This window comes from Nocardia sp. NPDC047648 (assembly GCF_040642815.1).
Lineage (GTDB): Bacteria > Actinomycetota > Actinomycetes > Mycobacteriales > Mycobacteriaceae > Nocardia > Nocardia gamkensis.
Genome location: NZ_JBEYSX010000004.1, coordinates 57,672 through 108,113, shown reverse-complemented (window position 1 = coordinate 108,113; position 50,442 = coordinate 57,672). Strand labels below are relative to the sequence as shown.

51 protein-coding genes (1 of these 51 cut by a window edge) are annotated in these 50,442 nt (G+C 69.8%); 31 read left to right on the top strand and 20 right to left on the bottom strand.

Annotation, left to right across the window (positions count from 1 at the left end):
* Nucleotides 1-243: 243 nt before the first annotated feature.
* Entirely contained in the window at nucleotides 244-1,632 is a 1,389-nt protein-coding gene (locus ABZ803_RS11530; protein ID WP_357035636.1) for a helix-turn-helix transcriptional regulator, read from the bottom strand.
* 54 nt (nucleotides 1,633-1,686) lie between these two features.
* Here ABZ803_RS11530 and ABZ803_RS11525 point away from each other — a divergent pair, with 54 nt between their 5' ends.
* Together ABZ803_RS11525 and ABZ803_RS11520 are read left to right on the top strand one after the other, a co-directional pair.
* On the top strand, nucleotides 1,687-2,001 hold the full coding sequence (locus tag ABZ803_RS11525; protein ID WP_357035633.1) for a hypothetical protein: 315 nt from the start codon (nucleotides 1,687-1,689) through the stop codon (nucleotides 1,999-2,001).
* A 5-nt stretch (nucleotides 2,002-2,006) separates the two neighbouring features.
* Complete coding sequence (locus tag ABZ803_RS11520; RefSeq protein WP_357035630.1) at nucleotides 2,007-2,174, top strand: hypothetical protein; 168 nt, start codon at nucleotides 2,007-2,009, stop codon at nucleotides 2,172-2,174.
* A 99-nt stretch (nucleotides 2,175-2,273) separates the two neighbouring features.
* Here the strand turns inward: ABZ803_RS11520 and ABZ803_RS11515 are convergent, their stop codons facing one another.
* On the bottom strand, nucleotides 2,274-3,827 hold the full coding sequence (locus ABZ803_RS11515; protein WP_357036321.1) for an MFS transporter: 1,554 nt from the start codon (nucleotides 3,825-3,827) through the stop codon (nucleotides 2,274-2,276).
* A gap of 416 nt (nucleotides 3,828-4,243) precedes the next feature.
* On the opposite strand from ABZ803_RS11515, the gene ABZ803_RS11510 reads away from it, so the two are divergent.
* A complete protein-coding gene (locus tag ABZ803_RS11510) occupies nucleotides 4,244-4,816 on the top strand; it encodes a TetR/AcrR family transcriptional regulator (RefSeq protein WP_357035627.1) in 573 nt (190 codons plus the stop codon).
* Between the two features lie 73 nt (nucleotides 4,817-4,889).
* On the opposite strand, the gene ABZ803_RS11505 is transcribed toward ABZ803_RS11510, so the two are convergent.
* Together ABZ803_RS11505 and pcrA are read right to left on the bottom strand one after the other, a co-directional pair.
* A complete protein-coding gene (locus ABZ803_RS11505) occupies nucleotides 4,890-5,315 on the bottom strand; it encodes a hypothetical protein (protein WP_357035625.1) in 426 nt (141 codons plus the stop codon).
* A 63-nt stretch (nucleotides 5,316-5,378) separates the two neighbouring features.
* Nucleotides 5,379-7,961: a DNA helicase PcrA gene (gene pcrA, locus ABZ803_RS11500; RefSeq protein WP_357035622.1), complete on the bottom strand. Its 2,583-nt coding sequence runs from the start codon at nucleotides 7,959-7,961 to the stop codon at nucleotides 5,379-5,381.
* Between the two features lie 385 nt (nucleotides 7,962-8,346).
* Here pcrA and ABZ803_RS11495 point away from each other — a divergent pair, with 385 nt between their 5' ends.
* Nucleotides 8,347-8,640 carry a chorismate mutase gene (locus tag ABZ803_RS11495; protein WP_062977356.1) on the top strand — a complete coding sequence of 98 codons (294 nt, stop codon included), beginning with the start codon at nucleotides 8,347-8,349 and terminating at the stop codon, nucleotides 8,638-8,640.
* A gap of 116 nt (nucleotides 8,641-8,756) precedes the next feature.
* Here the strand turns inward: ABZ803_RS11495 and ABZ803_RS11490 are convergent, their stop codons facing one another.
* Both ABZ803_RS11490 and ABZ803_RS11485 read right to left on the bottom strand, forming a co-directional pair.
* Nucleotides 8,757-9,974 (bottom strand): hypothetical protein, encoded by a 1,218-nt coding sequence (locus tag ABZ803_RS11490; protein WP_357035619.1) that lies wholly within the window; start codon nucleotides 9,972-9,974, stop codon nucleotides 8,757-8,759.
* Between the two features lie 136 nt (nucleotides 9,975-10,110).
* Nucleotides 10,111-11,568, bottom strand: coding sequence for an NAD-dependent succinate-semialdehyde dehydrogenase (locus tag ABZ803_RS11485; protein WP_357035616.1), 1,458 nt, complete (start codon nucleotides 11,566-11,568; stop codon nucleotides 10,111-10,113).
* 115 nt (nucleotides 11,569-11,683) lie between these two features.
* On the opposite strand from ABZ803_RS11485, the gene pgi reads away from it, so the two are divergent.
* A complete protein-coding gene (gene pgi / locus ABZ803_RS11480; protein WP_357035613.1) occupies nucleotides 11,684-13,321 on the top strand; it encodes a glucose-6-phosphate isomerase in 1,638 nt (545 codons plus the stop codon).
* A 13-nt stretch (nucleotides 13,322-13,334) separates the two neighbouring features.
* Here pgi and ABZ803_RS11475 read toward each other — a convergent pair whose 3' ends face one another.
* The 3 genes from ABZ803_RS11475 to ABZ803_RS11465 form a co-directional block, all read right to left on the bottom strand.
* Entirely contained in the window at nucleotides 13,335-13,457 is a 123-nt protein-coding gene (locus ABZ803_RS11475; RefSeq protein ID WP_357035610.1) for a hypothetical protein, read from the bottom strand.
* Complete coding sequence (locus ABZ803_RS11470) at nucleotides 13,454-14,158, bottom strand: nucleoside/nucleotide kinase family protein (RefSeq protein ID WP_357035607.1); 705 nt, start codon at nucleotides 14,156-14,158, stop codon at nucleotides 13,454-13,456. The genes ABZ803_RS11475 and ABZ803_RS11470 overlap by 4 nt, the downstream gene beginning before the upstream one ends.
* Before the next feature lie 257 nt (nucleotides 14,159-14,415).
* On the bottom strand, nucleotides 14,416-15,342 hold the full coding sequence (locus tag ABZ803_RS11465) for a LysR family transcriptional regulator (RefSeq protein ID WP_357035604.1): 927 nt from the start codon (nucleotides 15,340-15,342) through the stop codon (nucleotides 14,416-14,418).
* Between the two features lie 71 nt (nucleotides 15,343-15,413).
* On the opposite strand from ABZ803_RS11465, the gene ABZ803_RS11460 reads away from it, so the two are divergent.
* Entirely contained in the window at nucleotides 15,414-15,815 is a 402-nt protein-coding gene (locus ABZ803_RS11460) for a nuclear transport factor 2 family protein (RefSeq protein WP_357035601.1), read from the top strand.
* 90 nt (nucleotides 15,816-15,905) lie between these two features.
* Here the strand turns inward: ABZ803_RS11460 and ABZ803_RS11455 are convergent, their stop codons facing one another.
* Nucleotides 15,906-17,525 (bottom strand): acyl-CoA dehydrogenase family protein, encoded by a 1,620-nt coding sequence (locus ABZ803_RS11455; protein WP_357035598.1) that lies wholly within the window; start codon nucleotides 17,523-17,525, stop codon nucleotides 15,906-15,908.
* Nucleotides 17,512-18,162 (bottom strand): TetR/AcrR family transcriptional regulator, encoded by a 651-nt coding sequence (locus ABZ803_RS11450; protein WP_357035595.1) that lies wholly within the window; start codon nucleotides 18,160-18,162, stop codon nucleotides 17,512-17,514. Before ABZ803_RS11450 ends, ABZ803_RS11455 begins: the two co-directional genes overlap by 14 nt.
* A 65-nt stretch (nucleotides 18,163-18,227) precedes the next feature.
* On the opposite strand from ABZ803_RS11450, the gene ABZ803_RS11445 reads away from it, so the two are divergent.
* The 3 genes from ABZ803_RS11445 to ABZ803_RS11435 all read left to right on the top strand — a co-directional run bounded on the left by ABZ803_RS11445 (nucleotide 18,228) and on the right by ABZ803_RS11435 (nucleotide 21,394).
* Entirely contained in the window at nucleotides 18,228-18,989 is a 762-nt protein-coding gene (locus tag ABZ803_RS11445) for a crotonase/enoyl-CoA hydratase family protein (protein ID WP_174315449.1), read from the top strand.
* A 5-nt stretch (nucleotides 18,990-18,994) separates the two neighbouring features.
* The gene (locus ABZ803_RS11440) at nucleotides 18,995-20,236 is read left to right on the top strand and encodes a hypothetical protein (RefSeq protein WP_357036318.1); all 1,242 of its coding nucleotides are present in this window, start codon (nucleotides 18,995-18,997) and stop codon (nucleotides 20,234-20,236) included.
* A 387-nt stretch (nucleotides 20,237-20,623) separates the two neighbouring features.
* Complete coding sequence (locus ABZ803_RS11435; protein WP_357035591.1) at nucleotides 20,624-21,394, top strand: MspA family porin; 771 nt, start codon at nucleotides 20,624-20,626, stop codon at nucleotides 21,392-21,394.
* 238 nt (nucleotides 21,395-21,632) lie between these two features.
* Here ABZ803_RS11435 and ABZ803_RS11430 read toward each other — a convergent pair whose 3' ends face one another.
* Nucleotides 21,633-22,307: a pyridoxamine 5'-phosphate oxidase family protein gene (locus ABZ803_RS11430; protein WP_357035588.1), complete on the bottom strand. Its 675-nt coding sequence runs from the start codon at nucleotides 22,305-22,307 to the stop codon at nucleotides 21,633-21,635.
* An 82-nt stretch (nucleotides 22,308-22,389) separates the two neighbouring features.
* Between ABZ803_RS11430 and ABZ803_RS11425 the strand changes: the two genes are divergently transcribed.
* Genes ABZ803_RS11425 through ABZ803_RS11410 form a run of 4 tightly spaced genes read left to right on the top strand, consistent with a single transcriptional unit; the run spans nucleotide 22,390 to nucleotide 26,983 of the window.
* Entirely contained in the window at nucleotides 22,390-23,760 is a 1,371-nt protein-coding gene (locus tag ABZ803_RS11425; RefSeq protein ID WP_357035585.1) for a PLP-dependent aminotransferase family protein, read from the top strand.
* Between the two features lie 10 nt (nucleotides 23,761-23,770).
* On the top strand, nucleotides 23,771-24,016 hold the full coding sequence (locus ABZ803_RS11420) for a DUF2630 family protein (protein WP_063052940.1): 246 nt from the start codon (nucleotides 23,771-23,773) through the stop codon (nucleotides 24,014-24,016).
* Between the two features lie 8 nt (nucleotides 24,017-24,024).
* The gene (locus tag ABZ803_RS11415) at nucleotides 24,025-25,461 is read left to right on the top strand and encodes an NAD(P)/FAD-dependent oxidoreductase (protein ID WP_357035581.1); all 1,437 of its coding nucleotides are present in this window, start codon (nucleotides 24,025-24,027) and stop codon (nucleotides 25,459-25,461) included.
* 13 nt (nucleotides 25,462-25,474) lie between these two features.
* Nucleotides 25,475-26,983: a carboxylesterase/lipase family protein gene (locus ABZ803_RS11410; RefSeq protein ID WP_357035578.1), complete on the top strand. Its 1,509-nt coding sequence runs from the start codon at nucleotides 25,475-25,477 to the stop codon at nucleotides 26,981-26,983.
* Nucleotides 26,984-26,992: 9 nt separating this feature from the next.
* Here the strand turns inward: ABZ803_RS11410 and ABZ803_RS11405 are convergent, their stop codons facing one another.
* Nucleotides 26,993-27,862, bottom strand: a complete 870-nt coding sequence (locus tag ABZ803_RS11405; protein ID WP_357035575.1) for a DNA-formamidopyrimidine glycosylase family protein — start codon at nucleotides 27,860-27,862, stop codon at nucleotides 26,993-26,995.
* A gap of 54 nt (nucleotides 27,863-27,916) precedes the next feature.
* Entirely contained in the window at nucleotides 27,917-28,660 is a 744-nt protein-coding gene (cobF, locus tag ABZ803_RS11400; protein ID WP_357035572.1) for a precorrin-6A synthase (deacetylating), read from the bottom strand.
* 108 nt (nucleotides 28,661-28,768) lie between these two features.
* Between cobF and ABZ803_RS11395 the strand changes: the two genes are divergently transcribed.
* The 7 genes from ABZ803_RS11395 to ABZ803_RS11365 all read left to right on the top strand — a co-directional run bounded on the left by ABZ803_RS11395 (nucleotide 28,769) and on the right by ABZ803_RS11365 (nucleotide 34,785).
* The gene (locus ABZ803_RS11395) at nucleotides 28,769-29,596 is read left to right on the top strand and encodes a thymidylate synthase (protein ID WP_357035569.1); all 828 of its coding nucleotides are present in this window, start codon (nucleotides 28,769-28,771) and stop codon (nucleotides 29,594-29,596) included.
* The gene (locus ABZ803_RS11390) at nucleotides 29,593-30,099 is read left to right on the top strand and encodes a dihydrofolate reductase (RefSeq protein WP_357035566.1); all 507 of its coding nucleotides are present in this window, start codon (nucleotides 29,593-29,595) and stop codon (nucleotides 30,097-30,099) included. The genes ABZ803_RS11395 and ABZ803_RS11390 overlap by 4 nt, the downstream gene beginning before the upstream one ends.
* A gap of 198 nt (nucleotides 30,100-30,297) precedes the next feature.
* A complete protein-coding gene (locus tag ABZ803_RS11385; RefSeq protein WP_040869925.1) occupies nucleotides 30,298-30,624 on the top strand; it encodes a cupin domain-containing protein in 327 nt (108 codons plus the stop codon).
* A gap of 55 nt (nucleotides 30,625-30,679) precedes the next feature.
* Complete coding sequence (locus ABZ803_RS11380) at nucleotides 30,680-31,732, top strand: Dyp-type peroxidase (RefSeq protein WP_357035563.1); 1,053 nt, start codon at nucleotides 30,680-30,682, stop codon at nucleotides 31,730-31,732.
* Complete coding sequence (locus tag ABZ803_RS11375) at nucleotides 31,729-32,529, top strand: family 1 encapsulin nanocompartment shell protein (RefSeq protein WP_357035560.1); 801 nt, start codon at nucleotides 31,729-31,731, stop codon at nucleotides 32,527-32,529. The genes ABZ803_RS11380 and ABZ803_RS11375 overlap by 4 nt, the downstream gene beginning before the upstream one ends.
* A 101-nt stretch (nucleotides 32,530-32,630) precedes the next feature.
* Entirely contained in the window at nucleotides 32,631-33,161 is a 531-nt protein-coding gene (locus ABZ803_RS11370; protein WP_040869942.1) for a hypothetical protein, read from the top strand.
* Between the two features lie 163 nt (nucleotides 33,162-33,324).
* Nucleotides 33,325-34,785 carry a TerD family protein gene (locus tag ABZ803_RS11365; protein ID WP_357036315.1) on the top strand — a complete coding sequence of 487 codons (1,461 nt, stop codon included), beginning with the start codon at nucleotides 33,325-33,327 and terminating at the stop codon, nucleotides 34,783-34,785.
* Between the two features lie 3 nt (nucleotides 34,786-34,788).
* Here ABZ803_RS11365 and ABZ803_RS11360 read toward each other — a convergent pair whose 3' ends face one another.
* Nucleotides 34,789-35,463: a helix-turn-helix domain-containing protein gene (locus ABZ803_RS11360; protein ID WP_357035556.1), complete on the bottom strand. Its 675-nt coding sequence runs from the start codon at nucleotides 35,461-35,463 to the stop codon at nucleotides 34,789-34,791.
* A gap of 221 nt (nucleotides 35,464-35,684) precedes the next feature.
* On the opposite strand from ABZ803_RS11360, the gene ABZ803_RS11355 reads away from it, so the two are divergent.
* From ABZ803_RS11355 to ABZ803_RS11325, 7 genes are all read left to right on the top strand, one after another.
* A complete protein-coding gene (locus ABZ803_RS11355; RefSeq protein ID WP_357035553.1) occupies nucleotides 35,685-37,220 on the top strand; it encodes an amino acid permease in 1,536 nt (511 codons plus the stop codon).
* 84 nt (nucleotides 37,221-37,304) lie between these two features.
* Nucleotides 37,305-38,057: a DUF1989 domain-containing protein gene (locus ABZ803_RS11350; RefSeq protein WP_357035550.1), complete on the top strand. Its 753-nt coding sequence runs from the start codon at nucleotides 37,305-37,307 to the stop codon at nucleotides 38,055-38,057.
* Nucleotides 38,054-38,668, top strand: a complete 615-nt coding sequence (locus ABZ803_RS11345; protein WP_040869958.1) for an urea amidolyase associated protein UAAP2 — start codon at nucleotides 38,054-38,056, stop codon at nucleotides 38,666-38,668. The genes ABZ803_RS11350 and ABZ803_RS11345 overlap by 4 nt, the downstream gene beginning before the upstream one ends.
* A complete protein-coding gene (locus ABZ803_RS11340; RefSeq protein ID WP_357035546.1) occupies nucleotides 38,665-40,737 on the top strand; it encodes a 5-oxoprolinase/urea amidolyase family protein in 2,073 nt (690 codons plus the stop codon). The genes ABZ803_RS11345 and ABZ803_RS11340 overlap by 4 nt, the downstream gene beginning before the upstream one ends.
* Before the next feature lie 20 nt (nucleotides 40,738-40,757).
* Complete coding sequence (locus ABZ803_RS11335; RefSeq protein WP_357035543.1) at nucleotides 40,758-41,708, top strand: YafY family protein; 951 nt, start codon at nucleotides 40,758-40,760, stop codon at nucleotides 41,706-41,708.
* Nucleotides 41,709-41,786: 78 nt separating this feature from the next.
* On the top strand, nucleotides 41,787-41,879 hold the full coding sequence (locus ABZ803_RS11330) for a CGNR zinc finger domain-containing protein (RefSeq protein WP_357035541.1): 93 nt from the start codon (nucleotides 41,787-41,789) through the stop codon (nucleotides 41,877-41,879).
* Between the two features lie 95 nt (nucleotides 41,880-41,974).
* Complete coding sequence (locus ABZ803_RS11325) at nucleotides 41,975-42,751, top strand: SDR family oxidoreductase (protein ID WP_357035538.1); 777 nt, start codon at nucleotides 41,975-41,977, stop codon at nucleotides 42,749-42,751.
* Between the two features lie 143 nt (nucleotides 42,752-42,894).
* Here the strand turns inward: ABZ803_RS11325 and ABZ803_RS11320 are convergent, their stop codons facing one another.
* Nucleotides 42,895-43,368, bottom strand: a complete 474-nt coding sequence (locus ABZ803_RS11320; protein WP_357035535.1) for a MarR family transcriptional regulator — start codon at nucleotides 43,366-43,368, stop codon at nucleotides 42,895-42,897.
* 107 nt (nucleotides 43,369-43,475) lie between these two features.
* Here ABZ803_RS11320 and ABZ803_RS11315 point away from each other — a divergent pair, with 107 nt between their 5' ends.
* Nucleotides 43,476-44,612, top strand: coding sequence for a GDSL-type esterase/lipase family protein (locus ABZ803_RS11315; RefSeq protein ID WP_357035532.1), 1,137 nt, complete (start codon nucleotides 43,476-43,478; stop codon nucleotides 44,610-44,612).
* A 17-nt stretch (nucleotides 44,613-44,629) separates the two neighbouring features.
* On the opposite strand, the gene ABZ803_RS11310 is transcribed toward ABZ803_RS11315, so the two are convergent.
* Nucleotides 44,630-45,241 carry a TetR/AcrR family transcriptional regulator C-terminal domain-containing protein gene (locus ABZ803_RS11310; RefSeq protein WP_357035529.1) on the bottom strand — a complete coding sequence of 204 codons (612 nt, stop codon included), beginning with the start codon at nucleotides 45,239-45,241 and terminating at the stop codon, nucleotides 44,630-44,632.
* A gap of 70 nt (nucleotides 45,242-45,311) precedes the next feature.
* Here ABZ803_RS11310 and ABZ803_RS11305 point away from each other — a divergent pair, with 70 nt between their 5' ends.
* Nucleotides 45,312-45,869, top strand: a complete 558-nt coding sequence (locus tag ABZ803_RS11305) for a peroxiredoxin-like family protein (protein WP_357035526.1) — start codon at nucleotides 45,312-45,314, stop codon at nucleotides 45,867-45,869.
* Complete coding sequence (locus tag ABZ803_RS11300; RefSeq protein ID WP_357035523.1) at nucleotides 45,866-46,336, top strand: DUF1772 domain-containing protein; 471 nt, start codon at nucleotides 45,866-45,868, stop codon at nucleotides 46,334-46,336. The genes ABZ803_RS11305 and ABZ803_RS11300 overlap by 4 nt, the downstream gene beginning before the upstream one ends.
* An 88-nt stretch (nucleotides 46,337-46,424) precedes the next feature.
* Here the strand turns inward: ABZ803_RS11300 and ABZ803_RS11295 are convergent, their stop codons facing one another.
* Nucleotides 46,425-47,024: a Uma2 family endonuclease gene (locus ABZ803_RS11295; protein WP_357035520.1), complete on the bottom strand. Its 600-nt coding sequence runs from the start codon at nucleotides 47,022-47,024 to the stop codon at nucleotides 46,425-46,427.
* A 110-nt stretch (nucleotides 47,025-47,134) separates the two neighbouring features.
* On the opposite strand from ABZ803_RS11295, the gene ABZ803_RS11290 reads away from it, so the two are divergent.
* Nucleotides 47,135-47,941 (top strand): helix-turn-helix transcriptional regulator, encoded by an 807-nt coding sequence (locus tag ABZ803_RS11290; protein WP_357035517.1) that lies wholly within the window; start codon nucleotides 47,135-47,137, stop codon nucleotides 47,939-47,941.
* Between the two features lie 4 nt (nucleotides 47,942-47,945).
* Here the strand turns inward: ABZ803_RS11290 and ABZ803_RS11285 are convergent, their stop codons facing one another.
* Nucleotides 47,946-49,556 carry an MFS transporter gene (locus tag ABZ803_RS11285; protein ID WP_357035514.1) on the bottom strand — a complete coding sequence of 537 codons (1,611 nt, stop codon included), beginning with the start codon at nucleotides 49,554-49,556 and terminating at the stop codon, nucleotides 47,946-47,948.
* A gap of 309 nt (nucleotides 49,557-49,865) precedes the next feature.
* Nucleotides 49,866-50,442, bottom strand: partial view of a non-ribosomal peptide synthase/polyketide synthase gene (locus tag ABZ803_RS11280; RefSeq protein WP_357035511.1) — the final stretch only. It continues 43,184 nt past the right edge of the window; only the last 577 of its 43,761 coding nucleotides appear in the window; the start codon falls outside the window, past its right edge; its stop codon occupies nucleotides 49,866-49,868.

The window sequence follows — 50,442 nt, the reverse complement described above, 5'->3', positions numbered from 1 at the left end:
CGGACGCGTTCGACGCGCCGCTTGGTCGACCGACGTCGGACGGCGGTTCAGGTCTGCATCGCCCGCACCGGGCGCTGCGGGCGTGTGAATCCCGCTGTGGCGGAGGAACTTTGATCTAGCGGGCCTGGTCGACGCGTTCCCACTCGGTCGCAGCGGACGGCTACGGCGCGGAACTCCGATTGGGCAGTCTGCGTGGCATCCTCGATCATTGAACCGGGACCTGCGTCGTGCAGCGAGGCGCTGTCATGTTGCCGTGCTGGCGAACAGTTCCGGCGCGGCCTTTCGCACCTTATGCAGAACTTTCGACGCCCGATCCGAGGACACCGCGGACAGAACAGGTAGCGCGGAGCGCCAGAGCTTCGCTGCGTCCTCGTGTCGTCCGAGCCGCCAACGAATCAGCCCTGTTTCGGCGGCGGAAAGAGCGTGAATCCTGGTGTGCGTCTCGGGGCTCCACATCGAATGCGACAAGTACAGGTACCGCTCGGCTTCAACGTGATCACCCAGGGCGGCGAACGCTTTCGACGTCTGCCTGGCCACACTCGCTTTGTTCGGGCACCAGAGCGCCGCCCACCGGGGTAACTCGGTGGTGATTTCCGTAGTGGTTATCCATGGTTCGGCCTCCCGCAAGGTATTGCGCGCTGCTAGATGGTGCCCCGTTTCGGCGTAGCAGCGCGCGAGACCGACCAGGAACAAGGACATGGTGTCCGGACTTACTTTGTCCCGCGCCGCCGCCGTTCCACGCTCGGCAAGCTCGGCGGCATGCTGCGGCTGTCGTACATCGGTGGCGTGTAACCCGAGAATGCGGAAACAGAAGCCGTCCTGTCCCGGGACACCGGACTCCTGCGCGAGCCGTAGCGCCGAGAGGTAATACCGCTGCGCGATGCCGTCCTCCCCCGCGTCGTGCGCTTTGAAACCCGCCAGGTATGCCAGCTCGGCGGCGGAGCTGAACGCGGCGGAGCGGACCGTCGAATCGGCGAACCGGGAACGCAGCAGTGACGCGACATCGGTGCTCAGGAATTCGGCGACAGCGGTCCGGCCGATACCGCCGCCCTTGACTTCGTCCAGGCGCAAGAAAGCGTCCGTGATCCCTTGGACGGCGCGCACTTCCGGCATGCCGACGTGCGCCGAGTCGCCGACTCGCACCAAGCGGGCCACGTCCGACTGCGACACCAGCGCGGTCGCCGAAAGCGCCGCGCTGTAGGCGGACGTGCGCAGGAACGACCGCCGGTCCACATCCGCTCGGCCCAACATACTGACCAGTGTGACAGGGTCGCATGTCACTTCGCCGCACGCGCGTGTGTATGCCGCGACCACATCGGCCGAGGCGACGCGCGTCCCCGTCTCGACATGCCCCAAGTAGCTGCGCGAGAACGGTATTCGCGCAGCCAGTTCGGCCAGCGAGAGCCCCGCCGCCTGCCTGGCGGCTCGCAAACGTTCCCCGATGTCAGGAGGCAACCCCCCGTCCGTCCCCATGGGTGAATGGTAGGCGGATCGGTAGACGTGCTGTAGCCGTTTTACCAGTCCACAGCGATGTTTTCCGCGCGACGCTTGCAGCCGCACCCACCCGGCGGGCGCGTCTGCTCCCGTCTGGAACAGACGCACCGCGAGCCGTGAGCGGCCCCCGGTGATCACACCCCGCCGGGTGGCGTGCGCCCAGAGGACGAGCGAGAGCAGGGGTGAAACGCGATGGGGTTCAACTGGTGGCGAGACGCCGAACCGGACGACATGTCGGCGCAAGCGATCATCGACCGGGTAGCCGCCGAGTGGCGTGCCGAGCGCGAACGCGAACGGATTCGCGCCGAGCGGCCCGACCCGGGGCTGTGGCCTACCGGCTGGCCGCATGAAGCTCCCGAGCACCCGCTGAGCGTTTCCGAAGCACACCAGACGATGCAGCGGCACAGGGAATGCCGGGCGGACCAGTGCCCGCGTAAGGCGGCGGCCCGGCAGACGCTCATCGACGCCGGACGGATGAAGCCGGACACCGCACGGGAGGAGCGCTGAACGCGTTGCCACTGCCGTCCGGTCCGGCGGCTCAGCACCGCCGTCGCCTCGGACACCCGGACGGCATCTCGCACTACCTCGTCACAGGCGACGACAAGGCGGCCTTCCTGGCCCAGCTCCGTCATGCGGCGGGGATCGGCGCGTCCGACCGGCAGGCACGGGCCGGTCGATGAGGTCGCCCGCACCTCGCGGCGCTGTCGCGGAGGCGGTAGTGGGCCGTTGGGAAGGCCAGGTGCCTGCCGTCGATTCGGGTTCACCTGCCCGCGGCCCCCTCAGGGCTTGCGCTTCCAGACGAGGAGCATGGAGTCGCCGGCGGGTTTCCATGGCAGGAAGATGGCAATGGCACCCGCGACGATCAGCGATGCCGAAACCGTCACGTAGGACGCGAGTTGGAACCCCTCCATAGACGCGGCTTTCATCGCGTAGATCAGGTCGGCCTTCTGCTGGGCGAAGGCGGGATTGATGGGACGCTTGGCCATTTCGAGTACAGCGATGACGCTTTCGCGGGCGAAGCTCTTCTCGTTCGGGGTCATCAAGAAGTCGGGGATGGCATCGATGCGCGGTCCGACCTCGGTGGTGTACACCGACGCCACGATCGATCCCAGCACCGCGACGCCGAGCGTTCCCCCCGCCTCGCGGGTGGTGTCGTTGACCGCCGAGCCCGCTCCCGCTTCGTCGAGGGCCACCGAGGACATGATCGATTCGGTCGCCGGGCCCTGCACGATCGCCAGCCCTAGACCCATCAGCACCATCGAGACGAGCACAGGACCCAGATACGGTGTCTCCACTTTCACCTGCCCGGCGATGAACATCCCGGCACTCATCACCACCAGACCGAGGACGATGACTGCCGTGGTGCCGACCTTCTGGGCGATCAGCGTGGCCAACGGGGCGCCGACGGCGATGGCCACGGCGAACGGTAGCGAGTGCAACCCGAATTGCAGCGGCGACAGCTCCATCACTCCCTGGAAGTATTGGGTGATCATGAACAAGAATCCGAACATGGAGAAGTAGCCGACCGCGATCGCCACCGCGGGCAGGGAGAATCGCCGGATCCGGAACAGGTTCATGTTCAGTACGGGCGAGGCAGTGCGCATCTCCCATCGGACGAACACCGCGAAGCAGACCACGGCGAAGGCGAAACACGTCAGGCTGGTCGGGGAGAGCCAGCCCTGATGCGGCGCGGCGATGATGGTCCACACCAAGGTGGTGACGCTCAGGAGCGAGAGGGCGATGCCGATCACATCGAGCCCGCCGGTGTGTGCCGCCTTCGATTCCGGAAGCAGTATGCGGGCGAGAAGCAGGACGATCGTGGCGACGGGAACGTTGACCCAGAAGACCGAGTGCCAGGAGAAGTGCTCGAGTAGCCAGCCGCCCGCGGTGGGCCCGATCGCGATGGCGAAGCCTGCCATCGCCGTCCACGCCGCGATGGCGACGGTCCGTTCCCTGACGTCGGTGAAGATATTGATGATCAGCGCCAACGTCGCGGGGAATACAGCGGCGGCGAACACTCCCATAGCGGCGCGGGCGGCAATCACCTGCGCCAGGTCGGTCGCCAACGCGCCACCCAGAGACATGACGGCGACGCCGGCCAGTCCGACCATCATCACCAGGCGGCGGCCGTAGCGATCTCCGAGGTGGCCGAACGCGAGCAGCAAGCCCGCGAAGACGAGCGTGTACGCGTCGACAACCCACTGCAATCCGCTGAAACCGGCGTGCAACTGCACACCCAGGGATGGCAACGCGACGTTGACGACGGTGTTGTCGAGCACCACGAGCAATTCCGCGACGCAGATGACGACAAGGGCTTGCCACCGCCCCCGCATGCTCGGAGTTGCGGGGTGCGCAGCCCGTGCGGCCGGCTCGGCGACAGATGAATGGGGCATGAGTGATCGACTCCTCGTCATTGCAATGCGGGCCAACTCGGAAAGCGGCCGCCGACCCCGGGCACGGGCGATAGCTCGGACCGGCAGCCATGGGGTGCGGGGCAGCTCGATTCCGCGAGAGCTAGGGACGCCGATATCAGGCCCCGCGGTGGGGTTGAAACCGGTTCCCTCCGACAAATTGATGTTACTTCGCGTAACGCTAACGGCAGCGTAATAGAACGCTTGGTCTATCGCAAGCGAGGGATCGCGTCATTCTTCGAAGAGATCCGGAGCCGAGACTCCATCCAGAAGACTGGATGGTCTACTGTTCAGTGCGTCGCTAGGCTGGATGGCCGGTACAAAGGGGAAAGAGGCTCATGGCTGCGGATGCGCGACGGCGCTTGATCGAGAGCGCGATCGAGCTGATCAGACGTCGAGGGGTGGCCGGCACCGGGGTGGCCGATCTGCTCGAGCACAGCGGCACCGCACGACAATCGATCTACAAGCATTTCTCCGGCGGGAAGACGGAGTTGATCGAGGAGTCCGTCCGGACCGCGGGCGCCTGGATCGAGCAGATGATCGAGCAGATGGCCGAGACGCTTTCGTCGCAGGAAATGCTGCGGGCCTTCGTCGAGTATTGGAAATGGGTGCTGGTTACCAGCGACTACCAGTCCGGATGCCCGATCGCCGCCGCGGCATACGGCGGAAGCGAAGCACCGGCCGCCCGAGAAATATCCAGCCAGGCATTCCGGCGCTGGGAACACCACCTGGCCGAGAAAGCCATCGCGCAGGGCGTACCGGCCCGGACAGCCCAGAGCCTGGCGACCACGACAATCGCGGCGATCGAGGGCGCAGTCATGATGTCGATCGCAGATCGCAGCATCGCACCCCTCAACCGCACCTACGACCAGCTCCGCGAACTGCTCGGAATCCATCTCGAGGCACCCTGACCACGCCGCCCCTCGCGACAACGGACGCGGACGGTTACGAGCGGTCAGCTATGACAGCAACGTAGGTGGACGCCTAGGGTGCGGCCGCGATCGCGAGACCGAGCAACGTGATGACCTTGGCGACCTCCAGGCCGATGTACCAGTAGTGCGCGTGCGAGCGCGGCAGATCCTCGCCCGCCAGCACGCGATCGGCGCGGCGGGACAGCGGCGGGCGCACGACGAGGATCTGGACGGCCAGCAGCACCACGGCCACGCCCAGCCACAACCAGGTCGGCTTGCCGGGGCCGGTGATCAGTGCGGCGACCACCAGAAGCACGGCGAGCACGGCCTCCGCGGCGTTCAGCGCGCGGAACACCAAGCGGCCGATGCCGAGTCCCAGCGGCAGCGTGACCCCGGGGGCACGGAATTTCAGCGGTGCTTCCAGGAACGAGATGGCCAGCACCATGCCGAGCCACAACATGGGCAGAAACCACAGAATGTGCTGCGCGACCGTGTCCATAGCGCGGACCCTACCGGCGGAACGCGTCCGCGCGGCAGGGTCCGAAGGCCCGACGCCGGTAGCTCAGAGCTTGACCAGCGTCCGGCTGTACTGCGGGATCAACCGGATCTTGCCCGCGGTGCCGAAGTCGATGGTCACCGTGGCCAACGGCCCGAAGCCCTCCGCGGCGATCACCCGGCCGAGACCGTACTTGTCGTCGCTGACCCGATCGCCCACGGCGAGCACCAAGTTCGTGTTGTTGCGGGTCGCGCCGCCGGGAGCGGGCCTGCGCGGGCCGCGATCGCGCAAGCCGGGCCGTGGCTCCGACCACCCGTCGCCGCGCGTCCAATCCCGTTCCAGCCCGTCGTCGTCACCGCCGCGACGCCGCAAGCCCCTCGTTGCGGGCGATCCGGCGGGCTCGAGCCTGCGCCAGTCGATGAGGTGGCCGGGGATCTCCTGCAGGAAACGCGATTCCGGGTTCGACACCGGCTGCCCCCAGCCGGACCGCACCACCGCCCGCGTCAGGTACAGGCGCTGCCGGGCCCTGGTGATGCCCACGTAGGCGAGGCGTCGTTCCTCGGCCAGCTCGGTGGGATCGCCGAGCGCCCGCATGTGCGGGAACTGCCCGTCCTCCCAACCGGTCACGAACACCACCGGGAATTCCAGGCCCTTGGCGGTGTGCAACGTCATCATCGTGACCACGCCGGAGCCCTCGTCCGGGATCTGGTCGGTGTCGGCCACCAGCGAGACCCGCTCGAGGAACGCGGCGAGCGAACCGGGATCCGGCTCCCCTTCGCCCACCTCGGGCAGCAGCCCCTCCTGCCGGGCCGCCTCCGCGTTGTTCTGCGCCTCCGAGCTGAATTCCCTCGCGACGCTGACCAGCTCGTTGAGGTTGTCCAGCCGGGCGCCGTCCTGGGGGTCGTCGGAGGCCTCCAGTTCGGCGCGATAACCGGTGCGCTCGAGCACCGCTTCGACGACGTTGCCGACATCGGGGAAGTCGGACTCCGCGCGTTCGCCCGCGGCCCGGATGTCGTCGAGCAGTTCCAGGAAGCCCGCGATGGCTCGCTGCGCGCGCGTATTCAGCAGCGCCACCTTGCCTTCGGCGGCGTCGCGCAGGGCGGCGGCGAAACCGACGCCGCGTTGTTCGGCATGGACCGCCACGCAGGCTTCGGCGCGGTCGCCGATGCCGCGGCGCGGCGTGTTCAGGATGCGGCGCATGCTCACCGCGTCCTCCGGGTTCTCCAGCACCCGCAGGTAGGCGACGATGTCGCGGACCTCTTTGCGCTCGTAGAAGCGGACGCCGCCGACCACCTTGTAGGGCAGGCCCATCCGGATGAAGATCTCTTCCAGCGCGCGGGAGTTGTTGTTGGTGCGGTAGAACACGGCGACGTCGCCGTAGTTGGCCTCGCCCTGGTCGACCAGCCGGTCGATCTCGCGCGCGACGAACGACGCCTCGTCGTGTTCGTTGTCGGCGACGTAGCCGGTGATCAGATCGCCTTCGCCGGAATCGGTCCACAGCTTCTTCTCGCGCCGGTTCTCGTTTCGCGAGATCACCGCGTTGGCGGCGGAGAGGATGTGCTGGGTGGAGCGGTAGTTCTGCTCCAGCAGAATGGTTTCGGCGTCGGGGAAGTCGCGCTCGAACTCCTCGATATTGCGGATCGTCGCGCCGCGGAAGGCGTAGATGGACTGGTCGGCGTCGCCGACGACGCACAGTTCGCTCGGCGGGACCCGGTCCTCGGCGCCGTCTTCCACGTGGTGGCCGACCAGCTCGCGGACCAGGACGTACTGCGCGTGGTTGGTGTCCTGGTACTCGTCCACCAGCACGTGCCGGAACCGGCGGCGGTAGTACTCGGCGACCTGCGGGTGATTCTGGAGCAACGCCACCGTCTCACCGATGAGGTCGTCGAAGTCCAGCGCGTTCGCCGAGCGCAGCCTGCGCTGGTATTCGGTGTAGACCCGCGCGACCAGACCGGGCAGCTCGGTGTCGTCGGATTCCGCGTCGGCGGTGGCGCGGGCCGGATCGATGAGTTCGTTCTTCAGATTGGAGATCGCCGTCGCCAGCAGGCGCGCGGAGTACTTCTTGGTGTCGATGTCGAGGTCGCGGCTGATCATGGTGAGCAGGCGCCGCGAATCGTCCGCGTCGTAGATCGAGAAGTTGGAGTTCAGCCCGGACAGCAGCGCCGCCTGGGTGCGCAGGATGCGGACGCAACTGGAGTGGAACGTCGACACCCACATGGCGTTCGCCCGCGGGCCGACCAGTCCGGTCACCCGCTCCCGCATCTCGGCGGCGGCTTTGTTGGTGAACGTGATGGCCAGCACCTGACCCGGCGTGACGCCACGGGCGGCCAGCAGGTAGGCGATGCGGCGGGTGAGCACCGCCGTCTTGCCCGAGCCCGCGCCCGCCACGATGAGCAGCGGGGATCCGGTGTGCACGACCGCCGCGCGCTGCGGCGGATTCAAGCCGTCGAGCAGCCGCTCGGCCTCCTCGGCGCGCCGCTGTTCCCGCTCGGCGCGCTGGCGCTCGCGCTCCGCGTCGGTCGGCGGCGCCGCGCCGACGGCGGGCTGCGACCCCTCCGCCGCGTTACCGCCGGCGAACTGCGGTTTCGATGCCGGATCCGGGTGCACGATCCGACCGGCCTGCGTCTTGGGAGCCACCGTGATGTCCATCGTCCATCCACGCTACCGGCGGCCACCGACACAGATGAAGCCCCGGGTGAGATCGGTATCGGTTCGGCGCCGGATGGCTGAACGGCGAGTGAACTCCCGCTGGTGGGAAGGGTGGGTGAAACAACCTGCGAATCTCGCGCGATTCCCAAACGTATATGTTTTGCATACCCCCCAGCCCGTGGCACACTGGCGACATGCTCAGCGCTTTCGCCAGACATCCGATTCGGCTGCCAGCCGAACGCCGGGATCGCGGAGCCTGTACCTGAGCACACCTTTCTGGGGGGACAATACGAGGCCCCACCAGGTCTGTTTCACGGTGAAAGAACCGGTCGGTAACGAGCCGCGAGCACGCGCCGATCCATGTTCTGACACGAGGAGATGAATGATGAGCACCCCTGCCACGACGACCGGGTCCGAATCCGCGCTGCCGCAGACCGAGGCCGAGATCGACAAGCTCCGCAAGGAGATCGATCGTCTCGACGCCGAGATCCTGGCCGCGATCAAGCGCCGGACGGAGATCTCCCGGATCATCGGCCGGACGCGCATGGCGTCGGGCGGGCCGCGCCTTGTGCACAGTCGCGAGATGAAGGTGCTGGAGCGTTTCAGCGAGCTCGGCCAGGAAGGCCACACCCTCGCCATGCTGCTGCTTCGCCTCGGCCGCGGTCGTCTCGGCCACTGAACTGAGAGCACGCGGCGCGCTCGCCGGACCGTCGCTTCCCCCGGCCGCCCCGGGTGTACACGCACCCCGGGGCGGTCGCCTCATGTCCGCCCCGTGCCCGCACACGTCCACCGGCGCTATCCAGGTGCTGCGGCCGGTCCCTCACCCGTGGTGGAATCGCTCAGGACCCGCAGGTCGTCCCTCAGCTCGGCTTCCAGCGGTTCGGCATGCGAGCGGATAGTGGGATGCACATGGCGAAGATGCTCCAAGTCCTGACTCGTCCGTTCGATCGCGGCCGCTCGCTCCGCGGGAGTGCCCTCCGCCGCGATCGTGCGATTGGTCAGAACACGCCAATCCACCCCGGATTGGTCCAGCGCCTGTCGCAATGCCGCACCGGGTGGCTGGTGCAATCCGATGAAATCTATGTCCGCGGTGGTGAGGTCGAACATCTGGGCTTCGATGAAATGGTTGCCGCGAAAGTCTGCTCCGAGATAGTCGCGCCCGATCGGAGCGATGCCGTTCACTCCGGCGCCATAGGAGTATTCCGACGGGTTGTCCACGGGGGAGGGTATCGCCAGGTCCCTCTCCACCAGCGAGTCACCGAACGTGATGGTCGTTCGTGACCGGACCTCCGGCTTCAGATAGATCTGATTGTCGCCGTAGTTCAGCTCCGACAACGCATCGATGAGGCCCGGTTGTGATGGGCGCACTCCGTCCACGGCAACGTAGCCGTAGACGGGTGGGTTGTCGTGGACGTGCGGGCCGAACCACTCTTCTTCGGCATGGGCACGATCGCCCACGGGGTTGCGAGCGCCCCTGATTCGCCCTTCCCCGAGGATGGCCGCGAGTTCCTCGTCGCGGACCCGGATAGCGAGGGGTTTCCCGTCGAGCGCTTCCTTCAGCTCTCGCCGCATCTGCTCACGTATCTCGGCGCTGTCCCGGCCGAGAGAAGCCGCTGATTTCTCGATTCTCCGGTCGATGAGGGCGTATTGCTCCAGCCGGGACAGCCGACGGTGGGCTATGAAGTCGGACCATTCATCGTCGCTCGGTCCCTTCTCGCCGAAACGTCGACTCAATTCGGCGTCGAGTCGCTGTCCGGCCCGGTCCAACGACGCTCGGTCCGGCGGCGGGGGGCACAAATCCCGCCTGGTATCGGCATCGCCGCCTGCCGAGGACCATCGACGTCGGATGGTGAGAGCACCGTCGGCGTCGCCGTGCGTGTGCACGTCGGCGACTTGCCGGGAGGCGCGGGCCGCGCCTGTTTTCATCTCGGCGGCGCCCTCGGCTCCCCTCCTGGTCAGCCGTTTCAAATCGTCCACGGCCTGCAAGAAGACTCTGATAATGCCGTTGCTCAATCGGGCATCACCGGCACCCGCACCTTCTCATGACCAGCCCTTCGACCCTCATCGAAACCCGAGTCGAGGCTAATGCGGATGATCGACGCAGTCGCCCCCCGAAAGCATGGGGGTGGGGGCAGTCGCGCTCACTCTCTCACGTGAGCGCGATGTACTTGGTGGACAGGTACTCCTCGATTCCCTCCGTGCCGCCCTCCCTGCCGAAGCCGGACTCCTTGACGCCGCCGAAAGGAGCAGCGGGGTCGGAGATGACGCCGCGGTTGACGCCGACCATGCCGGATTCCAGACCCTCGGCAATCCGCAGGGCACGGTCGAGGTCGCGGGTGTAGACGTAGCTGACCAGTCCGAATTCCGTGTCGTTGGCGGCGGTGAGCCCCTGCTCCTCGGTGTCGAAACCGACGATCGGGGCGACCGGGCCGAACACCTCCTCGCGCAGGATCCTGGCCTGCGGCGGGACGTCGCGCAGGATCGTCGCCGGATAGAACCAGCCGGGGCCGTCGGGCGCCTTGCCGCCGATCAGCACCCGCGCGCCCTTCGCGACGGCGTCGTCCACCAACTCGCCGACCGTACGCAGTTGCTCCTCGTTGATCAGCGGGCCCAGCGTGGTGTCCGGATCGGCGCCCGGCCCGAGCCGAACGCTGCTCTCCATCGCCTCGACCAACTTGGTGGTGAACTCCTCGAGCACGCTGTTGTGCACGTGGAAACGGTTGGCGGCGGTGCACGCCTCGCCGCCGTTGCGCAGTTTCGCCAGCATCGCGCCCTGTACGGCGGCATCGATGTCGGCGTCGTCGAACACCACGAACGGCGCGTTCCCGCCGAGTTCCATCGAGGTGCGCAGCAGCCGGTTCGCGGATTTCTCCACCAGCTTCTTGCCCACCTCGGTGGAGCCGGTGAAAGTGAGTTTGCGCAGCCGGGGATCGTCGAGCAGCGGCTGGGTCACCGCGCCGGAGTGGCTGGAGGTGAGCACGGACAGGACGCCGTCGGGCAACCCCGCCTCGCTGCACAGCTTCGCCAGCAGCAGCATGGTCAGCGGCGTCGCCGAGGCGGGCTTGACGATCATCGTGCAGCCCGCGGCCAGCGCGGGGCCGATCTTGCGCGTGCCCATGGCGAGCGGGAAATTCCACGGGGTGATCGCCAAGCAAGGGCCCACCGGTTGCTTGTGCACCACGATCCGGCCGGTGCCGGAAGGAGCGTGCAGGTAGCGCCCGTGCACCCGGGCGGCTTCCTCGCTGAACCAGCGGAAGAACTCGGCGCCGTAGCGCACCTCGTTGCGGCTCTCCGGCAGCGCCTTGCCCATTTCCAGGGTCATCAGCAGGGCGAACTCCTCCGCGCGCGCGGTGATCTGTTCGAACACCGCGCGCAGGAGCTCCCCGCGCTCGCGGGCGGGCGTGGCCGCCCATTCGTCCTGGGCCGCGACCGCCGCGTCCAGCGCGCGCATCGCGTCCTCCGGCGTCGCGTCGGCGACGTGCGTCAGCACCTCGCCGGTCGCCGGATTGTGCACCGGGAAGGTGCCCGCGCCGGTGGCGTCGACGGGCCGCCCTGCGATCCACAACTGCTTCGGTACGGATTCGAGAAGTTCACGTTCGGACACCATGACGCCAGCCTAAGCCTCACGACGGAAGCGCAAACGCCGAACGCGCGCCGGTCCGGCCGGCTCTCCACGCAGGCACCCGTGCGCGCGGCGGTGCCTGCTTGTACTCTCGGCGAACGTGAGCAGCGACATCACCGCGACGGCGGCATGGCGGAAACTGCACGATCACCACGGCACCGTCGCCGGACGACACCTCAGGGAGTTCTTCGCCGACGATCCGGCCCGGGGCAGCGAGCTGACCGTCCAGGTGGCGGACCTGCACATCGACTACAGCAAGCACCGCGTGAACCGGGAAACCCTGCATCTGCTGGTGGAATTGGCGCGCGAGGCGGGCGTGCCCGAGCGGCGCGACGCGATGTACCGGGGTGCGCACATCAACACCTCCGAAGACCGCGCGGTCGGCCACATCGCGCTGCGGCTGCCCGAAGGCGAGACGATGATCATCGACGGCGCCGACGCGGGCGCCGAGGTGCACCGGGTGCTGCGGCGGATGGGCGAGTTCACCGACGCGCTGCGCTCCGGCGCGTGGCGCGGGGCGACCGGCGAGCGCATCACGACGGTGGTCAATATCGGCATCGGCGGGTCGGACCTGGGGCCGGTCATGGTGCATCAGGCGCTGCGGCACTACGAGGACGCCGGTATCGGCGCCGAATTCGTCTCGAACGTCGATCCCGCCGACCTGGTCGCGAAGCTGGACGGGCTCGATCCGGCCACCACGCTGTTCATCGTCGCGTCCAAGACCTTCTCCACCCTGGAGACGCTCACGAACGCGACCGCGGCCCGGCGCTGGCTGGTCGCCGCGCTCGGTGAGGACGCCGTGGCCAAGCACTTCGTCGCGGTGTCCACCAATGCCGAACGTGTCGCGAAATTCGGTATCGATACCGAGAACATGTTCGGGTTCTGGGATTGGGTCGGCGGCCGCTACTCGGTGGCCTCGGCGATCGGCCTTTCGGTGATGGCGACCATCGGCAAGGAGCGCTTCGCGGAATTCCTCGCGGGCATGCACGCCGTGGACCGGCATTTCGCCGAGGCGCCGCTGGAGGCGAACGCTCCGGTACTGCTCGGCCTGCTCGGCGTCTGGTATTCGAACTTCTTCGGGGCGGAATCCCATGCCGTGCTGCCCTATTCGAATGATCTGGCCCGCTTCCCCGCGTACTTGCAGCAATTGACCATGGAGTCCAACGGGAAGTCGGTCCGTGCCGACGGCACACCGGTCACGACCTCCACCGGCGAGATCTTCTGGGGCGAACCGGGCACCAACGGGCAGCACGCCTTCTATCAACTGCTGCACCAGGGCACCCGGCTCGTTCCCGCGGATTTCATCGGATTCGCGCAGCCCACCGACGATCTGGCCACCGCCGACGGCACCGGCAGCATGCACGACATCCTGATGAGCAACCTGTTCGCGCAGACCAAGGTGCTCGCGTTCGGCAAGACCGCCGAGGAGATCGCGGCCGAGGGGACAGAGCCCGAGATCGTGCCGCACAAGGTGATGCCCGGCAACCGCCCGTCCACCACCATTCTCGCGCCGCGGCTCACCCCGTCGGTCGTCGGTCAGCTCATCGCGCTCTACGAGCACCAGGTTTTCGTGGAGGGCACCATCTGGGGCATCGACAGTTTCGACCAGTGGGGTGTCGAACTGGGCAAGCAGCAGGCGCTCGCCTTGGCTCCGCTGCTCACAGCGGCCGAAGAGCCGCGGCCGCAGGACGATTCGTCGACGGATTCGCTCATTCGCTGGTATCGCGCGCACCGCTGAGTTCGTCCGCGCGCTAGGCGGCCCCGCCGGGCGGGGGTTCGCGTCGCGCCTCGTCGAGTCGCTGGACGACGCGCGAGGTGGAGATCGCGATCAAGGTACCGATGACGCCCAGGTCGAAGACCACTTGGACGCTCACTCCGCGCTTAATCCCGGTGGCGGGACAGCCACCGCGTAGTTTCCCGCCTCCGCGCGCAGCACGAGGTCGGCGCGCCGCTCGGTGGCCGCGACGAGATCCGCGTTGTGCAAGTCGCTGTCGCGCACCTTGCCGTGCGCTGCCGCGGGCGTGCGACCACCGCGAATGTGTCTGCGCAGCAGGCGATACTCGATCACGTCGCGCGCCGCGTCCAGATACCAGCACTCGTCCAGGAGTGCCCGGACCGCCGACCATCGGTGCGTGCCGAAGTCGTCGAGCAGCAGATAGTTGCCCTCGGTGAGGACGATGGACTGCCGGTCGAACACCACGCCGCCGGGCACCGGGGCGTCGACGGACCGGTCGAACGTGGGCCAATCCACCGGCTCGCCCACCGGTGTGGTCCGCAAGCGTCGCAGCCCCGCTACGTAACCATCGACGTCGAAGGTGTCCGGCTCCCCCTTGCGGGCAAGACTTCCCGTGGCCCGGAGGATGTCGTTGCCCAGGTGAAACCCGTCCATGGGTGCGATCTCGGCGACCATGCCGCCCGCCTCGCGGTTGATCGTGTCGCGCAGCGCGACCGACAAGGTGGATTTCCCCGCGCCCGGCGGCCCCGCGATGCCGAGCAGATACCGTCCCCGCCCGGCTCGCTCCCGCACCCGCCGGACCAACCAGCCCAGCGGTCTCTCGACGAACTCCCCTGCCACCGCCGCCACACTACCGTCGCCGCCTGCCACCGACGCGTCCCCGCAGGTGTCCACACCCGCGCGGTGGACTCCGCTGTTCGTCCCACCGAACGGTGATGCCGCGCTCAGGCACCACCGCGGAGGCGCTGGCGGACTTCGGTCGACAGCTCGGCCGCTCAGGCATCACCGCGAAGGCGCAGGCGCACCTCGACCGACAGCTCGGCCGCTCAGGCACCACCGCGAAGGCGCAGGCGCACCTCGACCGACAGCTCGGCCGCTCAGGCACCACCGCGAAGGCGCAGGCGCACCTCGGTCGACAGCTCGGCTGCTCGGTCGCGCAGCGCCTCGGCGAACATGCCGCGGATTTCGACGGTCTCGCGATCGCCGCGATGCGCGAGGACGGTGCGCCGGACCGCGGCGGGATGATCGATCCGTAGCAGCGCGATGGTCGGCGGCAGCACGGGGACGGCGATGCCGGGGACCACCGTGACGCCCAGTCCGGCCGCGACGAGGCCCAGTTTGGCGAACCAGTCGCGGGCGACGAACGCGATCTCCGGCTCTCGGCCTTGGTCGCGCCACGCCCCGAGGAGAGTGGCGGAGGGCTCCTGGCTGCCCGCGATCCATCGTTCGTCGCGCAGCAGGTCGGGCGTAGCGCTGGTGGTGCGGGCGAGCGCATGCGTGGACGCGACGGCGACGAGCAACGGATCGTCCACCAGTGGCTCGATCTCGACGCCGGAGGGCACGGTGTCCGGCGAGGTCACCACCGCGAGGTCGAGGCGTCCGCGCGCGACGGCGGTGAGCAGCCTGGGACTGAGCCCTTCGCGCAGCGAGATCCGCAACTGCCGGTCGCGGGCGGCGGTGGCGGCGATCGCACGGGGCACCAAAGCGGCCATGGCGGTCGAGAACGCCCCGAGGCGCAGGCGGGCCGCCGGGCGCGCCGCGAGATGACGGATGTCGTGCCGGGCCTGCTCCAGCTCGGCCAGGATCACGTCCGCGTGGCGCAGGACGACGCGCCCCGCCGCGGTGGGCCGCACGCCACGGGCGTGCCGCTCGAACAGCGCGCGACCCGCCGCCCGCTCCATGAGCGCGATCTGCCGGGACACCGCGGACTGCGTGTAGCCGAGGTTCTCCGCGGCGGTCGAGAACGAGCCGCAGGCGGCTGCCTCTCGCACCACGCGCAGGCCGGACACACTGAATTCATCCATGCTCATTGCTCATACCAGATATGCGAGACAGTCGCTTGTCGCATAGATGGCGCGACCTTAGCGTCGTCGTCATGACTGCGATCGAGAACAAGAAGCTGCTCGCGGACATCTTCGAGCAGATGTCCTCCGGCAATACCCGCGCGCTGAGCGACGCGATGGCCGACGATTTCCGCTGGGTGTTCCCGGGCGACTGGTCCTGGAGCGGCACTTGGGAACCGAAAAGCGCGGTACTGGAACGACTCCTGCGTCCACTGATGACTCAGTTCACCGGGTACCGCATCGCCGCCGAGACGATCATCGCCGAGGGCGACCGCGTCGTCGTGCGGGCCCGCGCCGAGGGCGTGACCACACGCGGGGAGAACTACGACCAGACCTACTGCTTCGTCTTCCAGGTCGCCGACGGGAAATTGCGCGAGGTGGTCGAGTACTGCAATACGGCGTTGGTCGAGCGCGTACTCACCCGGCCCGCGTGACACCGGCACCAGACGGGCCACGCGGGGCCTGAGTCCCGGTTGACTCGCTGCGCACCGGGAACCCGAACCGGTCCCCAGGGCACCCGAGGCTCAGACGAACGCGCGCTCGACGATCGCGCCCGTGTCGACGCCGGTGGGCAGCGTGCCGAACGCGATGCCCCAGTCGTCTCCGAGCCGGGTGGCGCAGAAGGCGTCGGCGACGGCGGGGCGGCCGTGGCGAACGAGCTGAGCGCCCTGGAGCACGAGCGCCATCAACTCGACGACGCGCCTTGCGCGGTATTCGATGTCGTCGAGATCCGACAATTCCTTGCCGACCCGGGCGATCGCGTCGTCCAAGCGCGGGTTCTCGCCCTTGGCGCGCGACACTTCCTCGAAGTACGCCTCGACCGTCTCCGGCTGACGCCCCATGGCGCGCAACGCGTCCAGGGCGGCGACGTTGCCCGAACCCTCCCAGATGGACATCAGCGGCGCCTCCCGGTACAGCCGCGGCATGCCGGATTCCTCGGCGTACCCGTTGCCGCCCAGGCATTCCAGCGCCTCGGCCGCGTGCGCGGGCGCACGCTTGCACACCCAGTACTTGGTGACCGCCAGCGCGATGCGCCGCAGCGCCGCCTCGGCCGGGTCCCGGCCTGCCCGGTCGGTGGCCCCGGCCAGCCGCATCATCACGGTGGTCGCGGCGTCGGACTCGATCACCAGATCGGCCAGCACATTGCGCATCGCGGGCTGGTCGATCAGGGCGGCTCCGAACGCCTTGCGGTGCCTGGCGTGGTGCACCGCGTAGACGGCGCCCGCACGCATGCCGGTGGCCGAGCCGATCACGCAGTCCAGTCTGGTCATGTTCACCATCTCGATGATGGTCTTGACGCCCGCGCCCTCCGCGCCGACCAGCCAGCCGACGGCGTTCTCGTATTCGATCTCCGACGAGGCGTTGGACTTGTTGCCCAGCTTGTCCTTGAGCCGCTGGATGCGGATGGGGTTGCGGGCGCCGTCCGGCAGCACCCGGGGCAGCAGGAAGCAGGACAGGCCGCCGGGAGCCTGCGCCAGGGTGAGGAACATGTCCGACATCGGCGCGGAGGTGAACCATTTGTGCCCGACGATCCGGTAGCTGCCGTCCGGCTGCGGCGTCGCGGTGGTGGTGTTGGCGCGGACGTCCGAGCCGCCCTGCTTTTCGGTCATCGACATGCCCGCGATGAGCCCGGCCTTGGCGGACGGTTCCCGCAGCCCGAAGTCGTAGACGCGAGAGCCGAGCAGCGGTTCGAATCGCGCCGAGAGTTCCGGGTTGTGCCGCAAGGCGGGGACCACCGCGTAGGTCATGGAGATCGGGCACATGTGTCCCGCGTCGGCGACGCCCCAGGTGTAGAACTTCGCCGCACGCGCCGTGTGCGCGCCCGGGCGGTCGTCCAGCCACGGTGCGCCGTGCAGGCCGTGCTCGACGGCGACGCGCATCAGCTCGTGCCAGTGCGGATGGAACTCCACCTCGTCGACGCGGTTGCCGTAGCGGTCGTGGGTGCGCAGCACCGGCGGGTATTCGTTGGCCAGCCTGCCCCACTCCTGCGCCTGCGCACCACCCGCGAGCGCGCCCAGTTCCCGCACCTCCGCTTCGGCCCAGCCCGCGCCTTCCCGGTGCAGGCCCTCGAGCAGCGCCGGATTGCGCGAGGCGTCGAAGGGCACGATGTCGGGCACCTGGTTGAAGACTTCATGCGTCTGCATCTGACACTCCTGATTCCAGCCGGGCGGCGAGCGCGCCCGGGTCGTCGCGCACGCCGAGCGCGCGGATCGCGAAAGCGGTGAGTTCGGGGACGACGGATTCGCCGTGTGGCGCGTCGGCGAGCGGGCCCACCAGCACCTCGCCGATCGCGCCGACCAACGCGGCCGCGCTGATCCTCGGATCCTGCGGGGGCAGTTCACCCCGCGAGATACCCTCGGCAACCGCCGATTCGAAGGTCTCGGCGAAGGCGCGCCGGAAGCGCAGGCGTTCACTGTCCACGGCGGCGTCTACCGGCTCGGCGAGCAGCACGTAGGCCAGGTTCGGGTTCTTCAGCGCGCGGCCCGCGAAGGTCTCCACCGCCGCGGTCACCCGCTCGACGGCCGTTCCGCGCGAACCCGCCTCGGCCACGGCGGCGACCTCGCGGGCGACCACTTTCCGGAACACCGCCCGCACCAAGGCGGACTTGCCGTCGAAGTTCTTGTAGACGGTGCCGGTGGCCACGCCGGCCTCGGCCGCGACCGCCGCCATGGACAGCGCGCCGTAGCCGCCGCGGGAGAGCACCTTGGTCGCGGCGTGCACGATCAGCCCCGCCTGGGCGTCCAGGCGGGCCTGCACGGCAGGGGTTCTGCGGTAGGCCACCCAAGAAGTGAATCACGGATTCATTTCTTCACGCAAGGGTGCTTTTACGGCGTATGGTCGAGCGCGTGACCGTACTCGTCGAACGCAACGGCCCCGTGACCACCGTGATCCTGCATCGTCCCGAAGCGCGCAACGCGGTGGACGGGCCGACCGCCGCGGCGCTGGCCGACGCCTTCCGGGAATTCGACGCCGACCCCGATGCGGCGGTCGCGGTGCTGTGGGGCGACGGCGGCACGTTCTGCGCGGGCGCCGACCTCAAGGCGCTCGGCACCGAGCGCTCCAACCGCGCCGCCGAAGACGGTGACGGCCCGATGGGCCCGACCCGGATGCGACTGTCCAAGCCGGTGATCGCGGCGGTCTCCGGCTTCGCGGTGGCCGGTGGTCTGGAACTCGCCCTGTGGTGCGACCTGCGGGTCGCCGAGCAGGACAGCACCTTCGGCGTCTTCTGCCGCCGCTGGGGTGTCCCGCTGATCGACGGCGGCACCATCCGGCTGCCGCGGATCGTGGGCGAGGGCCGCGCCATGGATCTGGTGCTCACCGGACGCGCGGTCGACGCCGACGAGGCGCTGCGGATGGGATTGGTCAACCGCGTGGTGCCCACCGGTGAAGCCCGCCGCGCCGCGGAGGCCTTGGCCGCGGAACTGGCCGCGCTACCGCAGACCTGCCTGCGCTCGGACCGGATGTCGCTGCTCGAGCAGGAGGGAATGACCGAGGAGTCGGCCCTGCGCAACGAGTTCCGCCACGGCCTGACCGCACTGGCCGGCGGCGCCCTGGACGGGGCCGCGCGCTTCGCCTCGGGTGCGGGCCGGCACGGCGCTCGCGCTTGAGCCCGATGGGCCGCCTGAGCGTCGTCGACGAGATCTTTCTGCGTAGCCACCGCGGGCTCGGCACGCCGATCGCGCTGCAAGGGCTGTGGCGGACGGCCGACCGAGTGGACCCGGCGCTGCTGGAACGGGTGCACGCGGCCCTGCGCTCGGGACCGTTGGGCCGCAGGGTGATCGGCTCGCGCGTGCCGGGCGCTCGCCGGGCCTGGCGCCCGAACGTGCGCGCGTACCCCATCGACCGCGCAGGGGACGTTCTCCCGGTCGCGCGACTGCTGGACTGGGCCGACGCGCAGGGTGGCGGGCTCGATCCGGAATTCGGTCCCGGGTGGCTGCTGTCGACGGCGATGCTGGACGACGGCGGTTCGGTTGTCTCCCTCACCTGCTCGCACGCACTGGCCGACGGGCGCGCACTGGTGCTCGCGGTGGACGACGCGCTGGGCGGCGCCCGGGTGCGTCCGGCGGATCCGTCCGCGCGGGAATCGGATTGGGCCGACGCCCGCCGCCAGTGGTCGATCGTCCTGCGCGGCACCGCGGCTGCGCTGCGGCACGGGATACCGCGGCAACCCGCCGTGCCGCGCCGGGACGAGCAGCCGCGCCGGGCGGACAACGCGACGCACAGCGCGATCCTGCAATGCCCGGCCGCCGAGTGGGACCGCGTGGCTGCGCGCGACGGCGGCACGGCGAACAGCCTGTTCATCCACCTCGTCGCGACCGTGCTGTGGGACAGCGGATTTCCCGGCGACACGATCGAGGCCAGCCTGCCCGTCGACACCCGCGACGAACCCCGGGTCGACAACGACCTCGCCATGACGCGCATCGCGATCACCCGCGCCGACACCCCGGCGACGATCCGCGCACTGGCCCGTTCCGCCTACGCGCACCGCATGTCCGCACCGAGCGGCATGCCCGAAGAACTCCTCCAGGTGATTCCGGACCGCTGGGCCTACGCGTTGTCCGAGGGTGCGGGCGAACGGGACATCCTGTGCTCCAACATCGGAACGCTCCCCGCCTCGCTGCTCCGACTCGGCCCGCACCACTGCACCGGCGTCGCTGCCCGCGCCATCCATCCCGGCCTGGCCGTCGCGCGACTGCCCCGCACCCGCCTCTCGGGCTACCTCTGCCGAATCGGCGACGACTATGTGCTGAGCCTGGTCGGCCTGGACCCGGCGCGGATCACGTCGGCGGGCGCGTTGCGTGAGCTGGCGCTGCGCGCGGCGAATTGCGCGGGCTTGCACGCCGACGCGTGGTGATTCCCGCGGGCTGACGCGCCGAGCTGCGGTCATCCGCACGGGCGCGCCCGGCGAGCCGCGGGCAGATCCACGGGCGCACCCGGCTCGCAGGTCTGCGCGGCGAATTCGACGACACGCGCAATCTTTCGGCGAACAGCGCGGAGTTTCGGCGACCTGGTATGAAATCGGATGGTTTCGCTCGCCGGTCGCCGGCGGTTCGCGCGAATGCCGACCACGACCGCGATCGGTCGGGTCGGCCGACTCGCCGTGTCGGTGTGATCACCGCCGTCGGCCGCACCGCCCGATAAAGTCTGCGGCGTAGGCCGACTGGCGGCCGCGACGACCCATTTGCCGTGCAGGCCTTTCGCGCATGAAGTTCCGATTCCATCGATACTCGAGTGGAGCATGATGAACCGAAAGCATTCGCGTACTCTCGCCGCGATCGTAACGGTGGTTGTGGCCGCCACCGGCGCTTTCGCTGTTTCCGATTCCGTGGCGGGCGCCGCGCCAGGAGAGATCAATGCCGGTGGCCTGCATCTGATCGCGTCGGCGAACGCCAACAATGTCGTGCCCGCGGGCGGTGATATCCCGCCGGGAGTTCCGTTCGTGCACGCGGTCAAGGTGTCAGGAGACTTCTCGGTATTTCTCGACGGCCCCTCGGCGCTGCGTGAAGGGGAAATCGCCATCGGATATCTGGTCGGCTGCGCGGTCGACATCTCCAACGGCATCTCGATCGGTATCTCGCCGAGCGTCGGTGTCGACTTCGGGATCGCGCCCTCCTTCGGCCTGGAGGGCTCCCTCACCTGGGATGCGCCCTCCGTGGAGATGAACATGATGCCCGATCAGAAGATGATGATGCCCTCCCTGCAACTGACCGCTCCGCCGAGCGTCAGCGTCGGCGCCGCCGTCGGCATCCAGCCCAGCTTCGACGTCGAGGCGGGAGTCGCCGTCGAACTCGCGGTGAATCTGGCCCCCGGTTCGGTCACGGCGGCGGTGATCGGCGCGGCGGAAATCGACGGTGAGTCCGAATTCCCTTACACCTTCGCACACACCAATACCCCGTTGAATATCAGCGGCTGCCTTTCACCGGCCTCGGCCATGCCGTTTGTCACCGTACGGGCCGATTCGAAAAAGGCCTCAGCGCAAACGACGGGTTACGGCGCAGCGTTCTGGTTCTGACCGCCGCACCGCACCGATCCGTCCAGCGGCGCGCGCCGACCCCGGCCGAACCGCGCATCCGAGATCCACTGCGCGACACGGCGGCACTCGCCCGGGTGCGCGGCCGATGGTCACCGTCGATGGTGTCGAACGCGCCGCGCGCTCGGCGATCCGCTCGGATTCCGGCGTCGGCGAGGTTTCCCGCGTGCGCTTGTGACGGATGCGAAAAGACGAGTGGCCGTGCGAGCTACGTGCCGGATCAGCCGGCGGCGCGCTCCAGGACATCCGAGGGAACCCGAACGCCGGGGTCCAGGTCCGCGGAGTCGATCGGGGTGTCCCAGGTCTGGCGCAGCGGGAGGACACCCGCCCACACGCCCCCGTTGTCGATGTCCGACGGGTCGTCCTTCGGGCCGCCGGACCGGACCTTCACCGAGGCCTCGGTGAGGTCGAAGGCGAGCACTTTCGTGGCGGCGAGTTCCTTCTTGCTCGGGGGCCGCACGCGAGACCACGCGCCGGGCGCCGCGTGGTCGACGATCACGCGCAGCCCGTGCAGGCGCTCGTCGTGATCGGTCACCTCGCGAGCCCGTCCGAGCACGACCGCGCAGCGGTAGTTCATCGAGAAATGCATGGCCGAACGCGCGTAGACCACGCCGTCGACCAGGGTCACCGTCACCGAGATGTCGGTGGCGACGGCCGCGCGCATGTTTCCCGCGCCGGTCGAGCCGTGCAGGTAGAGCGTGTCGCCGTCGCGGCCGTAGGAGGTCGGCAGCACGACCGGCGTGCCGCCGAGCAGCACGCCGAGGTGGCAGATCAGCCCCGCGTCGAGCACCGCGTCCAAGTCGGCGCGATCGGTCCTGGCGCGGTCGGTCAACCGGGTCGGCGTGCTGCGCGGGGTGGGCGAGAGCGGCGTGCGTGGGGCGGCTGTTTCGGTCATGGACTCAGCATCGGGCCGCGAATGGCATCATGAAAGTGCCAATTCGAATGATTTTCAGCAGTCCACTTCGAGGAGCGCAACGGTGCTGGATGACCTTCCCCTCGATCTCGACCGCGACCTGGCGCAGCCGCTGTCGGTGCAGATCGCCGAACAACTGCGCCGCGCCGCGACCGGCGGACCGCTGCGCGGCGGCGATCGGCTGCCGTCCACCCGCGCGCTGGCCGGGCGGCTCGGCGTCAGCCGGACCGTGGTCGCCGCCGCCTACGACCAATTGCACGCCGAAGGCTGGATCAGCGGCAGGCGCGGCTCCGGCACCTACCTGACGACCGCACCGGCCGCCGCGCCCGCGCGCACCGATTCCGTCCACGGCCCGGACGCCGCGCCGCGGCTGTTCGATCTCGCCCCGGGAGCGCCGTGCGTCGACGCGATCGACCCGGCCGCGTGGCGACGGGCCTGGCGCGCCGCCGCTGATCACGGCCCGCTCGTGCGTAAGGACCGCGCGGGCGAGCCGGAGTTCCGCACGGCGGTCACCGAGCATCTGCTGCGCCACCGCGGGATCGGCGCGGGCAGCGACACCGTGCTGCTCGCCACCGCCGGGACCAGCTCCGCCGTGAGCGAATTGGCCGCGGCGCTGCTGCGGCCGGGCGATGCCGTCGCCATGGAGGATCCGGGCTACCAGCGCGCCGCGGGGGCCTTCGCGGCGGCAGGCCTCGAGGTCGTCCCGGTGCCCGTGGACGCGCACGGCCTGCGCGTGGACCTGCTGTCCACCCGGATCAAGGCGGTGTATTGCACTCCCGCGCACCAATTTCCGCTCGGTGCGCGGATGCCCGCGGCGCGGCGGGTCGAGCTCGTCGAGCACGCGCGCGCGGCCGGGATCTTCGTCATCGAGGACGACTACGACGGCGAATTGCGTTACGACACCGCGCCGCTGCCGCTGCTGGCCACCATGGCTCCCGACGTGGTCGTCCACTTGGGCACGACGAGCAAGATCCTGTCCCCCAGCCTCGGTGTCGGCTGGTTGCTCGCCACTCCGGAGATCGCCGGGGCGGTGCTCGCCCACCGGGAGCGCACCGGCACCGGTCCGAGCCCGGCGGGGCAGCGCGTGCTGGTCGCCTTCGCCGCGCACGGCGATCTGGCCAGGCACCTGCGCAGGCTGCGCCGCGCGCTGCCACCGCGCCGGGCACTGGTGGTGACCGCGTTGCGCCGCCGCGGCGTCGGCGTGCTCGGCGACGACGCGGGCTCGCACGTCGTCGTGCCGGTGCGGTCGGCCGAGGCCGAGCGTCGCGTGATCGCCGCGGGGCAGGCGCGTGGCGTCGCGCTCGACGGCCTGTCCAGGTACTACCTCGGAGCCCGCCGTGATCACTTCGGCGTCGCGCTCGGTTACACGGCGTTGCCCTTGCCCCAGCTCACCGCGGCCGCACCGATCGCCGCGGAATGCCTCGCCCGGCCGTAGCATGGTCCGCATGAGCGAACAGGACATCTTGGGGCGTATCAAGGAACTGGTCGACCAGGAGCACCAGCTGCGCTCGCAGGCCACTCGCGGCGAATTGGACCCGAAGACCGAGCGCCAGCGCTTGGCCGAACTCGAAGTGATGCTCGATCAGGCCTGGGACCTGCTCCGCCATCGCCGGGCGCGGATCGAGCAGGGCGAGTCTCCCGACGGGGTCCGGCCCAATACGGTCTCGCAGGTCGAGGGCTACCTGCAGTAGGCGCGGCGATGTCGAGCACAGCGACCGACTACGACGTCATCGTGATCGGTGGCGGGCCCGCGGGTGAGAACGCCGCCGCCTACGCCGTCGCGGGCAGCGACCGCACGGCCGCCATCGTCGAGCGGGAACTCGTCGGCGGCGAATGCTCCTACTGGGCCTGCGTTCCGAGTAAAGCGCTGTTGCGGCCGGGCCATGTGCTGGCGGCCGCGCGGGCGATGCCGGGCGTCTCGGCCACCGGCCTCGACGTCGAGGCGGTGCTGCGGCGGCGCGACGCCTTCGTGCACGACCATGACGATTCCAGCCAGGTCGACTGGGCCCGGAGCAACCGCATCGACGTCGTGCGCGGCACCGGCCGCCTGACCGGCGCGCGCACGGTCGAGGTCGCCGGGCGGCCGTTGCGCGCCCGGCACGCCGTGGTGCTGGCCACCGGCACCACCGCGAACGTTCCCGACGTGCCCGGCCTGCGCGCCGCGCTGCCGTGGACCTCCCGCGACGTCACCAACCTGCACGAGGTGCCGCGCCGGGTCGCCGTCGTCGGCGGCGGCGTGGTGGCCGCCGAGGCGGCCACCTGGCTGGCCGCGCTCGGCGCCGAGGTCACCCTGCTGGTGCGCGGCTCGGCGCTGCTGGCCGCGGCCGAGCCGTTCGCGCGCGATCTGGTCGCGGGGGCGCTGTCCGATGCCGGGGTGCGGGTGCGGTTCGGCACCCAACCCGCCGCGGTCGAGCGCCCGGCCTCGAAGGACACCGGTGAAGGGTGGATCCACGGCGGTCCGGCCACGGTCCGGTTGCGCGGTCCCGAAGGCGAGTCGGCGCTCGAGGTGGACGAGATCGTGGTGGCGGCCGGACGCGCGCCCGCCACCGAGGGCTTGGGCCTGGACGCGGTGGGGCTGCCCGATGGATACGTCGCGGTGGACGACCACCTCACCGCCCGCGAGGTCGACGGCGGGTGGCTGTATGTGGTGGGCGACCTCAACCACCGCGCCGCGCTCACGCATATGGGCAAATACCAGGGCAGGGTGTGCGGCGACGTGATCGCCGCACGAGCAGAGAGCAGACCGCTGGACGACCCGCGATTCGTCGCGAGCTCCGATCACGGCAAGGTGCCGCAGGTGGTGTTCACCGCGCCGGAGGTCGCCTCGGTCGGCTTGACCGAAGCCGCGGCCCGCGACGCCGGGCACGCGGTCGAGACCGTCGAACTGGACATCGCGGTGGCCGGATCGGCGCTGTCGCGCGACGACTACGCCGGTCACGCGAAGCTGGTGATCGACGGCGCCACCGACACGCTGCTCGGGGCTACGTTCGTCGGCCCCGAGGTGGGCGAACAATTGCACGCGGCGACGATCGCGGTGGTCGGCCGGGTGCCGCTGTCCACTCTCTGGCACGCCGTGCCCGCCTTCCCCGCGGTGAGCGAGTTCTGGCTGCGCCTGTTGGAGGCGCGTCGCCCGTAGCTACCATTTGCAGATGGTGGCAACAACGGATATCGCGACCGCCGACGGAATCGTCCGCGGCCGCCGGGGCCGCCGCGTACTGCGCTGGCGGTCCATCCCCTACGCGGCTCCTCCGATCGGGGACCTGCGATTTCGCGCTCCACAGCCGGTCGAACCGTGGTCCGGCGTCCGGGTGGCGACGGAATTCACCTCCGCGGCGATGCAGCACCGTTCCGGGGCGCGGATCGGGCCGCGCGCCTACCAGGTGACCAGTGAGGACGCGCTGACACTGAATGTCACCGCGCCCGCGACACGGGCGGCGGGCCCGCGTCCGGTGCTGGTCTTCATCCACGGCGGCGGCTACCTCATCGGCACCTCCGCGCTCGGGCTGTATTCCGGCGCGCGGCTGGCGCTGCGCGGCGACGTGGTGGTGGTCTCGCTGAACTACCGGTTGGGCGCGTTCGGCTATGTCGACTTCAGCGAATTCGGCACCGCGGAGCATCCCTTCGACTCGAACCTCGGATTGCGTGATCAGCTCGCCGCGCTTGAGTGGGTGCGCACCAATATCGCGGCCTTCGGCGGCGACCCCGGCAACGTGACGATCTTCGGCGAATCGGCCGGCGCGCACGCCGTGCTCGGTCTGCTGGCCACCCCGGCTGCCAAGGGATTGTTCCATCGGGCCGTTGCGCAGAGCCCGCCCGCCGACTGGGCGATCACTCCCGAGGAGTCCCGCGGCTTCGCGCGCCGCTGTGTCGCCGCGCTGGGCGCCACGCCGGACACCGCGCACACCGTGCTGCGCACCGCCGGCGCCAACGACATCCGCCGCGCCGTCGATCGCACCATCGGCGCGGTGGTGCGGGAACAACCGGGCGCCTTTCCGGTGTGTCCGGTGGTGGACGGCGAGTTCCTGCCGCTGTCCCCGGTCGACGCGATCGCCGAGGGCTCCGCGCACCAAGTGCCGCTGATCATCGGCACGAACCGGGACGAGGGCACGCTCTTCGCCCGGTTCGCCGACGAGCTGCCCACCACCGCCGACCGGCTGCGCACCGCGCTCGGGCGCGACGCCGAGGCCGAATCCCGGATCGCCGCGGCGTACCCCGGATATCCCCAGCCGAAGGCAGCGATCCAGGCGGGCGGCGACTACACCTTCTGGCGTCCTTCGCTGACCGTCATGGAAGGGCACAGCAGGCACGCGCCGACCTATGCCTACCGCTACGACTTCGCCCCGCGCGCCCTGCACTTGGCCGGGCTCGGCGCCACACACGCGACCGACCTCATCGCGGTCTTCGGCATCGGCGACACCCCGGTCGGCCGGGCCTTCACCGCCGCGGGCGGGCGGCGCGGCCTGCGGGCGGTCACCGATCAGTTCCAGGACAACTGGCTGGCTTTCGCCCGCACCGGAGCTCCGCTGCCGTCCTGGCCCGCGTACACGGAGGCCCGCAGGTCGACGTTGATCATCGACTACCCCACGCGTGTGGAACACGACCCGGACCGGGCGAAACGACTCGCTTGGCAGGGCGTGCGGGTCCCCACGCTGACCTGAGCGGGGCCGCTACTTCAGCAGGCGCGACATCCGCCGGTCCGCGAGGATCTTGCCGCCGGTCTGACAGGTGGGGCAGTACTGGAAGGACCGCTCGGCGTAGGAGACCTCGCGGACGGTGTCGCCGCAGACCGGGCACGGCTGCCCGGTCCTGGCGTGCACGCGCATGCCGGAACGCTTCTCGCCTTTGAGGCGGGCGGCGCCCTGGCCGACCGAGCGCCGCACCGCGTCGGTGAGCACGGCGCGCATGGCGGTGTAGAGCTCGGCCACCTTGTCGGCGGGCAGGGTCTTGGTGTTCGCGAACGGCGAGATCCGCGCGGCGTGCAGGATCTCGTCGGAGTAGGCGTTGCCGACGCCGGCCAGCAGCGCCTGGTCCACGATCGCGGTCTTGATCCGCTGCGAGGTGCCGTGCAGGATGTCGGCGAACTGGGCCTCGGTCACCTCCAGCGCGTCGGGACCGAGCCGGGCGATGCCGGGCACCGCCTTCGGGTCCGCCACGACGTACGCCGCGAGCCGCTTCTTCGTGCCCGCTTCGGTCAGGTCGAAGGCGGGCGTCGCTCCTTCGGGGGTGAAGAAGTGCACCCGCAGCGCCAGCGGACTCTTGCCGCCCGGCTTGGGCGGCGTCGGGCTCGGTTCGTCGATCCAGCGCAGCCATCCACCGCGCGACAGGTGCGTGACGAGCCACAGCCCGTCGCACTCCATCCCGAGGAATTTGCCCCAGCGCCCCGCGCCGGTGACGTCGCGACCGGACAGCGCGGTGATCGGCGGCTCGAACGTCTTGACGGCGCTGAGGGCGGCCACGTCGACGCGGCCGATCACCGCGCCGACCGCATGCTCCCGGAGGAACTGAGCCAACGCCTCCACTTCCGGTAGCTCTGGCACGCGATCCAGACTACCGAGCCGCACCGACAATCCGCCGGTTCTCGCGCGGCCGGCTCACCCGCCGCGACGCAGCAGGTAGATGTCCATGATCCAGCCCTTGCGCTCGCGCAGCTCGGCGCGGCGGCGGACGATCTCGTCCCGCACCGCGGGCAGCGGTCCCTCGATCAGGGTCTCGTCCGGCATACCGAGGTAGGCGCCCCACCAGATGTGCACGTCCGCGTCCGCAATCGCGGTGAACGAGCAGTCGCCGTCCAGCATCACCAGCGCGTTCTCGGCGCCGAGGCCCTCCTCGCGCAGGCGGCGGCCGGTGGTGATGCGCACCGGTTCGCCGATGCCGTGCAGCACGACGCGATGCCGCGCGGCCAGCGCCTGCGCGCTGGTGATACCGGGAATCACCTCGTAGTCGAAGCGCACCACGCCGCGGGCGAGCACCCGCTCGACCATCCGCAGCGTGCTGTCGTACAGCGCGGGATCACCCCAGACCAGGATGCCGCCGACGCTGTCGGACGCGGCGAACGCCGATTCCAGCAGCGCCGACCGGCGATCGTGCCAGTCGTCGACCACGTCCAGGTAGTCGGCGGGCGTCCGGTCGCGCGGCGGATCGGCGATCGGGACGATCCGGTAGGTCCGGTCGGTGTGCGCGTCCAGGATCGCCGTCCGCACGTCGACCAGTTCCCGCTTCGCCTCGCCCTTACCGATCACGAAGAACGTCTCGACCTGCCGCATCGCCTTGATCGCCTGCACGGTGACCTGGTCGGGATCACCGGCGCCGATGCCGATCACGTAGAGCTTGCGCATGGGCTCGAGCTTGCCAGGCGGGCGGAAGACCCCGGTCGCCAGGCGCGGCCGAGGACGCGCCCGATCGGCTCGCCGCCCGCGCGACGGCGAAGACTAGAGTTGCCGAACGTGGCTCACGACGCGCTCGATCCGGCTTCCGCCCCCGACACCCAGTACGAGGACCTGCTGCGGCTGGTGCTGGCGTCCGGCTCGAAGAAGGCCGACCGCACCGGCACCGGAACGCGCAGCATCTTCGGCCACCAGTTGCGCTACGACCTCGCGGCGGGCTTCCCGCTGGTCACCACGAAGAAGGTGCACCTGAAGTCGATCGTCTACGAGTTGCTGTGGTTCCTGCGCGGCGACTCCAACGTCGGCTGGCTGCGCGACCACGGCGTCTCCATCTGGGACGAATGGGCCGACGCCGACGGCGAGCTCGGCCCCGTCTACGGCGTGCAGTGGCGGTCGTGGCCGACCCCCGACGGCACCCACGTCGACCAGATCGCCCAGGTGCTGCAAACCCTGCGCACCGACCCGGACTCCCGGCGCATCATCGTCTCGGCGTGGAACGTCGCCGACCTGGACAAGATGGCGCTGGCGCCCTGCCACGCGTTCTTCCAGTTCCATGTGGCCGACGGCAAACTGTCCTGCCAGCTCTACCAGCGCAGCGCCGACCTGTTCCTCGGCGTGCCGTTCAACATCGCCAGCTACGCGCTGCTCACCCACATGGTCGCCCAGCAGACCGAACTGGCTCCCGGCGACTTCATCTGGACCGGCGGGGACTGCCACATCTATGACAACCACCTCGACCAGGTCACCGAGCAGCTCGGCCGCGACCCGCGCCCGTTCCCCACGCTGCGGCTGCATCCCGCCCCGACGCTGTTCGACTACCGCTACGAGGACGTGGAAGTAGTCGGCTACGACCCTCATCCGGCCATCAAGGCCCCGGTGGCGGTGTGAGCGAAAGCCGCACGATCGGGCTCATCTGGGCACAGACCCTGGACGGGGTGATCGGGTTCCGCAACACCATTCCCTGGCGGCTGCCCGAGGACATGGCGCATTTCAAGGACGTGACCTGGGGCCATCCCGTGGTGATGGGCCGCCGGACCTGGGACTCGCTGCCGCCGCGGTTCCGGCCGCTGGCCGGTCGGCGCAACATCGTGGTGACCAGGCAGCCCGACTGGTCGGCCGAAGGCGCCGAGCGCATGTCGTCGGTGCCCGAGGCGCTGGCCGCCTGCGCCCCGGACGCGGTGTGGGTCGCGGGCGGCGGTGAGATCTACCGCGCAGCGCTGGAGTTCGCGACCGACCTGCGCGTCACCGAGATCGACACCGCGGTCGAGGGCGACGCTTTCGCGCCGTCGATCGGACCGGAGTGGCGGCCCGACGTCCCGGAGCCCTGGCGCACCTCGACAACCGGTCTGCGCTTCCGCATCAGGCACTACACCCGGCAGCGGCCCGCCTAGCGGAGAACTCGGTGGGCGCCACGCCGCGCGCGACCGTGAACGCCGACGTCAGGACCGGCGCCGGTGAAACCCGGCCCGCTCAGCGGCCGACTCGGGCATACTCCTCGATATGCGGCGGCCGAACGCGCGTCCGGCCGAACGCCTCGAGCCGTTGCCACCAGCCCGGCATCGGCTGTGGTGATCTGCGAAAGGCGGTCCATGGAAAAGAAATCGCTGACTGCGGTAGCGCGCCAGCAACTGAAGCTGGCGACCATCGCCACGAGCGGGCGCAGTTCCCAGACACTCTATGGCGGCCATACGCATTCGCTGCGCCAGACGGTGGTCGGCCTGAAGGCCGGGCACAGCTTGGCCGAGCACGACAACACGGGCGAAGCCACCTTGCTGGTGCTCAGCGGCACCCTGGTTCTACTCAGCGGCGCCAACGAATGGAAGGGCTCGGAAGGCGATCTGATCGTGGTGCCCAAGGCGCGCCACAGCGTCAAGGCGATCGATGACGTCGCGTTCCTGCTGACCGTAGCGATGTAGCCACCCGCGCGGGTCCGCACCGCGGCCGGACCGGCCGGGCATTAGGGTGTCGATCATGGGTGAGCCGCAGCCGATCCTCGAACCGCTCACGCCGTCCGCGATCTTTCTGGTCGCCACGATCGACGAGGGCGGCGAAGCGGCGGTCCGCGACCTGCTCGCCGACATCACCGGTTTGCGCCGCTCGGTGGGCTTCCGCCTGCCGGGCGCGAACCTGACCTGCGTCGCGTCGATCGGCTCCGACGCGTGGGACCGCCTCTTCGCCGGGCCGAAACCCGCTGAGCTGCATCCGTTCCCCGGTTACGTCGGCGCACGCCACACCGCGCCGGCGACACCGGGCGACCTACTGTTCCACATCAAGTCCGAAGTGCAGGACGCCTGTTTCGAACTGGCCATGGCCATCGGCGACCGGCTGGCGGGGGCGGGCACGATCGTGGACGAGACCGTCGGCTTCCGCTATTTCGAGCAGCGCGACCTGCTCGGTTTCGTGGATGGCACCGAGAACCCGGAGGGCCGCGCGGCCGCCGCGGCCGCGCTGGTGGGCGACGAGGACCCGCGATTCGCCGGTGGCAGCTACGTGATCGTGCAGAAGTACACCCACCCGCTGGCGGACTGGCGCGCGCTGTCGGTCGAAGAGCAGGAGCGCGTGATCGGCCGCACCAAACTGGACGACTTCGAACTCCCCGACGAGATCAAGCCGGCCGACTCGCACGTCGAGATGAACACGCTGATCGATCCGGACGGCACCGAACGCCAGATCCTGCGCGGCAACATGCCCTTCGGCAGCGTGCGCGAGGGGGTGTTCGGCACCTACTACATCGCGTACGCGGCCACGCCGAGCGTCACCGAGCGCATGCTCACCCGCATGTTCCTCGGCACCGGCGAGGCCGCCTACGACCGCATCCTGGATTTCTCCGTCGCCCGCACCGGCACCTCGTTCTTCGCACCCACCGTCGATTTCCTCGACGATCTGCCACCGGCGCCACGGGAGACGGCGGAAACCGCGGGGCCAGTGGACACCGCCGGTTCGGCAGAACTGTCCGGCACCGCCGTGCCCTCGGGCGACGGCGCCCTCGGTATCGGCTCGTTGAAAAGGAGCACCCGGTCATGAACAACCTCCATCGCGAACTAGCGCCGATCACCGCCGAGGCGTGGGCGGCCATCGAGGAGGAGGCGACGCGCACCTTCAAGCGGCACATCGCGGGCCGGCGCGTCGTCGACCTTTCCGGCCCGCACGGCCTCGACTACTCCGCGGTGGGCACCGGGCACACCACACCGATCGACTCCCCCGGCTCCGGAGTGTTCGCCCGCCAGCGGGTGGTCGCGCCGCTGGTCGAACTGCGCGTGCCGTTCACGCTCTCCCGCGAGGAACTCGACAACGTGGAGCGCGGCGCCCAGGACGCCGACCTGGATCCGGTGAAGGACGCCGCGAAGAAGATCGCGTTCGCCGAGGACCGGGCGATCTTCGAGGGATATCCGGCCGCGCACATCACCGGCATCCGCGCGAGTGCGTCCAACGAGCCGATCACGCTGCCCAGCGACACCCGGCTGGTCCCCGAGGCGATCGCGCAAGCGTTGAGCGCGCTGCGGCTGGCGGGCGTCGACGGACCGTACTCGGTGCTGCTCAGCGCCGACCTGTTCACGGCGGTGAGCGAGACCTCCGATCACGGCCACATGATCCGCACGCACATCGAGCGCCTGATCCCGGAAGGCGAGATCATCTGGGCGCCCGCCATCGACGGCGCGATCGTGCTCACCACCCGCGGCGGCGACTTCGATCTGCGCATCGGGCAGGACCTGTCCGTCGGCTACCTGTCGCACGACAGCACCTCGGTCCAGCTGTACTTCCAGCAGAGCCTGACGTTCCTGGTGTACACCGCGGAGGCCGCGGTCCCGCTCACCGTCTGAGCACCGCCCGCGCATCGGCCACATCTGGGAAACCGCCAGGTGTGCGCCGGTGCGCGACGCGGTAGCGTGAGCCGGAAATGCGCCCGAGGCAGGTAGGTGAGATGACAACGGTGCGGGCAGGTGTGGTCCCGACCCAGCGCGCCGCGCTCTACAGCGTGTTCGGCATCCTGGCGACCGTCACGATCTGCGGCTCGTTCGTCGCCGCGTTCGGGGTGAACCGGGTGTTCACCGGACTGCTGGCCGGAGCCGTCGTCGGTATCGCGGTGCTGGCCGCGTTGTTCACCAGGGACGCCATCGTGCTCACCGACCACGCCATCTACCGGCGCAAGCCGTGGACGGTCTCCAGCATCTCGTGGGACCGGGTGGTGGCCGGGCGCTTCACCCTCGACGAGCGCTCCCGCTGGTCGCTGGCGCTGGATCTGTCCGGTGGCGACGAGCCGCACGGCGAGCTGGTGCTGCTGTCCATCCCGCCGGTGGTCCGCCCCGTCGCGGGCGCTTACGACCTGCGCAAACGCGATCAGGTCACGGAGATCAGAGCGATCCTGCGGCGCAAGCGCATTCCGGTGACCGTGCTCCCGCAGATCGCGGGCGCGCTACAGGAGCACTGGCAGATCGCGCCGCCGACCCACTGAGAGGCGACGGCCGAGCGCGCGGTTGTCGGACACCGCGCCGCCGACCCGGAACGCGTTGGCCGATCGCGACGTCGGCATGCCCGCTCCGACCCGGCGCCCGGGCGGTGGAGTGCCGGATACGGGACGCCGTGCGCCGGTTTCGGTTACGTTGACAGACGTGTCCATGCCGAAGGGCGCCAACGTGCCCGTGCCGAGTTCCACCGTCCGGATCGACGTGGGCTGGGCGGCCGGGGCGGACGCCGACGCCTCCGCACTGCTCGTGGCGTCCGGCAAGGTGCGATCCGACCTCGATTTCGTGTTCTACAACCAGCCCGCTCACCCGTCCGGGGCGGTCCGCCACGAGGGCAAGCGGCCGGGATCGATCGTGCTGGACGTGCTGTCCGCGGACTTGGCGCGGGTGGAACCGCAGGTCGACGGCATCGTGATCGCGGCGTCCACCGAGGGCGGCGCGGTCGGGCGGCTGGAGGGGTTGTTCGTGCGCGTCGTGGAGGTGGGCAGCGAAGCGGAGGTGGCCCGCTTCGACAGTATCGGCGCGACGAGCGAGACCGCGGTGGTGCTAGGCGAGCTGTACCGGCGCGACGGGGGGTGGAAGTTCCGCGCGGTGGGCCAGGGCTATGCCTCCGGTCTGGCCGGACTCGCCACCGATTACGGGATCTCCGTGGACGAGGCGCCCGCGCCGCCACACGAATACCTGCCTGTGCCACCGCCGCCCGCACCTTCGCACGAGTTCACGCCGCCACCACCACCGTCCGGGACGGTACCGCCGGAGCCGGGCCTGCTCGTGGCGCATCCACCCGCATCCGGCTCTACTCAACCGGATCAGGCCACGCCGCCCGGCACGCCGATACCGCCGGGCGAGTACCCGTCCCACGGTCGGAATCCGGCCGCACCAGCCCATTTCCACCGGCATTCGGCATCGGGACACCACCCGTCGCCGCCCGGGTACCACCCGCCGGGCCAGTACGTACCCGCACCACCGGGGCACAGCGCTCCTGCATGGGCGGCGTCAGCGGGACAGTCTTTCGGCAAGCTCTCGCTGACGAAGGACTTTCCCGCCGTGTCGCTGACCGCGCGAGGCGCGACCGCGGGCATCATGCGGGTCAACCTGAATTGGGCCTCGCCGCAGGGCGCGAGCGGCGCGGTGGATCTGGATCTGTGCTGCTTCTGGGAACTGGTCGATGGGCGCAAGGGCGATATCCGTTCGGTCGGCGATTCGGGGTCTCTGGAGCGGCCGCCGTTCATCCGGTTGGACACGGACGACCGGTCCGGAACGAGCGCGGCCGGGGAGAACATGGAGATCGATCTCGGTCACGGAGCCGAGTTCCGTCGAATCCTGCTCTTCGCCACCCTTTACGACGGTGCGGCCGACTTCCGCGGTCTCGGGGCTACCGCGACGCTGTACCCGGCGGCCGGGCCGCCGATCGAGTTGAGCGTCGACGGTTGCGCGGACGGCTCCCGGGACGTGGTGCTGGCGCTCATCGAGAACACCGGCACGGAGCTGGTGGTGCGCAGGGAGGGCCGCTTCGTCCCGCCGCCGCCGAACCGTCCGCGCTGGGGTGTGACCGAGGTCGACAAGGCGTACGCCTGGGGACTGGACTGGGTGCGGGGCACCGGGAAGTCCTGAGACTCAGGCAGCGGGCGCCGCGAGCCGGTCCAGCAGCACGACCGCCTCGGCCCGTATCGCGTCGAGATCGCCGGACCAGCCGAGTGTGCGCAGCACCGCCCCCGGGATGGTCCGCTCCGCGTACATGGGCGCGGCGCCCTCGTCGGAGCGCATGCCGATCACCGTCTCCACCAACCGGAACGGCAGCGACTCGGTGCCCGGCGCGCTCGGCGCGGCGCACTCGGACAGCACCAGCGCGGCGAAAGCCTCGTAGTGGCCGCGCAATTCGTCGCGACGCAGGCGGAACGCGGCGAAGCGCTCGGTGCGCAACTCCGGAAGCAGGTACAGCGCACCCAGGTTCCAGCGCGAGGCGCACAGTTGCCGCACATCGAACAGCGCCAGCGCGTACAGCCGGACCGGCGCCGGCTCGGGCGCCGCGCGCAGCCGCTGCGCCAATTCGATCGGCGCCGCGACGGTTCCGGCGAGCAACGCGTCGAGGATGTCGTCCTTGGCCGCGAAATGGTGGTACAGCGAAGCCTGGCGGATGCCGACCGCGTCGGCGATCGCGCGGGTGGAGGTGTTGGCGTAACCGTTGGTGGTGAACAGTTCGCCTGCGGCGTCCAGGATCTCGGCGCGCGGCGTCGATCCGCGTCGGCGCCGCTGTTCGACGCGCGGCCGTCCGGGACCGAGGTTTGCCACCGGCCCATTCTGGCAGGTCGACGCGGGGACGCTCCGGTGCGGGCCGGGGTACGCACGAGCCGGGAACGGCGCCCGGTGCGTTTTCTGTCACTTGATAGAAATAACGGCAACGCAGAAGTTACCGGAGGTCGCCGAAGCGATACACACAGGTCACCGAAAGCGCGATCACGGCCGCAAAACTGTCGTCTGATAGTTATTGGCCGATCGCCGAAGGACCGCCCATGGCCACCACGCTCGCCCCGCCCCCGCCGCCCGATCTCACCGGTGACGGCGCCGACCTCGCCCGGTTCGGTTACCAGCCCGTCCTGCACCGCAAACTCGGGCGCTACGCCTCGTTCGCGGCAGGCTTCTCCTTCGTCTCGATCCTGACCACGATCTTCCAGTTCTTCGGATTCGGCTATTCGTTCGGCGGAGCCGCCTTCTTCTGGACTTGGCCGATCGTGTTCGCCGGACAGTTCCTCGTCGCGCTCAACTTCGCCGAACTGGCCGCGCGCTACCCGATCTCGGGATGTATCTACCAATGGTCCCGGCGGCTCGGCGGCGAACTCGTCGGCTGGTTCGCGGGCTGGATGATGATCATCGCGCAGATCGTCACCGCCGCCGCGGCGGCGATCGCCCTACAGGTGGTGCTGCCATCGATCTGGAGCGGATTCCAGCTCATCGGCACCGACACCGCGCTCACCTCGCCGTCCGGCGCGACCAACGCCGTACTGCTGGGCAGCATCCTGCTCGTGGTGACCACGCTGATCAACGTTCTCGGCATCGACCTGATGGCCCGGATCAATTCGATCGGCGTCACCGTCGAGATCGTCGGCGTCCTCGCGATCATCGCGCTGTTCTTCACCACCGCCGAGCGCGGACCGGGTGTGGTGCTGGACACCGATCAGGCCGCGCCGGGTCCCTACTGGGCCGCGTTCCTGGTGTCCGGGCTCATGGCGGCTTATGTCATGGTCGGGTTCGATTCCGCGGGAGAGCTTTCCGAGGAGACCAAGAACCCGCGCCGGGTCGCGCCGCGCACCATTCTCACCGCGCTGTCGGTCTCGGCGCTGGGCGGCGGGCTGATGCTGCTGGGCGCGCTGATGGCCGCACCGAGCCTGTCCGACGGCGCGCTGTCCTCCGAGGGCCTGGCCTACGTGCTCACCGCCAAGCTGGACAGCCCGGCGGGCAAGGTGCTGCTGGGCTGCGTGGCGGTCGCGATCACCGTGTGCACCCTGGCGATTCAGACCGCGGGCTCGCGGCTGATGTTCTCCATGGCACGGGACGGGAAGCTGCCGTTCGCCGCCAGGCTCGCCGCGGTGCACCCGCGGTACGGCACGCCGGTGCTGCCCGCCGTCGTGATCGGCGCGCTCGGCATCGGCCTGCTGGCGCTCAATCTCGGCAACGCCGCGATCTTCGCGACGCTGGCGAGCGTCTGCATCGTGACGCTGTATCTGGCCTACCTGCTGGTGACGGTGCCGTTGCTGATCCGCCGGTACACCGGCCTGCCCGACGCGGGCACCGACGCGCGACTGTTCGGCCTGGGCCGGTTCGGTATTCCGATCAACGCGCTCGCGGTGGTCTGGGGCATCGCGATGGTCGTGAATCTCGCCTGGCCTCGCGCCGAGGTCTACGCCCCGGACGGGGGCGGCTGGTGGATGCTCTGGGCCGCACCGCTTTTCGTGCTCCTTGTGCTCGCCGTCGGCGTGCTGGTGCATCGCTTCGTGGTCGGTTGGTCGCGCGGACTCGCGAGCGCCGAGCCCGCGCCGCAACCGGCCTGAACGCCCCGGTGCGGCGGTGTACTGCCGGGCACCGCCGCAACCCGGTCGCCGTTTCGAACAACCGATCTCCGAGAGGAATTCATCGTGACAACCATTGCGGACACCTCCGGCGCGCGAGCGCACGCACGGGCGCAGGCCGCGGCGGCGACGATCGCGGAGCCCGCGCTGCCCGCGGGCATCACCGCCGCCGAGCTCACCTTCGCGCAGCGAATTCCGGCGGGCGGCTACACGAACATCGCCCTCGGGCGCGGCACCCGCGTGCGCCTGTCCGATCCGGACGGCGCGGCCTGCGCGCACCTGCTGCTGGTGCGCACCGACGCGCCGTGGGAGCGCCTGAACGTCGCCGACACGGTCAAGGTGCCGTGGCAGGCGTACCTGGGCGGCGGACACCCCCTGCTGTCGGACCAGGGCCGCGTGCTGGCGACCGTGCTCGACGACACCTCCGGCCACCACGACACACTCTGCGGGCCGACCGCGGAGGCCCGCCATCTGCTGCGACTCGCGGGCGCCAAACACGGGCTGACACCGCGCGACATCGGGCCGACGGTCTCGTTCTTCCGCGGCGTGCGGGTGGAGCACGACGGCGCGCTCACCGCCACCGGCAGTGCGGGCGCGGGCTCCTCCGTCGATCTGCTCACACACCTGCCGGTCACCGTGCTGGTGGCCAACTCCGCGCACCCGCTGGACGACCGGCCCGCGACGGACCTCGACTTCGTCGCCTGGGCCGCGCCGGAAGACCTCGCCACACCCGTCAACGACGACCCGGAATACCGACGGGCGGTGCAGAACACCGAACAAGCCTGGACGGCCGCACTGACCCTGGAGGCAACCGCATGACCACCGCCCGCACCATCGTGCTCGACGAGACCGTCCCCGCCCGCGCGCCGTGGTCGGCCGTGGTCCACGCGGGCGAGCACCTGGAGATCATCGATCTGCACGGCAACCAGGCGGTGGACTGCCTGCTGTACTCGGCGGCCGATCACGCCGACCGCTACAGCGCGCAGGCCACGGTCGCCGCCCAGCGCAATATCTTCCTCACCACCGGCAGCGCACTGCGCACCGACGCGGGCACCACGCTGATGACCGTCGTGGCCGACGACGTCGGCAACCACGACACCATCGCGGGCGCCTGCTCACAGGAATCGAACACGCTGCGCTACGGCAGGCACACCCGCCACCAGCACGCCTGCGTGGAGAACTTCCTCACCGAGGCCTTGCGCTGGGGGCTGGGCAAACGCGACCTGGTGTCGAACATCAACTGGTTCATGAACGTTCCGGTCGAGGCGGACGGCACGCTGGGCATCGTGGACGGACTGTCCGCGCCCGGCAAGCGGGTCACGCTGCGCGCCGAGATCGACACGCTGGTGCTGGTGTCGAATTGCCCGCAGATCAACAACCCGTGCAACGGGTTCGACCCCACCCCGGTGCGCATGGTGGTGTCGCGATGACCGTCGCCGAGCTACCGGTGGCCGGGTCTGCGCAGGCAGAGACCCCGCGACCCGCCGTGCACGTGGTTCGCCCCGGCATGCTCACCACCGTGCAGGACTGGCCGGGCCGGATCGGGTACTGGCACGTCGGCGTGCCGCCGTCGGGGCCGATGGACGATCTGTCCTTCCGGCTGGGGAACCGAGCACTCGGCAACGACGAGGGCGCCCCCGGACTGGAATGCACCCTCGGCGGCCCCGCGCTGCGGTTCGGCGCACCGGCCCGGGTCTGCGTCACCGGCGCACCGGCGGAGGTGACCGTGGACGGTGTCGCCGTGCCGCAGTGGCGGACGGTACGGGTGCCCGCGGGCGGCGTACTGGACGTCGGCGCGGTGCGCGGACCGGGCATGCGCTGCTACGTGCTGATCGCGGGCGGCATCGACGTACCCGAATACCTCGGCAGCGCGGCCACGTTCACGCTCGGCCGCTTCGGCGGCTGCACCGGCGGCGCGCTGCGCGCCGGTGACTCGCTGCCACTGGGCGCGCACCACGGCCGGGTCACGGCGGGCGTGGCGATGGACGAACAACCCGTGCTCACCCGGCGCTGGGAACTCGCGGTCACCGAGGGCCCGCACGGTGCGCCGGAGTTCTTCACCCGTGCCGACTTCGAGACCGTCGTCGGCACCGACTACGAAGTGCACTTCAACTCCGACCGCACCGGCGTCCGGCTGATCGGGCCGAAGCCGGAATGGGCCCGCACCGACGGCGGCGAGGCGGGACTGCATCCGTCGAACATCCACGACACCCCGTATTCGGTCGGCGCGCTGGACTTCACGGGCGACACTCCCATCCTGTTGGGTCCGGACGGGCCGAGTCTCGGCGGATTCGTCTGCCCGGTCACCGTCGTGGCGGCCGACCGCTGGAAGCTGGGTCAGCTGTCGCCCGGCGACAGCGTGCGGTTCGTGCCGGTGCGCGGTGACCACGCGGCACCCCTCCGGGAGCTCGGGCGCGCGCGCCGGGCGGCGTGGCCCACCGTGCTGTCGGCGGGCGGCGACGGCGACGACGGGGTGTTGCGCCGCGCCGAGGTCGACGACGAGACCGTGGTGACCTACCGCCGCGCGGGTGACGACGGCGTGCTCGTCGAATACGGCGCCATGGCCTTGGATCTCGGCCTGCGCGCCCGCGTCCATGCCCTGCACCAGCACCTGCTCGCCGCCGGGGTGCGCGGCGTGACCGAGTTGACGCCCGGCATCCGCTCGTTGCAGATCCGGGTCGATCCACACGTCCTGTCCGTGCCCGCGCTGCTCGGCCTGCTCGCCGAGACGGAAGCGCGGTTACCCGCCGCCGACCAGCTGGTCGTGCCGAGCCGGGTCGTCCATCTGCCGCTGTCCTGGGACGATCCGTCCACGCGCGAGGCGATCACCCGCTACACGCACGGCGTGCGCTCCGACGCGCCCTGGTGCCCGTGGAACATCGAGTTCATTCGCCGCATGAACGGCTTGGCTTCCGTCTCCGACGTCTACGACACCGTGTTCGGGGCCGAGTACCTGGTGCTCGGCCTCGGCGACGTCTACCTCGGCGCGCCGGTCGCCACACCCACCGATCCCCGGCACCGGCTGGTCACCACGAAATACAATCCCGCCCGCACCTGGACGCCGGAGAACGCGGTCGGCATCGGCGGCGCCTACCTGTGCGTCTACGGAATGGAGGGGCCGGGCGGCTATCAGTTCGTCGGGCGCACCACGCAGGTGTGGAATCACCGATCCGGTGCGGCGCCCGCGGTCTCCCCTGGCGCGGACCGCACCGCGTCAGGAGACGAAACGCCCTGGCTGTTGCGCTATTTCGATCGCATTCGCTGGTATCCGGTCGAAGCGGAAGAACTCCTCGACCTGCGCGCCGATTTCGCCGCGGGCAATGCGCGCGTGCGCGCCGAAGACGGCGAGTTCCGTCTGGCGGACTACCGGGCGTTCCTGGCCGAGAACGCCGCGTCCATCGAGGAATTCCGCGCGAAGCAGGCGGAGGCCTTCACCGCCGAACGGACATCCTGGCGCTCGACGGGAGAGTTGACGGACTCAGGACAGAAGCTGCCCTAGCTATGGGGCAGACTTCTCCCATGTTGGAAACGTCGGCCCGCCTGCTGCGTCTGCTGTCGCTGCTGCAATCCCCTCGCGACTGGACCGGCGCCGAACTGGCCGAGCGACTCGACGTGGACGTGCGCACCGTCCGGCGGGATATCGACAAGCTCCGCACGCTGGGTTACCCGGTGGACGCGACGCCCGGGGTGGCGGGTTACCGGCTCGGCGCGGGCGCGAAGCTGCCGCCGCTGCTGCTGGACGACGACGAGGCGGTGGCCGTGGCAGTCGGCCTGCGCACCGCGGCGGGCGGCACCATCGCGGGCATCGAGGACAGTTCGCTGCGCGCCCTCGCCAAACTCGAGCAGGTGCTGCCCGCACGGCTGCGCTACCGCGTGAGCATGCTCCAAGCGGCGACGGTCACCGTGCCCGCGGGCGGCCCGACGGTCGACCCGGACGTTCTCACCGCCGTCGCGGCCGCCATCCGCGACAACCACCGCCTGCGCTTCGACTACCGCGCCCACGACGGCGCCACGTCCGTGCGCGCCACCGAACCGCATCGCCTGGTCCACACGGGCAGGCGGTGGTACCTCGTCGGCTGGGACGTCGATCGCGCGGATTGGCGCACCTACCGCGTGGACCGCCTGCTCCCCCGCATTCCGACCGGCCCCCCCTTCACCCCGCGCGAGGCGCCCGACGCCGACCTGACCGGTTACCTCTCCCGTGGCGTCACGACCGCGCCGTACCGTTACGCCGCCCGGATCACCCTGCGGGTGGCGGCGGAAGTGGCCGCCGAGCGAATCGCACCGACGGTGGGAGCGATCGAGGCGGTGGACACCGAAAGCTGCGTGCTCCGCACCGGGTCCGATTCGCTGGACGAACTCGCGATCTACGTCGCGGGCTTCGGCTTTCCCTTCCGGGTGCACGAGCCGCCGGAACTCGTCACACACCTGCGCGAACTCGCCGCCCGCCTCGGTGCGGCGGCCGGCTGACCCGGTTCAGGCCGGGACGGCTTCGATCCCGCAGACCGCGCAGGGCACCGCGAAGCCCGCCACCTGCCCCTGCTCTTCGTGGACGCCTCACGCCCCGGCCGCCGCCGCTGGTTCGCGATGGACCGCTGCGCCAACCTCAGCAAAGTCCGGCGCTACCGCCACGGGAAGTGATCCGGGCCACCGATGTCACAGTTCGGGCCCGCGCGCCGTCGTCTCGGTGAAGCGGTGGGAACGCCCCATCGGCACCGACGAGATCGGAGACAGTCATGACCGCGAAGATCCTGGTCACCGGCGGCACCGGAACCCTGGGCCGCGAGGTGCTGCCGCTGCTGCTCGAGCGGGGCGCCGACGTGCGCGTGCTGAGCCGCACCGAACATCACCCGGACGGCGGAGTGCGCTTCGTCACCGGAGATCTGCTGCGCGACAAGGGCATCGATGCCGCGGCGGCGGGCGTCGACACCATCCTGCACCTGGCGGGCGACGCCAAGAACGACGAGGCGGCCACCGCGAACCTGCTGCGGGCCGCTGCCGCCGCCGGCGTCGGGCACATCGTCTACATCTCGGTCACCGCCGCCGAACTGCTTCCGCTGACCTACTTCCGCGCGAAGTTCGCCGCCGAACAGGCTCTCGCCGAATCGGGTATCCCTTGGACCACGTTGCGCGCCGCTCAGTTCCACGATTTCGTGCCCCAACTGGTGGACACGATGCTGAAATCGCCGGTGCTGCCGGTCCTGGGCGGGGTGCGCCTCCAGCCGGTGCATGTGCGTGAGGTGGCGGCCCGGCTGGCGGAGCTGACGGTCGGCGCGCCCGCCGGCCGGGTGCCGGATCTGGTGGGACCCGAAGTACTGGGTATGCGCGAGCTGGTCCGCGACTACCTGGCGGTGCTCGGCAAGCGGCGTGCGCTGCTGACCATGCCGGTACCCGGCAAAGCGGGCCGGGTTTATCGCGCGGGCGCGAACCTGGTCACCGATGGCGCCGACATCGGCGAGCTGACCTGGGCGGACTACCTCGCCGAGCGCCGGGGCGCGGTCCTGGCCGGATGAACTGGGCCGCTGGATCACACGACGATCACCGTCTTGACCCAGGCTCGTGGGCGACGGAAAGTGCTCTGGCATTACCGATTTCGGCTTCGGCCTGGAACTGATCCGGCCTCGAACGGCTGCTCGCCGCGACCGCGCGGTGATGCTCAGTCCATCCGGAACGTGGCCTCGGGATTCGAGACGTCCCGGATGACGCGCAGCGCCTCGGACAACGCCGCCAGCTGCGCGGGTGTCAGCAACCCGACGAACCAGCGGTCGACGGCGGCCAGATAGTCCGGCAGCACCTGCGCGAGCCGCGCCGCGCCCGCCTCGGTGAGCACCGCGTAGGCACTGCGGCGATCCCCCGGGTCCGGCTCGCGCTCCACCAGCTCGCCGCGGGCCAGGCGATCGACCAGCCGGGTGACGCCACTGGTGGACAGCGCGGTCTGCACCGCCAGCTCCGACATGCGCAGCCTGCGCCCCGGCGAACGGCTCAGCCGCGTCAGGGCGTTCAGATCCAGTCCGGACAAGCCGTGCGCGTTCCACACCGGCTCCAACTTGGCGAGCACGCCGCTGTGCGCCTCGAACAGCAGACCCATCGTCGTCAGGCGCGGGTCGTCGAACAGCTCGTTCAGGTCCATGGGCGAAACCTACCCGACTGTTTCTCCGCGGATAGTTGACACGAGGAATAAGTAGCCGTAGAAATATGCATACGCATTATTCCTCACAGCAACTAATGGAGGTTCCCATGTCGTCCACCGCTTGGATCGCCGGATTCCGCACCGCCGTGATCGACCCGGACGAGCCGATCAAGTTCGCGGAGTCGCGTGCGTTCACCGACCAGACGGTGCGCCAAGTGCTGCACTTGGCGGGTGGCGGAGCGCGAGTGCGAGTCGGGTTGACCAACCGTTTCGGGAAGACGCCCCTGACGATCGGCGCGGCGCGAGTCGCCCTGCGCAAGACGGGCAGTGAGATCGTCGCCGAGACCGACACCGCGCTGCGGTTCGGCGGCGTCGAGCGAGTAGTGGTGCCGGCGGGTGGCGAAGTCTTCAGCGATCCGGTGGATCTCGCCGTCTCGGCGGGCACGGATCTGACATTGAGCCTCTACCTGCCCGGGCCGACCGGCCTGGCGACCTTCTCGCACCAACCAGGGGAAACCGCCTACATCGCGGACGGCAACGTCGTCTCCGAGAGCGCGCTCGCGCCCGCCGAGGAGTTCCCCGGACGGTTCTACATGCTCGGCGTCGACGTGCTCGCGCCCGCGGAAACGCCGGTGGCCGTGGCGTTCGGCGATTCCTGGTTCGAAGGCGTCGGCACCACACCGGGCGCCGATCGCAGGTCGGTGGACGTCCTCAACACGCGCCTGAACCGAGGCTGGGTGGTCAACCAGGGAGTCGCGGGAAACCGGCTGCTGCTCGACCGGGTGGGCGAGGCGGGCTTGGCGCGCTTCGACCGCGACGCGCTCGGCGTGCCCGGCGTGACCAGCGTGCTGATCAACTTCGGCATCAACGACCTCGGTCTCGGCGGCATGACCGGCCAGCCCCCCGCGACCGCGGACGAACTGATCGCGGGCTTCACCGCCCTGGCGCGGCGGGCGCACGCGGCGGGGCTCACCGTCCACGCCGCCACGATCGGCCCCTACGCCGGCGTCATCTACGAAGGCCTGCACGTGGCCGAGGCGCAGCCGGCCCGCAGGCGCGTGAACGATTGGCTGCGCGGCACCGATGTCTTCGATTCGGTGTTCGACGTGGCGCGCGCGGTCGAGGATCCGGCACGGCCCGACTTCATCCGCCCCGAATTCGACAGCGGCGACGGCATGCACCTCAATGACGCCGGGGCGCGGGCGATGGCCGAAACCGTGGATGTGGCAGCGCTTTTCGGCTGAGCCGGTGCGCCACCCGCCTAAGGCTCCAGGCCGCGCAGCACGATTTCGACGCCGCCTCGGAATTCGTCGTCGGCCGACATGCCCTTGGCCTGGCCCGCGGTCTGCGCCAGATGCGGATAGTCCGCGGCGGGGAGTTCGGCCATCACGATCGTGCCCCGCCCCGGCAACGGCGCGTAGTGCTTGTTCTGGAGGTAGCCGATCAGGAAGGCGACCAGCGTGCGCTGGGCGATGACGCGGGCGCGTCCGGTGAATCCGCCTTCGGTGAGCACGGCGAGCATCGCTTCCATCACGCGCAGCGATTCCACCGACGACTGCCGATGCCGCAGCACGATCGGCACGGCGGCCGGATGGGCCGAGAACCCGTCACGGATATGTTCGAGCAGCACCGTCACCCGGTCTTTCCAGCCGCTTCCGGCGGGGAGCGACGTGTCGATCGACGCGAAGACGTGGTCGGCCACCAGCACCTCGAGCGCATCGCGGTCACGCACATAGCGGTACAGGGCCATGGTGGCCATGCCCAGTTCCCGGGCCACCGCGCGCATGGTCAGCGCGGACAGCCCGTCGCGGTCGAGCACCGCGAGCGCCGCCGCGGCGAGATCGGCGGTGGTCAGCGAGCGAGGACGGGGCACGGATTGACAGCGTACAAGCTACGCGCATACTGGTCGTAGGCGTACGAAGTACACCTACGAGAGGAGCCCCATGTCGCTGCCGACCACCGTCTCCGGTCGCACCCTGGTCACCATCTCCGGCGCTCGAGTCGAGATACCGGATCCCGATGACCTGATCCACCTCCAGTTCCGCCGCTTCGCCGGATGCCCGGTGTGCAATCTGCACCTGCGTTCGATCGTCAACCGCCGCGACGAGATCGCCGCCGCCGGCATCCGCGAAGTGGTCGTCTTCCATTCGGGCGCGGAGGAATTGCGCAAGTACACCGCCGAATTGCCGCTGGACGTGATCGCCGACCCGGACCGTGAGCTCTACCGCGAATTCGGCGTCGAGACCTCACCCCGCGCGCTGCTCGACCCGCGCGGCTGGCCCGCCATCCTGCGCGGCGTCGCCCATGACGCTTACGCGACGCTGCGCCGCAGGCAGGTCGCCCCGCCCGCGAAACCCGATGGCGGCAGTCTCGGACTGCCCGCCGATTTCCTGATCGCTCCCGACGGCCGCGCGCTCGCCGCGAAGCACGGCACGCACGTCTACGACCAATGGTCGGTCGACGAACTCCTCGCACTCGTCCCGGCGGGGCGTGAAGCGTGAGGATCGCGGCAAGACCCTCGTCGGCGCGGGCGTTCGCACTGCTCTGCGGCGGATTGCTCGCCGGTGCGTTCGGCTATGGCGCGGTCAACGTCCTCTACGCGTTCCGCGAGGTCCCCCTTGATGTGCGCTTCACCTTCCACACCGCCCTGATGAGCGTGAACGGCGTGGTGATGCAGTCGCTGATGGGCCTGACCATCCTGAGCACGTTGGTGCTCGCCGCCCGTGCCACCGGCCGGTCACGCCTGCTCGCCGGTACCGCGAGTGTGCTCGCTGCCGCCGCATTCCTCCTCACCCGCCTCGGCAACGTCCCGATCAACCAGCAGATCAAGGTGTGGACGGTCAGCGGCCCGCCCGCCGACTACGCGGACCTCCTCGGCCGCTGGGAAGCGTTCCACTTCGCCCGCACGGCCTGCGCGCTGGTGGCCTTCCTCCTCGTCGTCCTGACCACCGTCACCGAAGACCACTGAACCGCTGCGCGAGTGGCACACGGTCGAGAGTTCCTCTCGCACTTCGCCGCACCCTGTGCCACTCGCGACGAACGGCGTCCGAAGGTCGTCAGGGCTGTTCGAGTACGTCGAATGGGATGGTCGCTTCGACCGGGTCGTCGAGTAGCAATACACGTCGATGGACCGTGTGGGCGAGATAGCGGCGGCCGGACCAGTCGAGACGGTATTCCTCGATCTCTTCGATACGTTCTTCCTTCTGGTCCAGCCGGACGATCAGGTACCGAGGAATACCTGCGGCCGCGTATTGGATTCGTTTGTCGTTGATATCGGCATCGATAGTCGATTCGGAAGTGACCTCGACCACCAGCAAAATGTGTTCACGCACGGTGTTGACGTCGTAGGGCTCGCAGTCCCGGATCCAGATGTCGGGATAGCGGATGTTCAACCGCCTATCCGCCGCCGCGGATTCGGCGTCGGCGAATCGTGCGGCAACGTCGGAGTCCACGACCATGCCCGGCCCGCCGTCGCGCCGGGCGGCCTCCAGCATCCCGGCCAGCCGCCGGACCACCCGACTGTGCACGGGGCTCTGGGCCATCAGCCGGACCATGCGCCCGTCGACGATCTCGATGTCACCGAATTCAGCGGTCGCCCCGGCGGCGAACTGCTCGGCCGTCACGCGCAGCACCTTTTGCTCGTCGGGAGCGCTCATAGCGGACATCATTGCAGTCCGGACCGGAACCCGGACCCGGGACTCGACCGATGATCACTCCAGGGGTCGGATAACCGCCCTGCTCGCGATGTTGTTGCTAGCATTTCGCGGTGGTAGCGGATTCGTATCCCGCGTTGGATTATTCGAGTTATCCGAGCATCGTCGTCCCGCTCGTGGCCACCTCCGGGATCGTCACGCACAGCCATCCGCAGCATCAGCTGACCTGGGCACCCGAGGGTGTGCTCAGTATGGAGGTGGGCTCCTCCCGCTGGGTGGTGCAGCGCTCTCGGGCGCTGTGGGTCCCCGGCGGTGTGCCGCACGCGGTGATTCCGAACTCCTCGTGCGAGATGGTGTCGCTGTACGTGGAGCCCGACGAGTGCCCGGTGCGGTGGGAGACGCCGACGGTCGTCGACTCGACCGGGCTGGTCGGGCCGCTGATCACCTACCTGGCCTCGCTCTGCGCGAACGCGGCGGACCCGAGCGCGACCGGCGAGACTGCCGGGCGGCGCGACCGCGCCCAAGCGGTGCTGTGGGATCTGCTCACCCCGATGGCCGTGACCACGATCCCGACGATCCTGCCGACCGATCCGCAGGCCCGCGAGGTCGCCATGGCGCTGCGCCGCAACCCCCGCGACATGCGGGGTCTGGAGGAATGGGGGCGGGAGGTCGGCGCTTCACCGCGCACGCTGTCGCGGCGGTTCCGCGCCGAGACCGGGGTCAGCTTCGAGAATTGGCGCACCTTCGCGCGAATCAACGCCGCGCTGCCGATGCTCGGTGCGGGAGAGCCGATCTCTCGGGTGGCGCACGCGGTCGGCTACGGCACCGCGAGCGCGTTCATCACCGCGTTCCGACGCGAAATCGGCACCACACCCGCCGCGTACTTCGGCGGGAGCGGTGCCGATCCGGTGCGGATCTGACGGATCAGGCCGGTTCCGTCACCCGGGCCGGACGAGCCCGCTTGCCGCGCAGGTGATCCACGCCGAAAGCGAGCACGGAGGCGACCACCGCGACGCATCCGATCGCGGCGCCGAGGCCGACCATCGAGTTGAGCCCGTCGATCGACGCCGAGGTCGCGATGTGCGACAGGTCCGACGCGATCGGCTGGAACTGCGCGGGCAGCCCGTCGGCCACCGAACGACCGGCGCCGGAACCCGCCGCCTCCAGGAACTGCTCACGCAGCGCAGGCGGGACGGCTCCGGGCATGGCATCGAGCCCGTCGGCAGCGGAACCGCGCGCCGAGTGGTTGAACATGGCGCCCAGCCCGGCCACGCCGACCGCGAGGCCGACCTGCCGAAGGGTGCCGAAGGTCGCGCTGGCCATACCCGCGTTCTCGTCGGAGGCGAAGGTGAGTGAGGCCGCCTGGTTGACGGCCGTGATCGCGCCGAGTCCGAGTCCGCCGATCACCATTCCGGGCAGGAAATGCGTCCACGAGTCGTCGGAACCGAAGTCGCCGATCAGCCACGTGCCCAACGCGACCATGCCCATCGTGACCGGCAGCGATACCGCGAACGGGACCCGCTTCGCGAAGACCATCGCCAGCGGCGCGCTGATCAGCGCGGCCACGCTCACGGGCAGCAACCGCAGGCCCATCTGCAAGGGCGTGTACCCGAGCGTGTTGATCAGGAACACCGCCAGGTAGTTGCTCGCGGCCATCAGCGTAGCCATGTGTCCGATCGAGACGATGGCCGTGCCGGTGAATCCGCGCTTGCGCACCATGGACACGTCGAGCAGCGGGTGCTCGGCCTTGAACTGCCACGCCGCGAACCCCACCAGCAACACCACCGCGGCGGCGCCGAGCCCGAGCACCATGGCCGAGGTCCAGCCCAGCGAGTTGCCGCGGGTCAGCGCGAACACACCCGTCACCAGGCCACCGGTGAGCAGCAACGACCCCGGCCAGTCGGCCTTGCGCCCTTCCATCCGCGCCGACTCCGGCATTCGCAGCACGGCGAGCACGCCGATGAAGATGCCGATCGGGACGTTGATGGTGAAGATCGAGCGCCAGCCGAACTGGGTGACCAGCGCGCCGCCGAGCACCGGGCCCGCGACGGTCGCGCTCGCCATGACGGCGCCGTAGATGCCGATGGCCTTCGCGCGCCTGCCCGCATCGGGGTAGGCCACCGCGAGCAGCGGCAACGCCGTCGCGAAGATCATCGCCGAGCCGACGCTCTGCACCGCGCGCAGGAGGTTCAACTGAAGTATGGTGCCTGCCAGCGCCAATGCCAGCGACGACGCGGTGAACACTGTCATGCCCGCGAGGAAAAGCCGCTTCCGGCCGAACCGGTCGCCGAGCGTGGCGAAGGTCAGCAACAGTCCCGCCATCGGGATGGCGTAAGCGTCGATGACCCATTGCAGTCCGTCGATGGACGTGTCGAAGTCGGTGCGGATATCGGCGAGCGCGGCGGAGACCACGGTCAGGTCGAGCATCATCATGAAGATGGCCCCGCTGACCATGAACAGCACCAGCCCGGCGCGCAGCGGACTTGCGGAAGAGTCGTCCGGCTTGCGGCCGGACGAGGTTGCGATCGTGGACATGTCTTCCTTATGAAGTTCGCGCACCACCCGCGGGACCGCGTGCGGGCGAGTCCATTACGGACCGAGAAGGACGGGAAACGCGACCTGAGCCGCGCCCCTGACACTATCTACGCCCCCGACCTCCGTAAATGACGTATCAAGACAAACAATTTCGCGCAGCGGCCAATCTGGGCGTCGACGAGTGGCACATGGTGGAGAGGAGCGCTCACAGCCCTCACGTGGATCGACTCGTTTCGAGTCGATCCACCGGAGGCGCTGGTGTAGGGCACAAGTTGCCCCGTGCCCTACACCAGCAGTAGCCGTGGCGTCCTACTCCGCGATCACGATCGTGATCTCGTCACCGGCCGCGTCGGTCGATTCGTCCGGGCCCGCGAACCAGTGGGTGACCTCGCCCTCGGTGAGGTCGGTGTCGAGGTCGCCGGTCGGGACGACGGACAGGGCGCCCGCGGTGGCGGAGGTCAGGAACTCCAGGATCGCGGGGCGGCCGGAGAGCGCGGTGGTGTACGTGGTCGACTCGAAGTCGATCTCGTGTTCCTCGCGCAACCGTTCGGCTTCGTCGAGCGCGTCGGACTGGGTGATCGCGACCGCCCCGTCCGCCGTGGCGACGACGAAGGCCGGGTGTTCCTCGCCGAGCGGGCGGACCCGGTCGGCGTAGGAGACCGGATGCGCGGCCGCCTCGGCGATGTCCTGGCGCACCTGGGCGTCGGCGAGCGCCACCCAGCGGATGTCGCTGTCGGCCACCGATTCCGCGGTGAGCCCGAATCCGGCGCCCGCCGCGGTCAGCTGCTCGGCGGTGAGATCGCCCGCGAACAGGCATGCCGCACCGGCCTTCTGGACCGCCCAGGCCGCGACCACCGCGTCCACCGAACGCGGCAGCGTCACCGCG

Coding starts and splice junctions, on each gene's coding strand:
- ABZ803_RS11525 (WP_357035633.1), top strand. CDS start 1,687: ATGGGGTTCAACTGGTGGCGAGACGCCGAACCGGACGACATGTCGGCG.
- ABZ803_RS11515 (WP_357036321.1), bottom strand. CDS start 3,827: ATGCGGGGGCGGTGGCAAGCCCTTGTCGTCATCTGCGTCGCGGAATTG.
- ABZ803_RS11510 (WP_357035627.1), top strand. CDS start 4,244: ATGGCTGCGGATGCGCGACGGCGCTTGATCGAGAGCGCGATCGAGCTG.
- ABZ803_RS11505 (WP_357035625.1), bottom strand. CDS start 5,315: ATGGACACGGTCGCGCAGCACATTCTGTGGTTTCTGCCCATGTTGTGG.
- pcrA (WP_357035622.1), bottom strand. CDS start 7,961: ATGGACATCACGGTGGCTCCCAAGACGCAGGCCGGTCGGATCGTGCAC.
- ABZ803_RS11495 (WP_062977356.1), top strand. CDS start 8,347: ATGAGCACCCCTGCCACGACGACCGGGTCCGAATCCGCGCTGCCGCAG.
- ABZ803_RS11485 (WP_357035616.1), bottom strand. CDS start 11,568: ATGGTGTCCGAACGTGAACTTCTCGAATCCGTACCGAAGCAGTTGTGG.
- ABZ803_RS11465 (WP_357035604.1), bottom strand. CDS start 15,342: ATGGATGAATTCAGTGTGTCCGGCCTGCGCGTGGTGCGAGAGGCAGCC.
- ABZ803_RS11460 (WP_357035601.1), top strand. CDS start 15,414: ATGACTGCGATCGAGAACAAGAAGCTGCTCGCGGACATCTTCGAGCAG.
- ABZ803_RS11455 (WP_357035598.1), bottom strand. CDS start 17,525: ATGCAGACGCATGAAGTCTTCAACCAGGTGCCCGACATCGTGCCCTTC.
- ABZ803_RS11440 (WP_357036318.1), top strand. CDS start 18,995: ATGGGCCGCCTGAGCGTCGTCGACGAGATCTTTCTGCGTAGCCACCGC.
- ABZ803_RS11435 (WP_357035591.1), top strand. CDS start 20,624: ATGAACCGAAAGCATTCGCGTACTCTCGCCGCGATCGTAACGGTGGTT.
- ABZ803_RS11430 (WP_357035588.1), bottom strand. CDS start 22,307: ATGACCGAAACAGCCGCCCCACGCACGCCGCTCTCGCCCACCCCGCGC.
- ABZ803_RS11420 (WP_063052940.1), top strand. CDS start 23,771: ATGAGCGAACAGGACATCTTGGGGCGTATCAAGGAACTGGTCGACCAG.
- ABZ803_RS11415 (WP_357035581.1), top strand. CDS start 24,025: ATGTCGAGCACAGCGACCGACTACGACGTCATCGTGATCGGTGGCGGG.
- ABZ803_RS11410 (WP_357035578.1), top strand. CDS start 25,475: ATGGTGGCAACAACGGATATCGCGACCGCCGACGGAATCGTCCGCGGC.
- cobF (WP_357035572.1), bottom strand. CDS start 28,660: ATGCGCAAGCTCTACGTGATCGGCATCGGCGCCGGTGATCCCGACCAG.
- ABZ803_RS11385 (WP_040869925.1), top strand. CDS start 30,298: ATGGAAAAGAAATCGCTGACTGCGGTAGCGCGCCAGCAACTGAAGCTG.
- ABZ803_RS11380 (WP_357035563.1), top strand. CDS start 30,680: ATGGGTGAGCCGCAGCCGATCCTCGAACCGCTCACGCCGTCCGCGATC.
- ABZ803_RS11375 (WP_357035560.1), top strand. CDS start 31,729: ATGAACAACCTCCATCGCGAACTAGCGCCGATCACCGCCGAGGCGTGG.
- ABZ803_RS11370 (WP_040869942.1), top strand. CDS start 32,631: ATGACAACGGTGCGGGCAGGTGTGGTCCCGACCCAGCGCGCCGCGCTC.
- ABZ803_RS11365 (WP_357036315.1), top strand. CDS start 33,325: ATGCCGAAGGGCGCCAACGTGCCCGTGCCGAGTTCCACCGTCCGGATC.
- ABZ803_RS11355 (WP_357035553.1), top strand. CDS start 35,685: ATGGCCACCACGCTCGCCCCGCCCCCGCCGCCCGATCTCACCGGTGAC.
- ABZ803_RS11345 (WP_040869958.1), top strand. CDS start 38,054: ATGACCACCGCCCGCACCATCGTGCTCGACGAGACCGTCCCCGCCCGC.
- ABZ803_RS11340 (WP_357035546.1), top strand. CDS start 38,665: ATGACCGTCGCCGAGCTACCGGTGGCCGGGTCTGCGCAGGCAGAGACC.
- ABZ803_RS11335 (WP_357035543.1), top strand. CDS start 40,758: ATGTTGGAAACGTCGGCCCGCCTGCTGCGTCTGCTGTCGCTGCTGCAA.
- ABZ803_RS11325 (WP_357035538.1), top strand. CDS start 41,975: ATGACCGCGAAGATCCTGGTCACCGGCGGCACCGGAACCCTGGGCCGC.
- ABZ803_RS11320 (WP_357035535.1), bottom strand. CDS start 43,368: ATGGACCTGAACGAGCTGTTCGACGACCCGCGCCTGACGACGATGGGT.
- ABZ803_RS11315 (WP_357035532.1), top strand. CDS start 43,476: ATGTCGTCCACCGCTTGGATCGCCGGATTCCGCACCGCCGTGATCGAC.
- ABZ803_RS11305 (WP_357035526.1), top strand. CDS start 45,312: ATGTCGCTGCCGACCACCGTCTCCGGTCGCACCCTGGTCACCATCTCC.
- ABZ803_RS11295 (WP_357035520.1), bottom strand. CDS start 47,024: ATGAGCGCTCCCGACGAGCAAAAGGTGCTGCGCGTGACGGCCGAGCAG.
- ABZ803_RS11285 (WP_357035514.1), bottom strand. CDS start 49,556: ATGTCCACGATCGCAACCTCGTCCGGCCGCAAGCCGGACGACTCTTCC.